The organism is Aquabacterium sp., from assembly GCF_036279675.1.
GTDB lineage: Bacteria > Pseudomonadota > Gammaproteobacteria > Burkholderiales > Burkholderiaceae_C > Aquabacterium.
This window is the reverse complement of sequence record NZ_DASUIS010000110.1, coordinates 1-47,948: the sequence shown is the minus strand read 5'-3', so window position 1 is coordinate 47,948 and position 47,948 is coordinate 1. Positions and strand designations below refer to the sequence as shown.

Sequence of the window (47,948 nt, the reverse complement as noted above, 5' to 3'; positions counted from 1 at the left end):
CGGTGGCCTGGCGGCCTTCTCGCAGCTGGACGTACACCACGGGCACCTCGCCCGCATGGGCATCCGGCCGGCCCACGGCGGCGGCCAGTGCCACGGCGGGGTGTGTGTGCATCGCCTCTTCAATCAACTTGGGGTCGATGTTGTGGCCGCCGCGGATGATGAGCTCCTTCTTGCGGCCGGTCAGCCAGAAGTAGCCATCGGCATCTTGCCGGCCCAGGTCGCCGGTGTTGAGCCAGCGCTCGATCACGCCGCGCTGGTTGGGCCGGTCGATCCACAGGCCCTTGTTGTGATCGGCATGCAGATAGCCTTGGAAGAGGTTGGGCCCCCGTATGACCAGCACCCCCACTTCGTTGCAATCGGCATCGCGCAGCCATCGCCCCTCGTCGTCCAGCACAAAGGCCGCCATGTCCTGCCATGGCAGGCGCAAGCCAATCGAGCCCAGTCTTGCCTCACCGTGAGGTGGGTTGAGGCTGGACACGCAACCGCCTTCGGTCAGGCCGTAGCCCTCCAGAATCTTGACGCCGGTTTCCTTCTGGAAGCGGTGAAACAGTTCCACTGGCATCGGTGCCGCGCCGCACACGCCGTACTTCAGCTCGCTCAGATCCTGCCCTTTGGGCGGATGCTGCAGCAAGGCCGAGTACACCGTGGGCACGCCCGAGAAGAACAGGAAGCGGTGGTGGGCGGCGATCTCCCAGAAGCGAGGGATGAGCCCTGGCGCCCGGTAGCCTTGCGGTGTACCCAGCACCACATGCGCACCCACTGACCAGGGTGTCAGGCCGGTGCCGATCTGCGCATTGACGTGGAACAGGGGCAAGCCACAGAACACGGCGCGGCCTGCACCTTGAATCTCCGAACCGAAGGTGGCGGCCAGTTCAAGCGCGTTGGCCACCTCGGTTCGGTGCGTGCGCACGGCGATCTTGGGCAGACCGGTGGTGCCACCCGTGCAGAAGTACGAAGCCCTGTCGTCCAGCGATGGGGGGGCAAAGCTGAGGGCCTGTGATGAGGCTGCATCAACCAGCGGCAGCAGCGCTTGCACCTTGGCCTGAGCCACCTTGCCCGGCGTCTTCAGGCGCGCCACCCAACGCAGCAGCGGCGCCAGGGGGTGGCGCAGGTAGGTCAGGGGGCTGACGGTGAGCACGTGCCGCAAGCTCGGCACCTTGGCGGCGGCCTGCGAAGCCTTCTCCCAGATGTCGGCGCCTGGCGTGGGGGCCAGGGTGACCAGCACCGTGGGACGCGCGGCGTTCATGAGCTCCGTCATCAAGGCCGGCTCCAGCAGCGGGTTGATGGCAAAGACGATGCCCGCCGCCTCGCCGCCCCAGATCGTCCAGTGTGTTTCCGGCAGATTGGGCAGGATGAAGGCGACCACGTCGTGGCGGTTCACGCCAAGCTGGCGCAAGGCGTTGGCCGTCTGGGTGATGCGCGCCATCCACTCGCGGTGTGTCCAGACCACCGGGGTGGTGTGATCTTCCGTGCGCAGAAAGAAACTCAGTGCCGGCGCATCCGCTTGCAACTGTGCACCGCGTTGCAGCAGCTCATAGGTGTTGCGCACCTGCCCGATGGGGTCGGGCTCGCAGGCCTCGATGGCGTGAACATCGTCCAGTTGGCGAACGCCCGCAGGCGCGCCGGGCTGAACAGGTCGCAGTGAGGCGACTGAAGGCATGGGTGTCTCCGATACAGGTGTGTGACAGGAATGCACGCACGCGCCGGGGCCCACCCAGGCGTGCGATCAGGCGAGCGTGGCGTTCGGCCGTGTCCGGGCCAGAAGTGCCTGCTCAGGGAACTCGACGTGGGTGATGGGGCTGCTCACGAGCTTGCGGGCTTGCGCCTTGGTCATGCCCAGGCCGAGCAGCAGGTGGTAGGTGACTTCTTCAGGGTAGTTGGCAGGCAGGGATGTGGACACGGGGGCAGGCAGGGTCATGGCCGCGATGGCTGCATGCGCGGTGCCCAGTACGAGCACCAGGCCGACCTGGATCGATGCGAGGTTGAAGCGGCCACTGTCCATGGCGGCCTGGATGTCTCGCGGCAGATAGGCCATGGCCAGGCTGTTCTGGGCAGCCATGGCCAGGCCGGAACGCGCCACGAACTGCGCCAGCAGGGGGTGGGCGCGCATGGTGTGCAGCGCCATCCGCACACCCGTGGCCAGCCGTTCGGCCGGGTCCTTGCACTGGATCACCACGACCTCGACCAGGGCCAGCAACTCGTTGCCCAACTCCTTGACGACCGCGGCCAGCAACTCTTCGTTGGTGCGGAAGTAGTTGTAGAAGGTGCCGCGCGACACCTCCGCCATGGCGATCACGTCTTCGATCACGGCCGCGTCCGCGCCCTTGTGCGCGAACACATGCAGCGCGCTTTCGATCAGACGCATGCGCATGCGCTCACGCTTTTCTGCGGCAACTCGGGTGCGGTGATCCAGGGTATTCATGGGGGTCAAGGCATGTGGAAATGGCAGAAATGTCTCACGAGCTTGTGGTTCAGTTCACGCCATCCCGCAAATTGACGTTGATGTCATAATGACAATTGTGTCATTATTGCTGAACAGCGCAGGGTGCGCAAGCCCTGATGTGTGTTCAACCTGTGGATGCCATGACCTCACCAACCGTTCTACGCACGGCACCGGAGTATCCGGAGAACCAGCGGCCCGACTTCGTGCAGCGGCTCAATCGACCGACGCCTTTGATGAAGGCGCGCGAGCTCGCCTTCCTGATGTTCGAGAAGCGCGATCTCGCCCGCGCCGAGCGCTTCTGGGTGGACTTCGGCCTGATCACCGTGTCGCGCACGGCAGACAGGCTGGTCATGCGCGCAGCAGGTTCGTCGCCCGCCGTGCTGGTGGCCACCCGTGCTGCGCGCTCGCGTTATGTGGGCGCTGCTTTCGTGGCACCCGAGGGCTTTGACATGGCGAGCCTGGCCAGGCAGATGGGCGGCCAGGCCGTGCCGCCTGAGGCGATACCTGGGGGCGGGCGCGCCATCAGCCTGCGCGATCCGGATGGCCACCTGGTGTGGCTCATCCAGGGCTGGTCACGGGTGGACCCTTTGCCCGTGCGCGAGCCGCTCACCACCCAGATCAACACCTTGACGCAGACCCCGCGCGTCAACGCCACGATTCGCCCCCCCATCGAACCAGCGCGCATCGGGCGCCTGGGCCATGTGGTGATGCAGACCACCGACTTCCACCTCATGGTCGACTGGTACATGCGCGTGCTGGGCATCATCCCCACGGATGTGCAGTATCTGCCTGATGGCGCGCCCCTGCTGACCTTCTTCCGTCTGGACCTGGGGGCGACCCCGGCCGATCACCATACCGTGGTCATTGCGGGTGGGCTGGAGCCCAAGTACGAACACAGTGCCTGGGAGGTTGAAGACCTCGACGCACTGGGCCAGGGACAGCAGGTGCTCAAGGCCAATGGCCATCGGCACATGTGGGGCATTGGCCGCCACGTGCTGGGCAGCCAACTGTTCGACTATTGGTACGACCCGGATGGCTTCGAGTTCGAGCACTACACCGATGGCGACGTCTTCACCGCTGATCACGAGACGCGCTACGTGCCTTTTGCCCCCGGCAGCATCTGGGCCTGGGGCGAGGACGTGCCCGCCACCATGCTCCCCAGGAAGGGGCCGGGCATCGTCTGGAAGCTGTTCAAGCTCTGGCGATCAGGTCGGCTCGATCTGGGGCGCCTGCTTCAGGCCGGCAAGGCGCTGGACATCCCGGCGCGGCCCTGGCTCTGAGCGCCATCGTCTCTCTCTCTCCATCCCCACCTTTCTCAACCTCGGAGCAGCATCCCCATGGCCACTTCCGTCATCCGTTTCCAGCTCAAGGCTGGCGCCACCTCCATCCCCACCGGCGCCTCGCCACAGTGGGGTGTTCTGTTTGACCGCCGCATTGCCGTGTTGCCCGTGCAGGCCACCACCACCGGTGAGTTCGTCCGTCAGGGACTGGCTCAGGCGCGTGCCGCCACACGTGCGCAAGCCACCTTGAGCCTGGACGACGTGAAGTTGCTGTCACCAGTGACCACAAACCAGCAGTTTGTCTGCCAGGGTGTGAACTACGAAAGCCATGTGCGCGAATCCGGCCTGGATCCGAAGAACTTCCCCTTCAACACCATTTTCACCAAGGCCTCGTCGTGCATCACGGGCCCGACGGACGACGTGATCCGGCCGCGCCACGTGCACCTGCTGGATTACGAAGTCGAGCTGGGCCTGGTGCTGTCGGAGGACCTCACTCAGGCGCGCGAGGTGCGTGCCGATCGCCTGCACGAAGTGATCGCCGGCCTGACCATCGTCAACGATGTATCGGCGCGCGACGTGCAGTTGCCCCAAGGCCAGTTCTACAAAGGCAAGAGCTACCGCACGTTCGGGCCGGTGGGCCCCACCTTGTTGCTGCTGGAGCCTCACGAGTGGGCGCTGTGGCCCAGCCTGCGCATGAAGCTCACTGTCAACGGCGGTGAACGCCAGAACGATCTGTGCGGTTCGATGCTGTTCAAGCCGCACCAGACCTTGACCGAGCTGTCGGCCATGCAAGACCTGCACGCCGGTGACCTGATTGCCACGGGCACACCAGCGGGGTGTGCCGCACGCTCGCCAGGCAAGCTGCCCATGTTCATGGCGCGGCACTTCATCTCGGACGCCACGAAGTGGAAGTTCTTCGTGCGCAAGGGCATGAAGGACCCGCTGTTCCTGCAACCCAATGACGTGATGGAGCTCAGCATCCGCACGGACGATGGCCGTCTGGATCTGGGCGTGCAGCGCAACAAGGTGGTGTCGGCATGAGTGCCACGATGGCCTTGATGTGTCGGGTGGCCGACGCATCCGCTTCACGTGTCCTGCGTTGGTTGCCGGTCGACCCGCTTGCCTTGAAGCCCGACGAGGTCCGGGTGCAGGTGCAGGTGGCTTCGGTCAACCCGATCGATGTCAAACGCGCCAGTGGGTATGGCCAACGGGTGCTGTCGCTCATGGGCGCGGGTGGGCGTGATCTGATCCTGGGCAATGACTTTGCGGGCGTGGTCACGGAAGTGGGGAGCGATGTGTTGCACGTGTCGCCGGGCGAGCGCGTCTGGGGGCTCGTGCCCACGGGGCCGCAAGGTGCGCACCGCAGCGAGGTGTGCGTGTCGTCGCGATGGGTGCGGCCTCTGCCTGCCAGCACGCTCATGGTGTCAGCTGCGGTGGTGCCTTACACCTTCACGACGCTCTGGCGTGCGCTGAGGGCGGTGGGCTTGAACGAGCAGAACGCCGCCGGGCGCCATGTGCTGATCAATGGTGGCGGTGGCGCCTTGGGGCAACTGGCGATTCAGTTGCTGTCTCGATGGGGCGCATCCGTGACGGCCGTCTGCGGTGGCGCCTCAGCGGCGCGTTGCCTGGCGCTTGGTGCAACACGCGTGGTCAATCGACACGCCACGCCGCTGGCCGATCTGCCTTCGAACTGTGACGTCACCCTGAACTTCGGCGCCTGGACCGATGAGGCCGACGTGATCGGCCGGCTTCATCGCACGGCCTTGGGTCACGCCACCACGGTGCACCCCTTGCTCGGCGAGATCGATACGCGTGGATGGGTGTCCGGCGGGTTGGCCTGCTGGCGTGCCTGGCGCGCCATGCGTGCTCGCCTGCGTGCGGTCGCACCAAAGGCGCGTTATGCCTGGACGGTCTTCAAGCCGGATGAAGACGCCATGAAGGCGATTCAGGCCAGTTTGCTCTTTCGGCCTTTGCTGCTGGAGGTCGCGCACCGCGCCTCGTTCGAGCAGGCCGAGAGCGCTTTTGCACACGTGGGTCAAGGCCTGCCCACACGGGCGGTGCTGATGGCCCAGCTTTGAACTTCGCACAAGGACACGACATGAACTTGCCAGATCAGACCGATGTATTGCTGGTGGGCCTGGGCCCGGTAGGCGCAGCCCTGGCCAACCTGCTGGGCCAGTATGGCGTGAGCGTGCTGGCCATCGACAAGGCCACCGAGATCTTCAGGGCCCCTCGGGCCATTGCGCTCGACAACGAAGCGCTGCGTGTGCTGCAGATGTGCGGCCTGCACGATGGGGACATCGACACCATTGCGATCCCGGAGGTACGCATGCATTCTCCGCACTTCGGTTTCTACAGCCGGGCCAATACAGCCGGTGCCGTCGATGGCCACCCCAAGCTGGTGACCTTCTATCAGCCTCAGCTCGAAGAGGTCTTGAGAACACGCCTGAAGGCATACGAGCACGTGCAGGTGGCGCTGGGTGCGAGCCTGTCGGGCTTCGAGCAGGATGCATCGGGCGTGCGCGCCCAAATCAAGGATGCTGGCGGCGTGCAGCATGAGGTGCGCGCCAGCTACATCGTCGGCGCCGACGGGGCCAACTCCCTGGTGCGAAGCCTGCTGGGCCTGGATTTCAAGGGCAAGACCTATGCAGAAGACTGGCTGGTGGTGGACGCCAGGCGACTGCCTCAAGCCATTGACCACGTCGAGTTCATCTGCGATCCGCGGCGACCCACACCCCACATGGTGGCGCCTGGCGATCGACAGCGCTGGGAGTTCAAGCTGCAGCCTGGTGAGACCCGGGAAGAGATGGAGCGGCCTGAAACCGTCCGGCGCTTGCTGGCGCCATGGGCGCAAGGTCAGGAGATCGACATCGAACGTGTTGCGGTCTACCGCTTCCATGCGCGCGTGGCCGACACCTTCCAGGTCGAGCGCGCCTTCCTGGTGGGCGATGCAGCGCACATCACGCCGCCTTTCGTGGGCCAGGGCCTGGTGGCGGGGCTGCGGGACGTGGCCAATCTGGGCTGGAAGCTCGCCTGGGTGATTCAAGGCCGCGCGCAGCCGGCCTTGCTGCAAACCTACAGCCGTGAGCGGCAACCACATGCCCGAGAGATGATCCAGCTGGCGCAGTGGATGGGGCGCCTGGTCATGCCGGGCAATGCCGTGCAGGCCTGGCTGACGCACGGCCTGATGAAGACCATGTCTGCCATCCCTCGGCTGCGGAACCTGTTTGAAAACCTGGAGATCAAGCCCGCGAACCGCTTCAAGACGGGCTGCTTCACGCCGGGCAAGACCTGTGCGGGTTTGATTCGTGGCGGTCAACTGCCACAGGGCTGGGTGCGCTCACTCACAGACCGCGAGCACATCCTCAGCGACGATGCGCTTGGCCAAGGGCTGATGCTGGTGGGCTTTGGCGTGGACCCCGCCGCCAGCCTGCCCCAGGCCGTGCGCCAGAAGTGGCGTCAGGCTGGTGGGCAATTCATGCGGATCGCGCCGCGAGGGCAACCAGCCCATCAGGCGAGCGTACCGACCTGGGAAGACCTCGACAACTCGTTTGGCTCACACAAGGTGCCAAGTGGCTGGGTGGCGGTCGTGCGGCCTGATCGGGTGATCATGGCCGATGGCCCCTTGGCAAGTGCCATGCAGCTTGCACAGCAGAGCCTGGCCATGTTGCATACGGCATGAAGGGCAGAGGCGTGACCGACACGTCCGATGGGCTGCCCGAACGGCGCGGTTACGTTCCCTAACGAACAGACGTCAGCATGGGGATGCGGGAGCATGGTGCTCGTCGTCGGCATTTATCGCAATGTCATTGCAGATGCCACGCGATCAACCGAAAGCACCCCATGACATTTGAACGTCAACTCAGTACCCTTGCGATCATCCTGGCCGGCGCCACGGGGCTGGCCCATGCGACGCCGCTCCCCACGGAGATCCCTACGGCCAATGTCGATATCGTGCCAGGCTTCTTTGGTGGAACCTTGCTTGATACGGCCATCACCAACATCAGCAATGCCAGCTACAACGGCATTGCGCGCGCCGCGGTCTATGACACAGGCACCGGCCTTGACTTCTACTATCAGTTCAGCAATGACGCCAGCTCTGTCAATGGCCTTGAGCGCTTTAGCGCCTACAACTTCAGCAGCGTGGGCAGTACCACCGTATTGGATGTCTACCAGACGGCGGCGCCATTTGGTGTCTTCGTCACGGGTACCGAGCCTTCGGATTATGCGGACCGCACGGCATTCGGTGTGGTGGGGCTCAGCTTTGTGCCCAATGGCGCCTCGAAGATCAACCCTGGCACGACGAGCTATACCCAGATCATCCGCACCAATGCGCGGGCCTACACCGGCGGCAACTTTGGTCTGCTCGATGGCATTGGTGACAACGCGCGCGGGTTCTCTACCACCGCTGTGCCTGAGCCCTCGACCAGTGCGCTGATGTTGACGGGGCTGGCGGCTTGCGTGTTCTTCATCCGTCGCGGGCGCAAGACCGGTCACTGATCTGATCCCTTCGTGCCGCCGGAGGACCTGGTTTCTCGGGCGGCGCCGCGATGGTCGCTCGCCATCGCATCAACAGACGGCCGTGGCGGTGGTGCTCGCGGTCAGATCCATCAGGATGTCGGCATACCACGCCACATTGAGCCCCAGAGACTCGTCGATCTGCCGGTTGCGCGTGCCGACATCGACCCGAGATGAATGCACGCCCAGCAGCTTCCATGGCAAGTAAGCGCAGGCCTTGTCATCGGCGCTCGCGCGGATCACGACGGGTGAGCCGCTGGTGCCACTGTGCATCCTGGCATCGGTCAGGAACATGCCCTGACCCTGAAAGCGCAAGCCAAATGAAGAGGCGATCACCGCCTGTCTGACTACCGGCAGGTGATGAAGCGCGTCATGAAAGCCAAGCGGGAACCCGACGATCAGCAGCGCTTGTCCCACTTCGATGTCGCTCAGCGACTGTTGCAGGTGCGCTGGTGTGAAGGCGCAAAAATGGGCTGCAGGCATGTGCCCCTGGTCCACTTCTATCACGGCCACATCGACATCGTCGTTCGGGTGGAGGCCCTGCCTCCAGACGCGTTCACCCTGGCTATACAGCAGGATGGACAGCCCGGTGGTCTGCGTGGCGTTGTTCTGGTTGGTGTGCAGGGTGATCTCAATCCGATCGGGGAAGTGCCCGGCGGCGGCATCGAACAACACATGGCGGCTGGTCACCAGATACAGGCGTCCGGCTCTCGAGAAGAAGAAAGCGCTGGCCTGAGTCATCGGCCTGTGGCCCTTGAACGTCAGGATTCGGGTGGTCGTGAGGAGCAGGGGTTCGATCATGGCCGTGCAGTGGATCGGTTGAGGTCAGATCTCGCCACGGCTATTGGCCTTGATGTTCACGTTGATGCAAGGGTTGGCTGCGCCCTTTGGCCTTGACGACATGGTCTCTGACGCGCCGTCGATCCAATGGCAAAGGTGCTGCACTGCCCTGGGTCGTCGTGCTGGATTCGTCTGCGTTCGACTGGGCCCAGTTTTCCGTCGTTTTGTCCACAACCCGCTTCAGGTTGTCTCTGATTCGATCGGCAGCCATGTGAGTCTCCACAATCTGATGATGTCCTGGTCTGGCAGAGCGCAAGGCGTTGCGCCCATGTCAGGTCACGATCAAATATAGAAAATCCCGGCGCAAAGATCGGTGCGGTAGCGCACGGCCATCTACCGTTGGCACCTTCGTGTCAATTGTCGGGATTGTCGATGCCTGAGGGGCGGCAACCCGACAACTTCACGAACGGTCAGAGCCGCTTGAGACCCTCTTCGTAGCTGATGACTTCGTAGGTCTGCTCATACTTGAGCGCGCCGTCGGTCAAGGCGTCCAGCTTTTCTGCCGTACTCATCTTCTTCATTCTGGTCTTGTCGAGATACAGGCAGTCGATCAGTTCGTTGTAAACCGAGGTGTCGTCAATCGGCAGGATATAGAACGATGCACCATGGAACTCGATCTGATAGCGCGATGCGCGTTCGAGATCGGATACGTAGATGAAGTATTTGCCGCCCACCTTGATGGTGCCACCAAGGGCCTCGATCAGCGCAGGCAGGTGCTTGTAGGTCGTGAGTGCGCCAGCGATAAAGCACAAGGCGGCCTCTCCGTTGTCTGATGCGGCAAAGGCCTGTTCCAGCATGACGGGTGGTTCTGTGGTCAGCGCCAGTTCGCCGCGAAAGCCGAAGCGGCCCGGCACGGAGGTCGGCCCTGTGTGGGCGGGCTTCAGCAGGCGCCCTTCAGTCTCAAGGCGTTGAAAGGCCGGCGATTCGATGAGTGTGGTCATGGCGTGTCCATGCCATCCGTCGTCACGCTTGCACGCGTGAACGGATGACGCTTTCGTGGAGGGGGAGTGGGGGAAGGCGAGCAGAAAGTGGTCGCCAGGCACAGTGGGTTGACGCGTCAATCGACGCGCACTTCGCTGTGCTCATGCATATATCAGGCCCGCAGTGCGGCCGACAGGTCGGCAACCAGCGCCCGCAGCTCTTCGTGCAGCCGCAAGGCGGTGGCTTGGTGCGTCGTAGACGGTGGCATGGCTTCGCTCAGTTCCAGCTCGAAGCTGTGCAGGCGATCGGCCAAAGCCAGTGCGCCAACCGTCGAAGCCGCGCCACGCAGCGAGTGGCACGCCTGGCGCCAGGACGCCGTCGAGCCATCTCCTGGTACATGCAGGAAGGTCGGCTCCCCTTGTGCATAGACCTGTACGAAGTTGTGCATCACGCGCGCGAGCAAGGGCCAGCTGCCACCCACGTTGAGCAGCGCTGCGTCAAGGTCCAACCCCTTGATGCGCCCCAGGCTTTCGGCCAGGCGCTGGTCGTCGCTCAGGCCTGGTTGAGTGGTATGGTCGGCTGGATCCGTGGGCTCCGATTCCCGCTGACGCAAGGGCAGCCAGCGCAACAAGGTTGCGTAGAGTGCGCGCGGGTCCACTGGCTTGCTCACGTGGTCATTCATGCCGGCATCCAGGCAACTGCGGCGATCTTCCACAAACGCATTGGCGGTCATGGCCACGATGGGCAGCTGCTCGCCCAGGCGCGCGCGTATCTCGCGTGTGGCGCTCAGGCCGTCCATCACCGGCATCTGTACATCCATCAATACCAGATCGTAGGTGCGCGACAGCACCAGCTCGATGGCCGTGGCGCCATCTGATGCTGTTTCGACCACCAGGCCCGCCTTGGTGAGCAACTCGCAGGCCACTTCCTGGTTGATGGGGTTGTCTTCGGCCAGCAGGATGCGCTGGCCTGCATAGCGGTTCTGGAGCCTGGCCTGCGCGTCGCCGGGATCAGGCAACGAGGTGTGCTGTCTGGTGGCTTGTTGCCGCAACACACGTGCGAGCGCATCCTGTAACGCCGATGCCGTGATGGGCTTGACCAGTACCGTGTCGCAACGGATCATGCGCGCCTGCTGCCGCATCTCCGGCTCGTCAAACGCGGTCACCAGGATGCTGGGTGGCATGCCGGCACCCAGTTGTGCCGACAGCCGACGCAGTGTGTCGATGCCATCCATGGGCTCCATGCGCCAGTCGATGAGCATGACGTCATAGGGACGGCCTGCGGCCATCTCGGCGTCCACCTTGTTCAGCGCCGCCTGGCCACTTTCCAGTGTGTCAACCTTCATGCCCAGCATCTGCAGCCGGTCATCCAGTGCCTTGCGCGCTTCGGCGAGGTCGTCCACCAGCAAGGCCCGAAGCCCATCCAGTGCAATGGGCGCCGCCATTTCGCTGGCACTCTGAACCCGCCCCAGTCTTGCCGTGAACCAGAAGGTGCTACCTGCGCCGGGCGTGCTGTGCAGGCCGATCTCCCCACCCATCATCTCCGCCAGACGTTTGGTCAGCGCCAGGCCCAGTCCGGTGCCACCGTGTCGTCGGGTCAGGGAGGCGTCAGCCTGTTCGAAGGCCTGGAACAGGCTGGCCTGCCGATCAAGGGCGATGCCTTCGCCAGTGTCCTGCACCTCGAAGCGCACATGCAGTTGCTTGCCTTCACGCGCCAGCAACTCGCCACGCAAGCGAACCCAGCCCTTGGTGGTGAATTTCACGGCATTGCCCAGCAGGTTGATCAGGGACTGCGCCAGGCGTGTCGGGTCACCGCGCATTCGTCCGGGCAAGTGATCGGTGTCCACGATCAACTCCAGGCCTTTGTCATGGGCTGGCACGCGCACGAGTTCGAACACCCGGGTGAGCAGATCGTCCAGCGAGAACTCGATGTCCTCCAGCTCCATCTTGCCCGCCTCGATCTTGGACAGATCCAGAATGTCGTTGATCACGTGCAACAGGTGTTTCGCGGCCTGATCGATCTTGTCGAGGCGTTCGCGAAGCAAGGCATCGCGGGTGTCGCGTGCCATCAGGTAGGTCAGCCCGATGATGGCGTTCATGGGCGTGCGGATCTCGTGGCTCATGTTGGCCAGGAAGGAACTCTTGGCCAGGTTGGCTGCTTCGGCTTGCTCTGCGCGTGTGGCCAGTTCCTCGTTCAGTGCCGACAGGCGCAGCTCGGCCTGTCGGAGCGCGGTGACATCGGAGACCACAACGTTGAAGCCGCGCACCTCGCCGTTGACCACATCGGGGATGAAGCTGGCCAGCACGTGGCCCTGGCCGCCATCCGCCTTGGTCAGTGTCTGCACCGCGTCCTGACGTTGCCCCATCAGTACTTTCCGGATGCGGGCCTCTTCCATTGCCCACAGGTCCGGCCCCAGTACGTCACGCAGGTGCTTGCCCAGCATGTCTTGGGGCTGCTGCCCGAACCAGGTCAGGTGGGCGGCATTGGCAAAGCGGCAGCTCAGGTTCGCATCCCAATAGGCAATCATGCCGGGCATGCTGTCGGTCACCGTGCGAATGAAGCGCTCTTGTTCGGCCAGGCTGGCGTTGGCGCTTTCCAGCTGCCGGGTGCGCGTGGCCACGTGCGATTCCAGATCCACGTTGAGTTCGGCCAGATGGGCCTGTGCACGTGCCTGATCCTGTCTGGCCTGCTCGATGCGCTGCATCATGTCAGCGAGGCTGTTGGCCAGCATGCCGATGTCGTCATGCGAGCTCGATGCCAGTGCCAGCCAGTCGGCCTGTTCCCTGGATCCTTCGGCTTGCCCTGGGGCGTCGGCGAAAGCTGTTGCGGCCTTGCGGAGTGCTTGCAGGCGTTGCGCCTGCTGGCGGATCCAGCGACCCAGCACGAACCAGCCCAGCAGGATGTAGCTGGTGCCGCACACGGCCAAGGCCAGCAGCCAGTGGCCGGGCGACAACGGCGCTTCGAATTGCCGGTTGATCTGCAATTGAGGCGCGTTGGGCAGGGAGTCCCATGGCAAGAGTTGCTGCGCTTGCAGGATCTCGCTGGACGTTCGGGCCTGCGAAGCCACGGGGGACGAGTTGGCCGTCACCGCATTCTGGTGGCGAAGGAGCAGCGATGTGCTGGGATAGGTCAGGCGTCCCAGCAGGGCATTGTCGAGTGGCACGTAAACCAGCATGCGTGCGGGCTCGTTCCGGTAACGAACAGGTCCTTCGATGACCCGATAGATCGTGCGGTCGAGTTCGCTGTAGGCCCATCCCAGTGCACCGATCGCCTGTGTGCCATCGGCTGACATGGGCCTGGCGTCGGGCATGTCTTGTGACCGGGAGCCAAAACGGAAGAGGGTGTGGCCTCGCAGATCCTGTATGGCGAGATGCGTGAAGTCGCTTTGATCCAGCAGGGTGATGAGCAGGGTTCGCATGCGTGCGTCATGCACATCACGAGAGGCCGGTTGCGCGCCCGATTGCCACAAATCCAGCTGCTGGGCCAAGGCATAGGCATTGTTGCGCCAGCCTTGATCCAGTTCAGCCAACCTGGCGGAAAAGTGCGCTCTGGAATCGCTCAGCTGCTGCGTGCGCTCTCGTTCAATGCCTGCCCGAGCCACGAAGGCAAAGCCTGCGGCCACCACCACGAAGATCAGCAGCAGGATGGCCAGTAGCCTGAAGGTCAGCGCTGCGCCCGATCGATACGATGTCGCGTCTGCCTGGCTCCGCTCCATCACGGCTTGCGTCCAGCCCAGCGGGCATCGATCATGTTGTTGAAACGATAGCCTGTGGCCTGTGGCGACGCACCAGCGCTTTCACGGAAGAACGCATCGGTCTGTTGAATCTGAGCGTCAGAGAACTTGCCATCCTCACTGAACTGGTTCGGGTATTGTTTGAGCATGGCCAGAAAGGCAGATGCCTCGGCACCACTCAGCCCCAGTACGCTCACGATCTCCTGGGCCGTGTGCGTCTTGCGCCAGGCCAGTGTGCGTTGGATCACCTTGACCATGCGTTGCACTGCTTGAGCTTGTGCGTCCACCAGGCTGCGTTGCGTGATGAGCGTGCCGCGCAGGAAGCCTTCGCCTGGCAAAGGCTCGCGGCTGTCAGACGTGCCCAGGCGAACCAGGGGATAGGCCAGGCCTTCCTGCTCCATGCGCAAGCCGAAGGGCTCTTCGGACACGACGGCGTCCACCACCTGGCTACGCAGCGCGCTGGACTGGGTGTCCCATGACTGGCCGGCCGCCACCTGCTTCACGCTGTCTGCTGCGACACCATGTTGGCGTAGCAGCAGGTTCAGGAATTGCTGACCATTGGTGGTGGTGCTCAGGGAGTTGCTGTGGATGCCTACCACGCGGCCCCGCAGATCTGCCACGCGCTTGACCTGTCCCGCCAGCCCGTTTCGCACCATGAGGGACAAGGGCGCGCGGTTCTCGACCGCCGACAAGGCCACCAGACGCGGTTCACGCAGGTTTTCGTTCATGGCGGCCGTGGCGCCGAACACGCCAAAATGGGCGTTGCCACTCAGCACCTCGCGGATGGCGATGCCGCCTCCACCGACGAACTTCAGGCGCAGTGACACGCCTTCGGCCCGGTCTGCGCCAATCTTGACGGCCAGCTCCGGGATGGTGGACACGGAACTGCCAGGGCCAGGGGTGGCGAGCACGAGGTCCATGAGCTCTTGGACCTGGGCATTTGCGGCGCGCGGGAAAGCGGACAGGGAGGCCAGTCCGGCACCGGCCAGCAAGACAGTGCGACGGCGTAGCCAGAGCATGTGTGGGGTATCCCTGTGATGGCTTTGTGGGTTTGCGGGGCAGTTTGCCATGAAGCCAGAATCAGCGTCAACCGAGCCTGCCCAGGCAAGGCTTTTGGCCGGCAGGTAGACTGTTTCGCAGCTTTTGGTGCCTGGAGACCCATGCATGACAGACCCCTCCGCTTACACGCCGCCCGCCATCTGGACCTGGCAGAAGGAAAACGGCGGCCAGTTCGCCAACATCAACCGGCCCGTTGCCGGCCCCACGCATGACAAGACCTTGCCGGTTGGCAAGCACCCCTTGCAGTTGTATTCATTGGCCACGCCCAATGGTGTCAAGGTCACGGTGATGCTGGAAGAGTTGCTGGCGCTGGGGCATGCCGGTGCCGAGTACGACGCCTGGCTGATTCCGATCAAGGAGGGCGCCCAATTCGGCAGCGGCTTCGTTGACGTGAATCCGAACTCCAAGATCCCGGCCTTGATGGACCGCAGCGGCCCGGAGCCCATTCGTGTTTTCGAATCCGGCGCGATCTTGCTGTACCTGGCCGAGAAGTTCGGTGCCTTGTTGCCGACCACCATGCCCCAGCGTGCCGAGTGCCTGTCGTGGTTGTTCTGGCAGATGGGCAGTGCGCCCTTCCTGGGAGGCGGCTTCGGCCACTTTTACGCGTATGCGCCCATCAAGATCGAATACGCGATTGACCGCTACGCGATGGAAGTCAAGCGTCAGCTGGACGTGCTCAATCGCCGCCTGGCCGAGAGTCCCTACCTCGCGGGCGAGGACTACACCATCGCCGACATCGCCGTGTGGCCCTGGTATGGCGCCCTGGTCAAAGGTCAGATCTATGGCGCGGGCGAGTTCCTGCAGGTGCAGGACTACACCCACGTGGTGGCCTGGGCAGACAAGATTGCGCAACGCCCGGCCGCCAGACGTGGGCGCATGGTCAACCGCAACTGGGGTGACCCTTCCAGCCAGCTGCCTGAGCGCCATGACGCCGGCGATTTCGACAAGGTGCCAGCCCGATGATCACCCTCTACGATTGTGCGACCGCGCCAAGCCCTCGCCGAGCCCGCATCCTGCTGGCCGAGAAGGGTATCACCCATGACACCGTGCAGGTGGACTTGCGCACCGGCGAGCAGCTCAGTGAGGCTTTCCGTCAGGTGAACCCGCAGTGCACCGTGCCGGCCTTGCGTACCGAAGAGGGCCTCGTGTTGACGGACAACGCCGCCATCACCGCCTATGTGGAAGCCCGCTACCCTCAGCCTGCCTTGCTGGGTGACACACCCGAAGAGAAGGCCGAGATCGCCAGCTGGAACTGGCGCATGGAGTTCGAAGGCCTGCTGGCCATTGCAGAGGCCTTGCGCAACAGCACGCCCGCCATGGCCAACCGGGCCTTGCCCGGGCCCGTGAACTACCCGCAGATCCCGGAACTGGCGCAACGTGGGCAGGCCCGTGTGCAGCAGTTCTTCATTGACCTCAACGAGCGGCTGGCGGGGCGCGAGTTCATCGCCGCCGGGCGCTTCAGCGTGGCTGACATCACGGCCGTGGTGGCCGTTGACTTTGCACGCGTGGTGAAGGTCAAGCCCGGCGAGCAACACCCCCACCTGCAGCGGTGGCGGGCGGCCATGGCCTTGCGGCCATCCATGTCGCTGTAGGACTCAACGCTTGATGCGCGAGATCTTGGTGCCTTCGATGCTCACGCTCACCATCAGGCCTTGCTGGTCGAAGATGAAGGCATAGGCATCGTCCTTCAGGGTCGACGAGGACAAGTTCTTGGCGATGCCTTCGTTGACCACGACCACGGTCGGGCCCACACCGATCTCCCAGCCCTTGGATTCCTCCAGGTAGCGTACGGCCTTGTCACTGACGAGGAAGACCACGTACCCGTAGGATTCGGCGCCCAATTGCCAACCCCAGGAAGCCGACACCGAGTTGTAGTACTCCGTGACGCCGTTGTTCTTGTTCAGGGTGCCTTCACCATAGCTGCCACCAAATACCAGGCCTGCCTTGATGATCTTGGGGAACACCAGCACGGCCTTGGCTTTCTTGGACAGCTCCGCGGCCAAAGGGCTGGTCTTGTAGAGCGATTGCAGGGCCTGGGCTGCATCCTTGTTGAGGTCTTCTGCCGAAGCCGCCACGGCCGCGCCGTTGAATGCCGTCAGCGCGAAGGCCGCAGCGGTGATGCCGATCATCTGGACCATGGATCGGCGATGAATCGCCTTGTCGTTGCATGAAGTTGAGGTGGGCTGATGCAGCATCGTTGTTCTCCAGAAAAGAGTTGAGTCATTGACGGCCCCTGTCATCGACGCCGCCTTGCCGGATGGCAAGTGCGCGGTGTCGATCGGGCACCTGTATGCAGACTAGGCATATCGCCCCTTGATCACAGTTCGTTAGCGCACAGACATGGGCGTAGCGCGAGCCCAACCTGAACCACTTTGCATATAAGGAGTGGTTCATGGAAACCCAAGACAACCCCCGCGTCCAGGCGCTGGTCGGCAAGTTTGGCCTGTTGGCGGCCGTCATGGTCACCGGGGTATGGGTGGCCGCCTGCGCCACCACGCCACCACCCACCGAGCAGTTGGCCGTTTCCACGGCGGCCCTTGCTCGCGCGGTCACGGCGGGAGCGGGCGAGGCAGCACCGATGGAGATGCGACTGGCGCGCGACAAGCTGGAAGGTGCGCGTATCGCGATGCAGGGCAAGGACTATGAGGTCGCCCGCAAGCTGGCACTGGAGGCCCAGGTGGACGCCCAACTGGCTGAAGCGAAGGCGCAATCCAGCCGAGCAGGCAAGGCCGCCGGCGTGGTTCAGGAGGACAGCCGCGTACTGCGCGAAGAGCTCGAACGCAAGAGCAAGTGAACCCGCATCAACAGGAGTAGACATGATCAACTTTCGAACACTCACGCTCACGGCCCTGACCTTGGCTGTGCTGGCCGGATGCAATACCCCGGCAGGGACCAATGTGGCCCTGGATCAGGCGCGCAGCGATTACAGCGTGGCAGAAGGCAGCCCCGCTGTGGCACAACTGGCTGCGGTAGAGCTCAAGCAGGCCAGCGACGCGCTGGAGCGCGCCAATGAGGCCGCGCGCAAGTCCGCTGACCCCAGCGAGATCAACCATCTGGCCTACATTGCCCGCCAAAGGGTGGCCATCGCAAGGGAGTTGGCCAATCAGCGAGGCTCGGATGCCGAACTGTCTCAGGCCCGCTCCAGGCGGGATCAGATCCGCTTGCGCGCCCGCACGGACGAAGCCGACATGGCACAGAAGCAGGCCGAGGCTGCTCAGCAGCAGGCCAGCGCCGCCACATTGCAGGCAGCCACATCGCTTCAGCTCAGCCAGGATGCGCAGGCACGCAACCGCGAACTGGAGGCACAGCTGAAGGACCTGAACGCGAGGCAGACAGCGCGTGGCCTGGTGATCACCATCGGCGATGTGCTGTTTGATACGGATGCCGCCAGCCTCAAGGCCCGCGGTGTGCGGGACCTCGAGAAGTTGTCCAACTTTCTGGCGCAGCATCCGGACCGCAGGCTGTTGATAGAGGGCTTCACCGACAGCACCGGCACCACCGAACACAACCAGCTTTTGTCCCGCAGGCGCGCTGATGCGGTGATGGCCGTGCTGGTGCAGTCGGGTGTGGCGCGTACGCGTATCGATACGCATGCCTACGGGGAAGCCTATCCCGTATCGGGCAATGGTGACGCGCAAGGCCGCAGTCTGAATCGCCGCGTCGAGATCGTCCTGTCGGGTGAAGATGGGCGCATTGCCCCTCGTTGAGTTGCGAGATGTCCACCGTGCCGATCAGTGCGGGGACATCGGCAAGGGCACCACGTAAACGGCGTGTGCGGGTGCTGCCCGCCAATCCAGCGCTTCACCGGCTTGCAACTGCAGGTGTTCGCCGTGAACGGATGCCGGCGCGCGGCTCAGGATGAAGTGCAGGGCGCGCCCCTCTCGTTGCAGGGTCAGCTCGGCTGTTTGCCAATGCGGTGGGAGGCAGGGCATGAAGCTGAGGGTGTTGGCTTTGATCTGCAGGCCGAAGATGGCCTCGATGGCCGCTCTGTGCAGCCAGGAAGCCGAGCCGGTGTACCAGCTCCATCCACCTCTGCCCGTATACGGAGGCTGGCTGTATACATCGCCGGCCATGACATAGGGTTCGATCCCGTAAGCCGGGCCATGAGTTGGATGAGCGGCTCTGTGCGCGGGGCTCAGATAGGTGAAATAGCGGTACACCTTGTCCGCCAACTCGCCTGTGGTATCGAGCTGGGGATGCTGCCTGATCAGTTCCGCCAATGCCATCAGCGCCCACACGCCCGCATGAGAATACTGGCCGCCGTTTTCTCGCACACCTGGCGGATAGGCCTGGATATACCCTGCACTGGGCCTGGCATGTACCAGCGGCGGTGCCAGCAGCTTGATGAGGCCGGCTTCGTGGTCGACCAGATGCGTGTCCACCGATGCCATGGCCACGTATTGCAGCTCTGGCAGTGCCGCACCTGACAGGACAGCCCAGGCCTGTGCGATCAGGTCAATGCGGGCTTCTTCGTTCAAGTGTGAACCCAGCGCCTGCCCATCGTCGAAGTAGGCCCGCTTGAACCACCGGCCATCCCAGGCCGTGTCGTTGAGCGCGCCCTTCCAGCCCTGCGCACTGCTGGCCCAGCGCCGCGCACGTTCGGTGTCACCGCGTGCTTGTGCCAGTGGGATGAAGTCTGAGACCACGCTGCACAGCAGCCATCCCAGCCATACGGATTCACCTTTGCCCTCGTGCCCGACGCGGTTCATGCCGTCGTTCCAGTCGCCGGTGCCCATCAGGGGCAAACCATGTTGCCCCAGTGCCAGGCTGTGATCGATGGCCCGCGCAGCGTGTTCGTAAACCGAGGCGCGCTGGGTGCTGATGCCAGGTGTGTAGTAGGCGTCTTCGGCACCTTCCGGTATGGCCGCGCCGTTCAGGAAGGGGACGTCCTCAGACAGCAGGCTGGCGTCGCCCGTGGTGCGCAGGTAATGCGCACAGGCATAGGGGAGCCAGAGCAGGTCATCGGAAAAGTGGGTCCGCACGCCGGCGCCACCTGGCGCATGCCACCAGTGCTGCACGTCACCCTCCACGAACTGGCGTGAGGCGCACAGCGTGATCTGGTTGCGCAAGCGATCCGGTGCAGCCCACGACAGCGCCATGGCGTCTTGCAACTGATCGCGAAAGCCCGTGGCACCGCCGGCCTGATACAAGCCCGACTTGGCCCACAGCCTGCACGAAACGGTCTGATACAGCAGCCAGCGATTGACCATCACGTCGAACAAGGGGTCCGGCGTCTTCACGGTGGTGGCGTTCAGCAGCGTGTTCCAGCGCGCCTGCGATTGCAGCAGACGGCTGCGGGCCGACGAGGCTGTGGCGGTGTTGGCGAGCTGTACGGCTTCATGCAGTGACGACGCGTAGCCGATCAGGAAGGTACGCGAGACGGTTGCGCCTGGTGCCAGCGTGAAATGGCTGGACAGTGCAGCGCAGGGATCCAGCCCCTTGCCGCTGCGTCGGCCGAAGTAGGCCGGCAACACAAGGCGCCCGGAGGTGTCAAAGCATTCACGTCGGTCGCAGGTCCAATCGTCGGCTTCGCCTTCGGGTGTGAGCAGGGCCAGGAAGGCCGTGCCTTGGCCAAAGCCAGTCTGGCGTTCCTGTTGTGTCGCCATCAGGGCGGTGAGTTTCTCGCCAGCATTCATCTGGCGATGTGGCGAGGTGTGAACCGAACTCCGGTCCGCGCGGCCGGCACCCATCTGCCATTCGACCAGGCCGATCAGCCTCAAGGCGCGTGCCTCCCGTCCTTGGTTGACGAGCGTGATGTGAACTTGTTTGACCGATGCGGTCTCGTCCACACACCAGACAACATCAATGGCCAACCCGTCGTGTTCGTGCTGGATGCGGCTGTAGCCTTGTCCGTGGGTAACCCGGTATGCGGCGGGGGCTCCCCAGGCAGAAGGCGAGAGGCTCCTTGCCTCCATCGTTGCGCAGTCCTGCAGCAGCCACGACTCCGAGGGTGGATCGCCAACGGGGTCGTTCGCCCACGGTGTGATCTGCATGGAGCGGCTGTTGCGCGCCCAGGTATAGCCGCCGCCTGCTTCCGAGACGTGCGTGCCGAAGTCCGGATTGGCGATGACATTGATCCAGGGGCGTGTTGGTCGCAGGCGCATGCTGACGTCGAACTCGAATTCACCGCTGCTGCCTGCGAAGTGCCCTGTGGATGGCGTGACGCGAAGGGGCGTGCCTGTCGTGACCGGGATCGTGGTGATGGCCACGTCGGTGCGGTCGGCCTGAGCTTGTTCGTGTTCAGTGGTCCATTCCAGCACATGGTGCTGAAGCGGTCTGCCATCGGCTTGCAGACGCAGGCGAGCCAGGCTTTCCAGGGTCTGCCGCTCGTCGGCGGAGAGTTCATCGGCGTGCAGCACGTGGTAGCCGTTGCGGGGCTGGCTCGAGGTGGCGGGCGCCGTGCCCATCTCATTGAGATAACGATCCCGTTGTGCCGTGAGTTCATGGTGCAACGGCATGAAGTAGGAGTTGGCCTCGCCGTTGACAATGACCAGATCGCAGGCCACACCTGCCCAGGACCATATGCGCAGGCCTTGTGCCAGGGCACGTAACAGGCTCTGGCCCTGCATCACGCCGGCAGAAACCAGAATGATGGGGCGATCGCCCGCAATGCCCAGACGCCACAGGAGACTGCGGTCCTGCGCACCAGGTGCCTGTGCTCCAGCCTGAGGCGTTCGCAAGTGTGGTCTGGTGAGGTTCAGCAGCAAGGCGGTGCTCAGGCTTTGAATGGCCGCGAAGTTCTCCGGGGTGACCCGCAAGGCGCGCAAACGGATGCTGGTCAAGGTGGCAGACATCATGGAGGCCCGCTTGACGTGGCTGTGCTGGCGGTACTTGTCGATCACCGCATGCAGCGTGGCGTTGCTCTCCGAAGCGGCCGTCGCAAAGGTCAGCACGGCCTTGCCATGGGGGGGCAGGCGCAGCCTCACGCTCAAGGCGCAGATGGGATCAAGCCCGGTGTCGCACGTCCTGGTGTTCTCACCTTGCTGGTGCGGCTGCAAGGGCTCAAATGCGGCTGCAGCCTGGCTCACGTGGCGGTTTCTCCCTGACCAGGCCTGGCGGTCTGTCAGCGTGTTCACGCTCAGTACTTGCGGGTCGGATTCGGCCAGAAAATGGGCGGCCACCAGGGTCTGCTCGGTGGGCAGGCGAGGGCGCCGCTTGAAAAACAAAGCCTGTTGATCGACATGCCATCTCGCCTGCACAAAGAGATTGGCGAAAGCCGGGTGCGCTTCGTCTGCACGAGCCGCACTCAGGGCCACTTCGAACATGGACATCAATTCGATGTCGAGCACACCGTCACTGTGGCTGCGCAACTCGACCTGCCGAAACTCGATGTTGTCCTCCGGGCTCACCCATACCGTGGTGTGGACCTGCCATTGCGACCAACTGGCCTCGAAGCACACCCGGTCAGCGTGAAAGGTGCAGTGGTATTGGGCTTGTGGATCGGGGGCGGGGTGCTGCGTGAGTGACACGGGTGCCGAATCCGAAGCGCGTCGCAGGAACAGGAAGTTGCCATAGGCGTCGCGCAGGGCGTCGTCTCGTGATCTGGTGATGTCGACGACGCCCAGTCGGCTTGTTCCAGCCCCGTTGGCGCGCAGGCTCACATGGTAGTCACCGTTGGACAGCAACTGGGTGGGCTCGATCGCCCTCTCTCCGGGTGTGATGCTTCTGAGCATGCCGGGCTGCCGCTCCTGGAGCACTTGAGTGGCGGGGCCGTTGCGCGGCGCGTAGAGGTTGGAGATCTCGCGGGGCATGCGTTCGTGCAAAAGCGATGACACCGCTTCCATCTGCACATGGGCCATGCCCCAGCGTTGGGCCACGCCATCCAGCAAGACATTGGCCAAGGACACAATGGTCATGCCTTGATGGTGGGCCATGAAGGTATGGACCAAGGTACAGGTGCCGCCATCGGCTTGCTGGCCCGGGGAGTAGTCCAGCGCCTCGATGAAGCCGTATCTGGCTCTGGCCCCCAGTTCTTGCAGGGCCTTGAAATTCATCGTTGCACAACGTGGCATCAGCTGTGCGGCCAGCGCCGTGGCGTAGGGTGCGATCACCAGTTCATCGGGGGGCGTGCGCCTCAAGGCCAGTCGGGGTACGCCGTGTGGCGCGTACTGATACGCCAATGTGTGGTCTCGGCCCGCGTGAGCAGACTCGGAGATCCCCCAGGGGATGCCTTGCCTGCTGGTGAAGGCCATCTGCTCCTGAAGGGCCGTGTGGCAGGCACTGCGCAGCACGCTGCCGTAAGGCTGGTCCATCACCAGGCCGGGCATCAGGTACTCGAACATCGAGCCAGACCAGGAGCGCAGGCCGATGTCCGTGCCCAGCGCGTAATACGGTCGGCCCAGTGCAGACCAATGGCTCACGGGCGCATCGCCCTTGGCGATGGCGAGCAGGCCTGTCAGGCTGGCCTCCGACGCCAGCAGGTCATAAAAGCCAGCATCGAGCTGCTGCTCGGCGACGCGCAAGCCAAGGTGAAAGAGGTGCCTTCTGGGGTGGTAGAGCAGTTTGAAGTCCGCCTCCAGGGCCAGTTGCTCGAAGGCATCGGCCAGTGCCAGCAGGCGCGTGCGGCTCGGCGGGCGCTCCGAAGTCTTTGCATTTTCAGTCAGCCGGGCTTGCGTGTCCTTGCCAGCGCTGCGGGTGGTGTTGCGGTGATCGGCCAGGAGCCAGGTGAGCTCGTCGCGCATGCGTTGTGAGAGTTGGGCTCTGGCAGCCAGAAACGGTGCCAGCCTGGCGGTCGATGCCTTGACCGCCTGTTGTGACGCCGCCTTGTCATAGGGCGCGTCGGCGAGCTCCCTGCAGGACTGAGCCACAGCAAGCAGATGCCCGCACAGGTTGCCGCTGTCCACGGTGGACAGATACATCGGCAGCAAGGGGGCCAGCGTCTGAGTGTCGTACCAGTTCAGGAAGTGGCCATGGTGGCGAGCCAGCGCGTGCATGGTGCGCAGCGTGGACTCCAACCTGGCAATCAAGTCTTCCGTGCCGATCCAGCCAAATCGGCGTGCGCAAGCCACACTCAGGAGATACAGACCGATATTGGTGGGCGAGGTGCGGTGTGCGATTTCATCGTGTGGCGCGGTCTGCAGGTTGTCGGGTGGGAGGTGGTTGTCTGCGTGGCCGACGCACCGCTCGAAGTAGCGCCAGGTATCGCGCGCAATCCCCTCCAGGTAGGCTGCCTCTTCGCCCGACAGGGCTGCTTCGCTGCGTTGAGGCCGGGGCCGGCTGACCCACCAGGTCGTCAAGGGTGCGCAGGCCCACATCAGGCACAGCGCGCCCGCCAGCGGCAAATGAGCGGGAAAGAACAGCGCCAGGCCTGTGAAGAGCAGCAGGGCAACGACGGGTTCTCGCCGGTGCTGTGCCAGCACATCGCGGCAACGGATGCGCGCACCGCTGGCCGCTGCGGCGGAGGTGGTCCACTGCAGCAGGTGCCGGTGGCTGATGGTCATGCGAAACAAGGCGCGCGCGATGGCATCCGCTGCCATCAAGGCATGCTGAGGCAGTTGCACCAGATGCCATGCGCCGCCGAGCAGCACGCGCAAGACGTCGATCCAGGCACGGTGGAGAAAATGCGGGACGGCCAGGTCATACCGGCTGGGCGACAGCCCTGCCAATGCGCCCATCATGGGCCCCGCCGATACCGCGAGGGTGATCAGGAGCAGCGCGGCCCATGGCGACACGATGAACCCGCACAGCGAAAGCACCAGCAGGCCCAGGCTGGCAGGTGCCAGCATCGAGCGCCGCAGGTTGTCGCACATCTTCCAGATGTTGATGGGGCGCAGGTGATAGCGCCAGGGCTGCAGCAGAAAGGGCAGCAACTGCCAGTCTCCGCGTGTCCAGCGGTGCAAGCGAGAGGCCGCCACATCGGCGTGAAAAGGCGACTCCTCGATCAGCGTGATGTCCGTGACCGAGGCGCAGCGGGCCATGGCGCCTTCGAGCAGATCGTGGCTCAGAACCTGCCCTTCAGGCAGGCGATCAGACAGCACGGCATGCATGGCCTGCACGTTCAGCAGTCCCTTGCCATTGAAGGAGCCTTCACCGAAGAGATCCTGGTAGACCTCGGAACTGGTCGTGCTGTACGTGTCGATGCCGCACTGGCCCGCGAACAGCCAGTGGTAGAGCGTGATGTTCCACTGCGAAGGCAGGGGCGGCACGGTGCGTGGTTGCAGGATGGCGTAGCCCTTCACCACCTGTTGCCCCGTGCTGTCCAGCACGGGCTGGTTGTGGGGGTGGGCGGCAATGCCGACCAGCTCGCGCAGCTTGCCGGGTGGCAGTTGCGTGTCGCTGTCCAGCGTGACGATGTAGCGCACGTCGCTGGCCATGCGGGAGCTCTCGCCCAGGTTCAGGAAGGCGGCGTTCGTTCCTTCCGCCAGCGCCGAGATCAACAGCGCGAGCTTGCCTCGCTTGCGCTCCCAACCGATCCAGCGCTGTTCGGATGGGCTGAACAGACGCTCGCGGTGCAGCACGATGAATCGGGCTGCATCGCCCGTCTCCGGCTGTTCCGAAAGGGGCCGAGGATGGCGCGCATTGAGTGCTGCCACGCCTTGGACCGCCAGATCGAGCAGGGCCTGGTCCGTCGCGCAGTGCACGGTGTCTGCGTCACCCCAGTCGGTGAGCAGGGCGAACTGGGCCTGACTTTCCGCGTTGGCGAGAAAATGCAGATGCAGCCGATGCACCAACGCCTTCACGGAAGCCTCGTCTGTCAGCAGGGCAGGTATGACGACCATCACCCGGTGAGCTGCAGGGATGCCAGCCGGCATCGCCAGTCTGGGTAGGTGCCGGGGGCGTGCCGATTCGCTGATGAGCCGGTTGAGGATGGCCACCACGGTTTCGGAAGATGGTACGGCCATCAAGGCGATGCCAAGCCAGGTGAGCCACTCAGGCGGCGGTGCGCCGGTGTGGGCAGCAGGCATCCGAACCCACAGATACAGGGCGAGTCCGATCGTGCCTGTCACCATCGCCCCCAGATAGGCCGGCAACGCCAGCCGACTTCGCGCCGCGTACCACCAGACCGCCATGCGCTCGTGCATGCCCAGCGCCTGAACCAGGGTTCGTCGCCCTTCACCCATCAACCAGTGGCTGGCTACCGAGGTAGAGGCCGCGCCCGGTATGTCCGGATGCATCAAGCCCAGGAGTGTGTGGGCAACGGCTACTTCGCTGCGCCCACTGCGCCGTGCCAGCTGCTCGATGGCGTGCAGGGTCTGGTCTCTTGTTTGCGCATGCTCAGCCTTGAAGACTGGCGAGCTCAACATCAGTTGCATCATGGCGCTGGTCTGGCTCACGATGTCGGTCCACTCCGCATCGGTGATGCTTCGCAGGGAAGTCACGGCGTTGCTGACGCTGAGGTTGTCGGCTGCCTGATCGGCGTTTTGCTGGGCTTGCGCGGCAGCGAGATCCGGCAAGGCGTTGCGCAGCCAGGCGTGATAGCGCGCGTGGTGTGCGCCGTCAGCCGGGGATCGACGATCCTGCAGGCGCTGTGCCATCTGCACCAGAAAGACCTGCCCCGCACCTCGCATCCGGATCAAGGTCAACAGCTCGTCGAGCGCATGCAGGGTGTAGGTCTCGATGCGATCGCAACAGAGGTTGGCGGCCTCTCGGGCTGCCTTGCTGGTGGCCACGCGTTCCGCGAGCCGCCGCAAGTTCTCGATCAGCACCACGCGCAGCGTGGTGGGCAGGGCCCACATTTCGCTGAGGTTGAGCTCCCGGGTTTCCTGGTAGGCAAGCAGAAACTGCGTCAGCAGATCTTCATCAAATGCACCATCGGTGTGGGCCACGAAAGCCCAGGCCACACCATAGACGCGCGGCAAGCCGGCCAGTGGCGCGTCCACCAACATGGGCAGTGACCTGAAGTAGCTGCGTGGCAAGCCCTCGTGTACTTCCTTGAGTTGGGCCTCGATCAGATGGAAGTTGTCGAGCAGCCACTCTGCAGCCGGGCTGATGTCATAGCCTGTGGCTGCTTGCTCGCCGATGTAGCGCTGCGCTTCTCTCAAGGTCTGTATGTTGTCATGCAGACGGGGAAAGAAGTTGGCAGCGCGAGAGCTGGCCAGTGCCGCTCGGTGTGTCTGCCCCAGGCTGCGTCCGTGTTGGGCAAAGCGCACAGGGCCGAATATCTCGGATCTGATGGGAGGCTCGACCGGCCCTCGCTTGCCGTCCAGCACGTGGCACAAGACTTCGGGTGCCTGGGGTATCAGTTGTCGAAGGGCAGATGGCGTCATGTTCTACAAAATGACCGATGCAAGTCCGATCACCAGCACGAACAGGACCAGTGTGGTCACGATCCGTGATGACATGAAGCCCTTCATGGACTCCGCATGACATTGCAGCAAAAACAACTTGCCACTGGCTCGCCTGCACAGATCGAGATGGGCGCCCAGTGTGGCCAGCTCGCCTGCCGAGGTATCGGAGCCGTGGCCAAAGGAAGATGTGCTCCAGCTGGGCGATGACAGATTGCCTGTGTTCATGATCATGCCTCCTTCATCGTGTACCGACCACTTCGATCTCGACTCGGCGATCTGGTTGCAGGCACTCGATCAACCGGGCTGTGGGCTTGCTGCCCTTGCAATCCTCGGGCTTGGTGATGGGCATCGATTCGCTCTTGCCCGTGGCGGATATCTTGCCGGCATCGACCTTGCCGGTTTCCACGAGATAGTTCTTGACGGCCTCCGCGCGTTGCTCCGACAGGTGTTGGTTGTAGGTCTGCGAGCCCAGTCGATCGGTGTGCCCTTCCACGTTGATCACGCTGAACAAGGTGCCCTCCAGTTCCTTGGCGAAGCCATCCAGTGCACGTTTGCCATCAGCTTGAACCTGCGAGGCGTCGAAACCGAAAAGTGACTCGGCAGAGAAGGTCACCCGCTTGCGCTCTGGCGTTGCCACGGCCATCACCATGGGTGGGGGCGTGCCGGCAGCAGGCGCCTCGGCGGGCATCGGGATGGGTGCGACATAGGCTGGTTCGGCCAAGGCATGCCTGACCGGCGGTGATGAGCGGCCAAACGGGAACACCAGGCTCAGCGAAGCCACGTTGACGCCATTGCGGTTGCCCATGCCATCGGCCACGCGATAGCGTTCCAGCTCGCCTCTGATCAGCATGGATGGCGTGATCGCGTACTGCAACCCCGCGCCAAACTTGTAGCTGGTGTGGCGCTCGCTGGGGCTGGGGTCTGCCGGCACCACGGCGCCAGTGCCGCGGAATTGATCGCTGGCCTTGGTGGAATGCACGCCCACACGGGCCAAGCCGGAGAGCGAGGGGGTGAAGGGCATCATGCCGATCAGATCGAGGTTCCAGCCTTGCAGCTTGACTTCTCCGTGGAGGGTGCCAGCGGGTGAGGTGCTGGCCGTGAAGTGGGGCTTGCCAAGCGTGAAGTAACCACCCTCCATGGCGTAGAACTCGTTGAACTGGTAGCCCGCGAACAGCTTGTAGGCGGTGTCACGCTCATTGCGGCTGATGTCCGTCACCGTCAGGCTGTTGCCGGTCTGACTCTGGGTGATGTGGTCTTCTTCAAGGTTGGTTTGTGACTGGCCGACAGACAGGCCGCCATAGTAGAAGGATTGCTCTTGTGACTGCGCTTGAAACGCCAGCAGTCCCAGCCCTGATAAACCCAGGGCGCGCCACGTTGGGATGGATGTCATGGTGTGCTTTCGTGATGAGGGTTCGGTTGTAGGCGAGACCTCCACTTGTGTCTGTTCGTTGCCGTACCTAGTCCGTGTGGAACACCCGGTCCCAGAAGCTGTTCGTCACGCCATAGCACGCGTGAGGAGAGTTGGGCCGATGGTGCAGCGCGTGCCGGTACTTGCGATGCTTGAGCCAGCGGTTGTCGGTCCGCCAGTGGTGTATGCCGTGGTGCGTGATGGCGTAAGCCAGATAGCCTGCCAGGACGCCGAATGTCAGTGCGATGGCGTGCCACAGGTTCAGCGTCAACAACGAGGGGACAAAGATCAGTCCGCCTATGAGGGTGGCGCTGATGATGGTGGGCGTGCAGATCAACGCCGTGGGCCGCTCGTGGTGCGCAGCATGCATGGCCTTGAATAATGGCCATGCGTGCAAAACAACGCGATGCAGCGCATACTCAAGCAAGGACCAGCTCATGAGCCCCACGAACGCGAACAGCGATGCGCTGCGCCTTTGTGGAACGGGCGTGTAGAAAACCAGAAGCAAGGCCATCCCCAGCACGACGAGGCCATAAAGACAGAAGTCGGCGATATAGGCCGTTCGGCTGTGTTCAATGTGGAAGAAGCGCATGGCTTGTCGATCCCTTTCATGGGCACAAGCTAGGTTCATCACATGCCGGGGTCTGTGCGTTGGCGAACATACCGATTCATCGCCGCTGCCTATAGTGACATGGGTGACATGGGTGACATGGGTGACATGGGTGACACGGTGAGTGCAGAGTCAAATTAGAAAGTTATGGATGGCGATGAATCCTGATCCGCGCAAGAATCACTTGTTGGCGGTGTTGCCCGAGCCTGAGTGGCAGCGTCTGCGGCCTCATCTCGATTTTGTCGAGATGCCACTTGGGCAGGTGATTTATGAGTCAGGGGGCACGCTGCGACATGTGTATTTCCCTGTGACGGCGATCGTGTCCTTGCTCTATGTCATGGAGAACGGTGCCTCGGCGGAAATCGCTGTGGTGGGCAACGAAGGTGTTGTCGGCATCTCGCTGTTCATGGGAGGGGACTCCACGCCCAGTCGAGGTGTGGTGCAAAGCGCTGGCTACGGCTACAGGCTGGGAGCCCATGCATTGAAGGCCGAGTTCAATCTGGGCGGCCCCGTGATGCATGTGTTTCTTCGCTACACGCAGGCCTTGATCACCCAGATGGCCCAGACCGCGGTCTGCAACCGGCACCACTCGCTGGAACGTCAACTCTGCCGGTGGCTTCTGCTCAGCCTGGATCGCTTGAACAGCAATGAATTGGTGATGACGCAGGAGCTCATTGCCAACATGCTGGGTGTGCGGCGAGAAGGTGTGACGGAGGCCGCACTCAAACTGCAGAAAATGGGTTTGATCAGCTATGCGCGCGGTCGTATCCAGGTGCTGGACCGAGCCGGCCTGGAAGAGCGGACGTGCGAGTGCTACGCCGTTGTCAAGAAGGAATACGACCGCCTGTTGCCCAATCGCATGGCGGTGTAGGCACGCCGTCTATTTCTTGTTGGGATCGACCTGATTGCCGATCACGCCGCCCACAGCGGCGCCCCCGATGGTGCCCGCCGCGCTGCCGCCGGTCAGGATGGCACCTGCGGCCCCACCAACAGCTGCGCCGCCTGCCGTGTTGCGGTCTCGCGCGGACATGCCACTGCAACCGCCCAGGTAAACCAGCGTCGTGGCCATCAACAGCCATGCGGGCATTTGTTTGTTCATCTCGTGCTCCTGTAGTGCTGTGCCGGTTGTAGAGGCAGGCATCGAGCATGTCTGTGCGCCAGCAAACACATGCATGCGGCAAATCAGGCAAGCATGGCCTTTGTGCGCTATCAGACAGTCAGAGGGGGCGGTGCTGATCAGACTGGCATGAACGTCGTTGTCGACATACCCAGGAGAAGGCCATGAGCCTCGCCACTGTTTTGCTGATTGTCTTGATTCTGATGTTGATTGGCGCGATGCCGACCTGGCCTCACAGCCGAGGGTGGGGCTACTTCCCCAGTGGGGGGCTGGGCCTGTTGGTGCTCATTGTCATCATCCTGTTGGTGACAGGGCGTTTGTAGCCCGTCGCGGTTCGCTTTGAATCGCGCTGAAAAGGAAGGGCCATCATGCTCAATCATTCTGAAGATGCCTTGCCACAGGGCAGGCTTACAGCGACCGGCGCACCACCGTCGTGGGGCCCTGAGACCAAGCCCGCACCCAGACCACTCGCAGTGCTGTCCCCGGTGCTGACATGTGCTCCCATGGCGGCTTCTCCTGCCACGTGGTTTGATGCGCTCAAGCACAGGCTGAAGGATCTGGAAGAGGGCGTGAGGCACCCGGCGTGTGATGACGCGATGCAAGCGTGGATGCGCAGCCTGGCCCACGATTGCGTGGTCTCGCTGGACCGCCTGCAGGAGCTGGTGATGCATGAACACGCCAGGAGGTGGCAGCTGGAGATGCACGCGTTCGACGCCCGGGCCGATCTGGCCAAACTCAGGGCAGAGCTGGCAGGCAGCCAGGCGGGCATGATGGTGGCGCATCAACAGGCCATGCATGACAGCCTGACGTCGCTGCCCAATCGCCATCATTTTCACCAGCGCTTGAGTCTGGCCTTGGAAGTGGCGGCCGAACGACACAAGAGCCTGGCTGTGTTCTTTGTGGACCTGGACGGTTTCAAGGGCGTGAACGACAGCTATGGACACGCCGCGGGTGACGAGTTGCTGGGCATCATCGCGGCGAGGTTGTCCCGTGCCGTTCGTGCGGACGACGTGGTCGGACGGGTCGGCGGCGATGAGTTCGCATGCCTGTTGCTGGACGTGAAGGACAGACGGCATCTCAGTCGGCTGGCCTGCAAGGTGTATGACACGGTGTCCGCTCCTATCCGGATCGGCGATCTGCTCGTCACCATTCACCCGAGCATCGGCATCGCCATATTGCCTGGCGCTGGCAGCACGACCGAGGCCATGCTGCATGGTGCCGACATGGCGATGTACCAGGCCAAGAGAGAGCTGACCGGCTATGCCTTTTTCGAGTCCGAGGATCAGCACGGACCAGAGGGGCGCCATCCGTGATTCGCATTGCCATCGTGGATGACCACGCGGTGGTCCGAGCTGGCCTGCGCCACATTCTGGGCTCGCAGCCTGACTTTCAGGTGGTGAGCGAGGGCAGCAGCGGGCAGGAAGCACTGGACATCGCACGCGCGGCGCCACTGGATGTCATGGTACTGGACATCGCCATGGCGGGATGTGGCGGGGTGGATGTGCTTCTGGCGATCAAGGCGCGCATGCCAGACCTGCCGGTGTTGATCCTCAGCGGCTTGCCCGAGGAGCCTTACGCGATGGCGCTACTGAGACATGGGGCCAGTGGTTACCTGAGCAAGCGCTGCGAACCGGCAGAGTTGATAGGGGCCATTCGAACCGTTGGCCGAGGCCGCAGGTACATCTCGGCATCCGTTGCAGAGCAACTGGCCGAAGGGTGGGCCTGTGAGAGCCGAGCCTCTTTGCATGAGCGCTTGTCTGACAGGGAGTTCCAGGTGTTCCTGCACCTGGCGGGTGGCGCCACGGTGGGCCGCACGGCAGATGGCATGTCCCTCAGCGTCAAGACGGTCAGCACCTATCGCACACGTGTGATGGAGAAGTTGAAGCTTGCATCCAACAGCGAGCTGACCTACTACGCCATGAAGAACGGCTTGATGCAGTAGGCCGCAGTGTGCGTGAACAGCACGCCACGCGCCATCAGCGACTTGCGCGACAGCGTGCAGGACTGATCCGGCGGCAGGTAGGCGCAGTCCTACATCAGGTCGCGGCCATGTCTGCTGGTCATGGGGGGTGGAAACAAGGAGCATGACTTTGTTTCATCACCAAGGACCATCATGAAAAACATCATCAACGCGAATCTGTCTGTGGCCGTCGTGGCATTGCTTCTCTGCCCATTGGTGCAGGCAGCCACCATCAGCAAGGCTGACTTCCAGGCGGGCAAGGCGCGTATCGGTGCGGACTACAAGAATGAAAAGGCCGCATGTGGCGCCAAGGCTGGCAATGCCAAGGACGTCTGCATCGAAGAAGCCAAGGGCAAGGAGAAGGTTGCTCTGGCCGAGCTGGAATATGCGCGTACGGGCAAGGTGTCAGACGCTACCAAGATCAAGGTGGCCAAGGCCGAAGCAGCTTATGAGATCGCCAAGGAAATGTGCGATGACAAGGCTGGCAATGCCAAGGACGTGTGCGTGGAAGAGGCCAAGGCCATCGAAACCAAGGCGCTGGCTGATGCCAAGCTGGGCAAGGAGATCGGCGAGTCAAGGCACGATGCCGCATCAGACAAGCGCGATGCCGACTACAAGGTGGCCACTGAAAAGTGCAATGCCCTCTCGGGTGATGCCAAGTCCAACTGCGTGGCTCAAGCCAAGGCGCAGTACGGCGTCAACTGAGTTGAGCGTGCCGCGAGACCTCAGAACTTGAACAAGGTCAGGCCGAAGCCCAGGCTGGTTTGCTTGAAGTTGTAGTCGATCAAGGTCTCGCCAAAGCCCTCGAAGGCCTGGATGTACCAACGCAGGCCATCCGGGCGGTCGTTATAGACGGGGTAGGTCCAGTCCAACTGAATCAGGCCTCGCCCCCTCAGCGAGGGGCGCCACAACAAGGCGGCAGTGGAGCGGCCTGGCGACCATGTCAGCTGCGTTTCCACACGGCCCATGAAATCGACGATGTCGGGGTTGTCGTCACTCTGGCGGCTGCTCTTTTCAAGACGTTGTTCCAGCCTCACCTGTGCCGTGACATCGGCTCGCTCCAGCCCGATGGCCGCGTAGATGCGGTTCCAGCTGCGAGACAAGGCGCCCGTCTGGCCGTTGGACTGATGTACCAGGCCAAACTGGGCCATCTGCCACTTCCATCCCATCGGCCAGGTGCGAAGCGCGCCAGGCGTGGGTAACACGTAGATCAACTCGGGCTGGAAGTCGCTGTTGCGAAACGGTGCGGAGGCTTGTTGGTTCCACAGTTGCCACATGGACTGCTGCGTATAGGCTACCCACAGGTCGGCATCCGGCAGGAAGGCTTGTTCCATCACCTTGGTGCGCATGGACAGTTGAAACTTGGTCTCGCTATGCTGGTAGTGCGGCAGGTCAACCGTCGTGCCACGCGTGGGGCTTTCCGGATGCTGGTTGACCGATCGCATGGCCCGCAGGGGCAGGTAGTAGTTGGGGCGGTAGGCGGTGTAGTTGAAGGTGCCGCGCTTGTCCTGGCTACCCAGTTCCCAGTACCGTGACAGGAAGCTGTCCGATGTGGCGGTGGCCGTGATCGGGGTGTCTTGCTTGACTGCGGCTGATGTGGGCAGTGTCACCATGGCCTGTTGCCCGGCTTGCTGGTCGTAGCAAGCCAGGCGGGCTGTTGCATCGGGTATGCCCAGGCAAGCGCGCATGTCGACTTGCGTCTGCGCCATGCTGGCCTGGTGGCCGGCGATGCAGGCCACCAGGGCCATGCATGTGATGCGGTACGGTTGGTGTGTTCGGGTAAGGCGCGGCACCTGGTCAGTGCTCCGCACCGGCGGGCATTGGCATCAGGGCCACGATGTAGTGGCCCGGGTTTGCCGGGTCTGCACTGACGGCTGCCAGCAGTGGCCTGGCTTCGTGGTTGTCGGTCAACAAGGCGGTGTGCCAGGACCTGGGTGTCAGGCCGTGATCAATGGCCTGGATCTGTTGGTGCAGGTCGGCAGAGCCCAATGGCGGTGTGTAAGCCCCCAGCGTCTGGCCTTGCAGATACGCCTGATCAAGGCCCAGCCAATGCGCTGCGATCTGGTTGATCGCCAGCAGCCTTCCGGATGCATCGATGTTGACGCAGGCGACGGGCATGGCGTTGAGGTATTGCACTTGTCGCTGCAGCGCGGCGTCAGCCTCCGCCAGCGCGGCGCGCAGATCCTCCGATTGCATCTCGATCTCGACCTGATGGACCTGCAACTCGTGCAACAGTGCCAGTGCGTCGGCGGCTGTTTCCGGTGAAGACGCCAGCTCGTGCAAGACGCCCAGTGCCGCGGTGGCGCTGGCAGCGAGGTTGGCCGAGGGCGTGAGCCCGCTCAGACGGGCATGAGCCCGTTGTCGCAAGTCGCCCAGGCGTATGAGTTGATTGGTGGGTGTGGTCATGTTGATCTCGGCGGGGGCGTGCGTCATGCGTGTGATGCCTTGTTTCCGGAAAGCCTAGTCCATCAGGCGGCCAGGGTCGGTGCGGTAGCGCACATACCGGGCCAGCGTGGGACAACTCAACACACGGCGGTGGCCAAGTCAATCCCCCACCCCATTTCCTTGGCTGTGCGTTTGCGTACATAGGCATCCCGCAGAGCTCACTACACTGCGCTGGCCCGTCGACGCAATGGGCCTGAAGATGGTGTAACTCTCACGGGGCAAGCAGATGGCCATTTCGTCCGATACCCGCAGAAACCTGCTCCTGGCAGCCTTGCCGGATGAGGACTGGTCACGCTGGTTGCCACACCTCGAACCGGTAGATCTGCCGCAAGGGCAGGTGTTGTATGAGTCAGGTAGCCACGTGAAGCATGTTTACTTCCCGGTCAGCGGCATCGTGTCCAAGATGTATGTGACCTTGAACGGGGCTACCTCCGAGCTGGCGGTGGTGGGCAAGGAAGGTGTGATCGGCACCACCTTGTTCCTCGGCGGCGACACCACGCTCAACCAGGCTGTGGTGCTGAGTTCAGGCAAGGCCTTTCGCATGAGTGCGAAGGTGCTGTTGGCGGAGTTCAAATCGTCGACCCTTGTACCTCATCTGTTGTTGCGTTACACGCAGGCCTTGATGACGCAGATGGCCCAGACGGCCGCATGTAATCGCTTGCACACGCTGGACAGGCAGTTGTGCCGCTGGTTGTTGATGATCACCGATCGAACGGGCAGCGATGAGATCCTGATGACGCACGAGACCATCGCGAACATGTTGGGCGTGCGGCGCGAGGGGGTGACCGAGGCGGCCATCAAACTCCAGCGTGACGGTGTCATCCGGTATGCACGGGGGCGCATCCTGGTGCTGGACAGGACAGGCCTGGCCACACGCAGTTGCGAGTGTTATGGCGTGGTCAAGCGTGAGTACGACAGGCTGCTGATGATTCGGTATGAGCTGCCTGCCACTTCTTGATTGATCACCGTCCTGTGCGATAGCGAACCGACGGCTGTGTGGCGCGTGCCTATAAAGGTTGGGCGTCCTGCTCCATTCCGAGCAGAGGCACATGGCTTAACCAACTCGTGAGGTTCGATATGAACAAGACACCAACCAAAAGCAACAGCGCCCCTGAAACCGGTCAGCATCAAGCGAAGCCTGGCCAGCGTGCGGACATCAATGCGCCAGGCGCCAGCGTGCCGCCCAAGCAGGGGCAGAGTCAGAAGGGCAAGGGCGGTGTGAGTACGCCTGCGCCGCACAAGAACGCCGGCACGACCCCTTGATGGCGTGAGGGTGGTGGGGTGATGGCAGCGCTGTCGCCTCTTCCTCGGTGAACGTCCAGCAAGGCGTTCGGATTGACTGGAGATGACGATGAACTACTTTGAGCGCGACAAGTTCGGCATTTACAAAAACAAAGGTGCCAATCAGGCAGGTGGTGTCGAGCACGATGGCGCATGCCCTGATCTGATGGGCGCCGAGACCTTGATCGGCACGGACGTTTACAACCAGAGCAAAGAGGACTTGGGTGAGATCAAGGAGATCATGCTGGACATGCGAACCGGCGCGGTGAGTTACGCCGTGCTGTCTTTCGGTGGCTTCATGGGTATGGGCGGCAAGCTGTTTGCGGTGCCTTGGTCCGCCTTGACGCTGGACGTGGATGACAAGCGCTTTGTCCTGAACGTCGAGAAGGATCGTCTTGAGGACGCCCCGGGGTTTGACAAGAACAATTGGCCGGATATGGCCAATCCGGTGTGGGCCAGCAGCATTCACGCTTTCTATGGTGTGAGCAAGCCGGTGTCTGATCAGTTGCACAGCTAGTCACGTAGATGAGGCCATGTCTCGCAAGGCATGGCGCGGGGAGGACAGGCCTTGGCTTCAGCCAGGGCCTTTGTCATGGTGCGCATAGGGCAGCAAGGCCTTTGCAGCCTCAATGCGCAGGGCCAGTGCCACGGTGGTGTCGTTCATCACGTTCAGCAGAAAGCGTCTCGGGTCGTCATGGTTGTCTGCTCGAGCGGCGTTCGTGCCTGCTGATGCCTGCGATCGCGGGATGTCATGTGGTGCGGATGCGCCTTGGGCAGGTTGCCGACAGGTATCCAGGGCCGCCTGAAAAGCCTCGGCAGGGATGCTGTGCAGCCGAGACAGCAACTCGGCTTGCCCCTCCATGCTGGGTTGTACGTCCAGCCAAGGGGTCTCGGCAAACACCGGGGCAAGATCCTGCGCGACAAAAGCGGACCACTGATCGGCCTGTACGGGCACGCCCGGCATCCAAACAGCATGCTGGCTTGCCTCGGTTGATGCAGTGTGTGTGTTGGGCATCAGGCGGAGCCGATGCGGCGCCACATCCGGCAGATAGCGCCCGCACAGGGCGTGGAGCACCGCCGAGGCCTGGGCAAGCTCGACAGGCGTTTGCAACGAGAACCACAACTGATAGCCATCAATCCCATTGATCGCGATGGCCGGAGCAGGCCAGCCCAGATCGGCCTGTACGCCGTGCCACAGGGTAGCCAGTGGGGCCCATTCGGCCGGGCGAGACAGCTCCAGCACCATCGCACGGGCCTGGCCCTGGGCATCGGTCAGCTCGATGGAGGCCTCGGGGCTGGTGTCGATCTGGTCAGCGTTGGCCTGTGAGGCATACAGGCGGTGCCATTGAGTTTGCAGTCTGGTCATGGCCTGGCGTGTCGGGGTGTGAAACGAATCTGCGCGAACTCTACCTGAGTGCATCAAGACAGAGGTGCTTGACACGGTTCAATAATTCAATCATTATTGAACAATGGAAGAAAGCGCCGTCATCAAGTCCCTCGCCGCATTGGCTCAGCCACTGCGTTTGCGGATTTTCCGCGCCCTGGTTGTAGCGGGGCCGCAAGGCATGACGCCGGGCGATCTGGCGGTTGCCCTGGATGCGGCCGCCACCACCTTGTCTTTCCATCTCAAGGAGCTGACCCATGCTGACCTGGTGACCCAGGAGCGGGATGGTCGCCATCTGATCTACCGCGCTGCGTTCGACCACATGGATGGCCTCCTGGGTTACCTCACCGAGCATTGCTGCCAGGGCCAGCCCTGTGCACCAACCGTCGATTCATCGACTGGCAAGCCTGCGCGCAAGCGGGCTTGCGTCACCTGCTGAAGGAGCAAATCATGAAGCGTTTTCACGTCCATGTGCATGTCACCGATCTGGCCCGCAACGTCGACTTCTATTCGAAGATGTTTGGCGCCCAGCCCAGCCGCCTTGAAGCGGACTACGCCAAGTGGATGCTTGACGAGCCGGCAGTGAACTTCGCCATCTCCACGCGTGGCCATGGCCATACCGGTGTGGATCACCTGGGCATCCAGGTCGACAACGCGGCGGATCTCCAGGCCATGAAGGCGCAAGCTCAAGCCGCCGACCTGTCCTTGATCGACGAAGGGGCCACCACCTGCTGCTATGCGCGCAGCGACAAGCATTGGGTGGTCGATCCACAAGGCTTGCCCTGGGAGCACTTCCAGACGCTGGGCAACATTCCTGTCTTCCGTGAAGGCGAGCCTGCACAAGCCGATGAGGCGGGTGCCTGCTGCACCCCCACGGCCACGCCCAAGGTTACGGGCAAGCCCATCGGCATTCCTGTCAAATCTTCCTGCTGCTGAGGTGGGTCATGAGCGAGCAGTTGATGAACGTGCTGTTTGTTTGTACGGGCAACTCGGCACGGTCGATTCTGGCTGAGGGTATCCTCAACGCATTGGGGGCTAACCGCTTCACGGCGTATTCGGCGGGCAGCCATCCCAAAGGCGAGGTTCACCCTATGGCTCTGGATGTGCTGCAGCATCTGGGTATGGCCCAAGAAGGCTATCGCAGCAAAAGCTGGGACGAGTTTGCGAAGCCTACCTCACCAGCCCTGAGCTTCGTCTTCACTGTCTGCGACAACGCCGCTGGCGAGGTCTGCCCCATATGGCCCGGCCAGCCTCTGACCGCTCACTGGGGGGTGTACGACCCAGCAGGGGTCGATGGCGATGAAGCCAAGCAGCGCCGGGCCTTCCATGAGGTTGCGCATATTCTCAAGCGTCGCATTGAACTGATGCTGGCCTTGCCGCCCGAGAGCCTCCATTCCTTGGCCATTCAGTCCCAACTCAACGCCATCGGCAAAATTTGAAGTCCGTCATGACCACTCACGTTCTGATTCTGTGCACACACAACTCGGCCCGCAGCGTGCTCTCTGAAGGCATGCTCAACCACCTGGCGGCCAAACTGGGCAAGGATGTCAAGGCGCACAGTGCGGGCAGCGCCCCCAGCGGGCGTCTGAACCCCTTTGCCATCGAAGCGCTCAACAACGCAGGCATCGACACGTCCGCTTATCGCAGCAAGAGCTGGGACGAGTTCAGTGCCGATGGCGCGCCGCCTTTGTCCATCGTCATCACCGTGTGTGACAGCGCCGCCGCCGAAGCCTGCCCCGTGTTCTTCGGTGGCAAGGGGCAGCCCGTCAAAGTGCATTGGGGCTATCCGGATCCCTCCAACGCCGAGGGCGGCGATGAAGGCAAGCGCCGCGCGTTCGAGCTGACGCGTCAAGCCATTGGCTACAAGATGCTGCAGCTTCTGGCGCTGCCACTGGAGACCATGAGCCAGGAGGCCTTGCTGCAGGCCTTGAATGACATTGCCCGTAGCTGACAAGAGCACAACATGACCAAGTCCACTGCCGCCCCCATGAGCGTGTTCGAGCGCTATCTGACTGTCTGGGTCTTTCTGTGCATCGTGATCGGCATTGCACTGGGCCAGATATGGCCTGGTGTCTTTCATGTCATCGGTCAGATGGAGGTCGCCAAGGTCAACCTGCCCGTGGGCGTGCTGATCTGGGTGATGATCATCCCCATGTTGGTCAAGGTGGACTTCGCCAGTCTGTCGCAGGTCAAACAGCACTGGCGGGGCATCGGCGTCACGCTGTTTGTCAACTGGGCCGTCAAGCCGTTTTCGATGGCTTTGCTGGGATGGCTCTTTGTGCGGCATCTGTTTGCGCCGTATCTGCCTGCGGAGCAGCTTGACAGCTACATCGCAGGTTTGATTTTGTTGGCCGCTGCGCCCTGCACGGCCATGGTGTTTGTGTGGAGCCGTCTCACCGGTGGCAACCCGCTTTTCACCTTGTCACAGGTGGCGCTGAACGACACCATCATGGTGTTTGCCTTTGCGCCCATCGTGGCCCTGCTGCTGGGATTGTCCTCTATCGTGGTGCCCTGGGACACCCTGGTGACTTCCGTGGTGCTCTACATCGTGATCCCCGTTGCCCTGGCGCAGATGCTGAGGAAGTTCTTGCTGGCTCGGGGGCCGGCGGCACTGGATGCCGCCTTGGCCAGGATCGGTCCGTGGTCCATCACGGCCTTGCTGGCCACCCTGGTGCTGTTGTTCGCCTTCCAGGGTGAGGCCATCATCAAGCAGCCGCTGGTCATCGGCATGCTGGCCGTGCCCATCCTGATTCAGGTGTTCTTCAACTCTGCGCTGGCTTACTGGCTCAACCGACGACTTGGCGAGACCCACGATGTGGCCTGTCCTTCAGCGTTGATTGGCGCCAGCAACTTCTTTGAGTTGGCTGTCGCCGCGGCGATCAGTCTGTTTGGCTTCGAGTCCGGGGCCGCCCTGGCCACCGTGGTGGGGGTGTTGATCGAGGTGCCCGTCATGTTGCTGGTGGTTCGCGTGGTGAACCAGAGCAAGGGATGGTACGAGCATCAATAGGCTTGCCGCCATGAACACCTTGCCTCAGACGACGGCCGAAGCACTCAACAAGCATTGTTACTGCCGAACGCTGGACGCTGGCAAGTTGCAGCAACAGTTGGCACAGGATCCCGGTCTGGCCAGCATGGCGGGCGACTGGGCGTTGACCCGACCGCACTTGTTTTCGTCAACGGTGGTCTTTCTTGCCCAATCTGTCGTGGCGCAGATTGACGCTGCGGTGCAGGCGCTGGAGCGCGTCATGGCCCTACCCGCCTACCAGGCTCAGGCATTGGCCCGTGCGCCGGCACTGGCTGCACACGCCTTCGGCCCGGTGGGCATGTTCATGGGGTATGACTTCCACCTTGACGCGCGAGGGCCCAGGCTCATCGAGGTCAATACCAATGCGGGCGGTGCGATGCTCAATGCGGTGCTCGCACGCGCGCAGCAGTCCTGCTGCGAAGGCATGGATTGGGCGTTCATGCCTGATCCGGCTCGCTTGCGCCTGGACGACACATTCATGGACATGTTCGCCAGCGAATGGCAGCTGCAGAGGGGGCAGATGCCTTTGCAAAGGGTGGTCATCGTGGACGATGAGCCCGCCGCGCAGTACCTGTACCCCGAATTCGAGCTGTGTCGTCACCTGTTGATGCAGCGTGGCGTGCAAGCCCATGTGGTGTCGCCGCAAGCGTTGCAGTGGCACGATGGGCGCTTGATGCTGGGTGGTCAGGTGATCGACATGGTCTACAACCGCCTCACAGATTTTTACTTGACCGAGCCAGGTCATGCAGCCTTGCGTCAAGCGTATGAGGCGGGTGCGGTGGTGATGTCTCCCCACCCGCGTGCACATGCCTTGTATGCGGAAAAGCGCAACCTGGTGACGCTCAGTGACGCGGCCTTGTTGCAGGCGTGGGGTGTGTGCGAAGCAGATCGACGGGTGCTGGCTGCGGTGGTGCCACTCGCGCTGCAAGTCAACGCAGACAATGCGGCAACACTATGGGCGCAACGCCGTCAGTGGTTTTTCAAACCCGATTCAGGTTATGGTGGCAAGGCCGTCTACCGTGGCGACAAACTGACGCGGCGTGTATGGGCCGAGATCACCGCCGGCGGATACGTCGCTCAGGAGATCGTGCTGCCGGGGGAGCGTCTGGTCGATGTCGATGGCGTCTTGAGCGACCTCAAGTTTGATGTTCGTGCCTACGCCTATGCTGGGCAGGTCCAGTTACTGGCAGCTCGCATGTACGCAGGCCAGACAACCAACTTCCGCACGCAGGGTGGTGGCTTTGCGCCCGTGGTGGTGGTGCCCTGAGCCTGAGCTCAAGTTGGGCCTGTTTCCGTTTCAACGTAAGGATCATCGACATGGAAGTCACCGTTCTGGGCCTGGGCTGCAGCAAGTGCCGCGCCACCATCGAGATGATCGAGCGCGTAGCCAGCGCCGCTGGTGTTCCTGTATCGATCAAGAAAATTGACCAGCCCCAAGACATCCAGCGCCTTGGGGTAAAGGCGACGCCAGCCGTGATGATCGGGGGCCAGGTCGTGCACAGCGGTGGCCTGCCTTCGCATGAGAAGGTTGAAGCGTGGTTGCGGCCAGACCTGCCGGGTTTCTTGAATCGACCAACCAGGCACCTGTTCTTCACGGGCAAGGGCGGTGTGGGCAAGACGTCCCTGTCAACGGCCACAGCCTTGACGCTGGCCGATGCGGGCAAGAAGGTGTTGCTGGTCAGCACCGATGCCGCATCCAACCTGGACGAGATGCTGGGCATCGAATTGCGCAACGTGCCGGTAGCGGTGCCTGGTGCCCCGGGGCTGTCGGTGCTCAACATTGACCCCGACGTGGCGGCCGAGACCTACCGCCAGCGCGTGCTGGCGCAGATGAGCGAGCAAACTACCGAGGCTGAACGCGCCACGGTGCGAGAGCAGCTGTCTGGTTCCTGCACCACCGAGATCGCATCGTTTGACGAGTTCGCCAACCTGCTGGCGGGTGACGCGGCCGATTACGACCACATCGTGTTTGATACGGCGCCCACCGGGCATACCTTGCGGCTGCTGAGCTTGCCCAAGGCCTGGAGCGGCTTCCTCAAGGACAACGATCGTGGCGCGTCATGCCTGGGCCCCCACTCGGGCTTGAAGATGCAGGAGACCCGCTTCAATGCCGCCTTGAAGGCCTTGTGCGACGAGACCCTCACGACGATCGTGCTGGTGGCGCGTGCCGACCGCAGCGCGCTGGCCGAGGCGGCGCGCACCTCCGACGAGTTGCGCGTGCTGGGTTTGAACCAGCAGCGCCTGGTGATCAATGGCGTGTTCAAAGCCAGTGATCCACACGATGAGGTAGCCCAAGCCATCGAGGACCTGGGGCAACAAGCCCTGGAGGCCATGCCTGATGCCTTGCGGGCCTTGCCCCAGTCCGTCGTGCCCCTTCGTGCCTTTGATACCGTGGGCCTGCCCGCCTTGCGTGCCCTGTTGAATCCGGCCGCGGCGCAGCCCGACAAGCGCACGACCGCAGGTGAAGATGCACAGCTGCCAGCCGATCACATCGACAAGCTCGTGGACGAACTGGCCGCAGCAGGTCGCGGCCTGATCATGGTGATGGGCAAGGGCGGTGTCGGCAAGACCACCATCGCCGCGGCACTGGCGATCGGTCTGGTAAAGAAGGGCCATGCGGTGCACCTGAGCACCACCGACCCCGCCGCGCACCTGGCCATGACGCTGGAAGGCGAGTTGCCCGGTCTGCAGGTGGGGCGCATTGACCCCAAGGTGGAAACGCAACGCTATATCGACAAGATCATGGCCGCGCGCGGGTCTCGCCTGGACGCCCAGGAGCGGGCCTTGCTGCTGGAGGATCTGCAGTCGCCTTGCACGGAAGAGGTCGCGGTGTTTCATGCGTTCTCGCGCACGGTCAGCGAAGCGCGCAGTGCCTTTGTGGTGCTGGACACGGCGCCCACCGGACATTCGCTGTTGTTGATGGATGCCACGGGTGCCTATCACCGGCAGATGACGCGCGAGTTTGAAGGCAAGGCCGCCGTGCACATGGTCACACCCCTGATGCGCCTGCAGGATGCGAGCTACACCCGCATCATTCTGGTCACGCTGCCGGAGGTGACCCCGGTATCGCAAGCCGCGGCCTTGCAGGATGACCTGAGGCGCGCGCACATAGAGCCCTATGCCTGGGTGGTCAACAAATCCATCCTGGCCGCCGGCACGCATGATCCCTTGCTGCAGGCTCGGCTGGCAGGCGAGCAAAGGCAGATGGCCAGACTGAACGGCGGATTGGCAAAGAAGACCTTTGCGGTGCCGTGGCTGCCTCAGGCGCCAGTAGGTCTGGCGGCCTTGTCGGCATTGCTGTCGTCCTGATCAACGCCCGGGCGCTGCCTTGGCACCGAAGGGGCAATAGTTGGGCCTGGGCCCGACCTGCGGGTGTTTGCGGCAGGTGTTGGGCCGCTTCTCATAGACCTTGCAGTGGCGCGTGGTCGCGTCCAGAAAGTGGCAGTCGCCATTGGCGCGACGAGCCAGGGTGAAGATCTCGTACTTGAAGTTGAAGTGCTGAATCAGGCCGGCCTTCATCAGGCGCTTGGCGATCTGCTTGGGCGCTTCATGTTCTGCCTCGAACGGGTCCACCAGCTCCAGCCTGACGAGATCGGGCAGCTTCACCTCCACCGGCATGGTGCAGCAATTGGCCACGCAGTTGTCGCACAGACCGTTGCGGTAGCGGGTCCAGGTGTCAGTGCGGTCAACGTCGACGAGGTAGATGGAGGACTTCATGGCAAGGGGCGAAACGCGGCAGGCTGTATTGTGCCCAAGTGAAGGCCTTGCAATGCCTGCATACTGTCTTCACCTGTTTGTCCTTTGCATTTGTACCCATGACCGATTCCACCTACGCCCGTCAGCAGCTTGACCAATTGCGGCAGTTGATGGAGCTGCGTGCCGCAGGCCACGATCACTTCCTCGCCCAGAGCGACAACATTGGCACGCCGGCCGTGTTCGGCGGGCAGGTGCTCGGGCAGTCCTTGCAGGCTGCTCAGCTGACGGTTGATGCGGACAGGCCCGTTCACTCCCTGCATGCCTACTTCCTGCTGCCAGGCGAGCATGCCCCGATCGACTACGAAGTCACGCGTGTGCGTGATGGCCGCAGCTTCAGCATGCGGCGCGTGGTGGCCCGCCAGGGTGACAACATCATCTTCGAGATGAACGCGTCTTTTCAGACATCGTCTGATGGTGTCGAGCATCAGGCGGCCATGCCACAGGTGGCGGGCCCGGAGGGGCTGCAAAGCGAGCATGCCTTGCGCCAGGCCATCATCCCGCATCTGCCGCCGTACTTTCATGACAAGACCCTGGCGCCACGGGGCCTGGAGTACCGCCCGGTTGATCCTGTGGATCTCATGAATCCACCCAAGCGCGAAGGGCAGATTGCCCTGTGGGTGCGCGCCATGGACACCTTGCCCGATGACGCGGCCTTGCACCGCGCCTTGCTCGCCTACGCATCCGATCACGGCTTGTTGCTGGCGGCCATTGCGCCGCATGGGCTGAGTCTGTTCCGCGGTGAGGTGCGCATGGCCAGCCTGGATCACGCCATGTGGTTCCACCGTGATTTCCGTCTCGATGACTGGCTGCTCTATGTGTTTGATTCACCCAGCGCGAGTGGCGCGCGAGGCCTGTGCCAGGGGCGCTTCTTCACCCGTGATGGCAAGCTGGTGGCGTCGGTGATGCAGGAGGGCATGGTGAGGCCCTGGATCCGAAAGGCCTGAGCCAGCTCGCTCATCATGGGCGCATGGGTGTGAAGCGCGCCTGTTGCGCTGGCTGCCCCGCCATTGTCACGCTCACGATGGCTTTGATATCGGGCGTGGAGGCATAGCTTGCCTGAGCGATCAGCTTGTTGTCGCCATCAGGCTTGAGTGTGGCGGTGACCTTGGTCTTGCCATACAGGATGGTGATGGTGCCGCTGGCGCCTGCTGTTGCTTGGGTCTTGCCGGCATGGTCCGTCACGTATACCTCGATGGGCTTGTCCTTGGCTTCCACAGGTGTCTTGCTGAGGACCAGCTCCAGGTGCACAGGGCCGGCCATGCGCAGTTGGCCACCATGCGGTGCTTTCACGGTATCGAGGTAGGCGTCGTCGTGAGCCCATGTGGGCGCGCAGGCCATGGCACCGATCAATGAAGAAGCGGCGATGGCTTGCAGGATGTGGCGGCGATGCATGAAAGTGCGGGTCATGTGGTTCTCCTTGGATAGGGCGAGGCTCAGAAACTCGTGGTGGATGACGTTGTGGATGTCGTTGATGTGGCCTGAGTGGCTTCGGCCTGCAGTCGCGCCAGTGGTGCCTGGCCCCACAGCCAGAACATCACCGGGGTCAACAGGGTGTCGAGCAGGGTGGCGCTGATCAGCCCGCCGAAGATGACGACGGCCACGGGATGCAGGATTTCCTTGCCCGGCGCCGATGCCGACAGCAGCAAGGGCAGCAGCGCGAAGGCGGCCACGAGCGCGGTCATCAACACGGGTGTGAGGCGCTCCAGCGAGCCCCGCACGATCATGCGCTGGCTGAAGGTCTCGCCCTCATGCAGGCACAGGTTGATGTAGTGGCTGATCTTGAGGATGCCGTTGCGCGTGGCGATGCCCGTGAGCGTGATGAAGCCCACCAGTGCGGCAATCGACAAGGGCTGCCCCGACCACCACAAGGCCACCACGCTACCTACCAGTGCCAGCGGGATGTTGCACATGATGATGGCGCTCAGCACGGCCGAGCGGTAGCGGCTGTACAGCACCATGAAGATCAGCAGCATCGAGATGGCGCTCAACCAGGCCATGCGTTGCGCGGCTTGTTCCTGCGCCTGAAACTGGCCTTCCAGCGCGGTGAAGTAGCCTGGCGGCAAAGGCTGAGCAGCCAGCGCGGCGCGGATGTCCTTGATCACGGCGGCCTGGTCGCGGCCTGCGGTGTTGGCCGATATCACAATGCGTCGGCGGGCGTTCTCGCGGCTGATCTGATTGGGGCCGTCGCCATCTTCGATGCGCGCGAGTTGCGACAGCGGCACGCGGCCGTTGGGTGTTTCAATCAGCACGGATGCCAGCTGGGTGGCCTGGCGCTGCGCTTCAGGCAGGCGCATGACCATGTCGAAGCGTCGGTTGCCTTCCAGCACCTGGCCCAGCTTTTCGCCTTCGATCAGCTCCTGCAGGGCGCGCAGGACCTGGCCAGGTGGCACACCCAGGCGCGAAGCGGCTTCGTAATCCAGGTGGATCTTGAGTTGCGGGATGAGCACCTGCTTTTCGATCTGCAGATCGGTGAGGCCCGGGATGGCCCTCAAGCGACCTTGCAGATCGGTGGCCAGGCCACGCAGCGTGTCCAGGTCATCGCCATAAACCTTCAGGGCGATCTGGGCACGCACACCAGACAGCAGGTGATCCAGCCGGTGCGAGATGGGTTGCCCGATGCTGATCACCGCGGGCAGGACGGCCAGGCGTTCGCGCATGTCACCCAGGATCTGGTCGCGGGTACGGGCCGAGTCGCGCAGGTCTACATCGATCTCGGACGCATGTACGCCTTCGGCATGTTCGTCCAGTTCGGCGCGCCCTGTGCGTCGCCCGACCTGGGTCACCTCAGGCACGCTGGCGATGAGTTGCTCGGCCAGGCGCCCGATGCGATCGGACTCGGCCAGCGAGGTGCCGGGGTTGAGTTGCAGGCTCAGCGTCAAGGTGCCTTCGTTGAAGGGCGGCAGAAAGGCGCGGGGCATCCAGGCCAGTGACACGGCGGCCACCACGGTGGCCAGGGCCGCGAGGGCCAGCAGGGCGCGGCCGTGCTGGAAGGACCAGTGCAGCAAGCGGGTGTCAGCTTGTTTGAGATGGCGCACCAGGGGCGTGTCCTGGTGCTGGTCGGGCATGCGCCTGATCAAGCCGGGCAGCAGGTAGTGCGCCAGGACGGGCGTCACCGTGATCGACACGATCATGCTGGCCAGGATGGATACGATGTAGGCCAGGCCCAATGGCGTGAACAGGCGCCCCTCGATGCCGGGCAGCGCGAACAGCGGCACGAACACCAGCACGATGATGAAGGTGGCGTACACGATGGCCGAGCGCACCTCCAGCGTGGCTGCTGCAATCACCTCGATGGCAGGCCTGGGCACCGCCAGCAGGCGGTTGAGCTGCAGGCGCCGCAGCACGTTCTCCACGCCCACCACGGCATCGTCCACCAGTTCGCCAATGGCAATCGCCAGGCCGCCCAGTGTCATGGTGTTGATGGACAGGCCCATGTAGTGAAACACCAGTGCGGTCACCAGCAAGGACAAGGGAATGGCCGTCAGCGAGATGAGCGTCGTGCGCACATTGAGCAGGAAAAGGAACAGCACCACGGCCACCAGTACCGCGCCATCGCGCAAGGCCTCTTCCACATTGCGCACCGAGTGTTCGATGAAGTCAGCCTGCCTGAACAGGAACTGGGGCGATGCCATACCACCGGGGCGCGAGCGGGCGAGTTCGGCCACGGCTTGCTCGACCCCTCGCGTGACCTTGACGCTGTCCGTACCCGGTTGCTTTTGCACGGACAGGATCACGGCTGGTTTCGTCTGGTAGCTGGCATCACCCCGTTTGTTGGCGGGCGCCAGGCTGACCTGCGCCACCTGCATGAGCGGTATGGGCTGGCCGCGCACGGTGCCCACCACGACCTGCTTGAGGTCATCAAGGCGGTTGGTGCGGCCGATCTGGCGCACCAGGTATTCGCGGCCATTGGCCTGCAGGAAGCCACCGCTGGTGTTGCTGCC

The 47,948-nt window shown here is 63.0% G+C and carries 43 protein-coding genes; 25 read left to right on the top strand and 18 right to left on the bottom strand.

Annotation, left to right across the window (positions count from 1 at the left end):
• Together VFW93_RS13200 and VFW93_RS13195 are read right to left on the bottom strand one after the other, a co-directional pair.
• A partial coding sequence (locus VFW93_RS13200) for an acyl-CoA synthetase (RefSeq protein ID WP_329694452.1) occupies positions 1-1,660 on the bottom strand: 1,660 nt, incomplete at its 3' end.
• Positions 1,661-1,726: 66 nt separating this feature from the next.
• A complete protein-coding gene (locus VFW93_RS13195) occupies positions 1,727-2,422 on the bottom strand; it encodes a helix-turn-helix domain-containing protein (RefSeq protein WP_329694451.1) in 696 nt (231 codons plus the stop codon).
• Between the two features lie 161 nt (positions 2,423-2,583).
• On the opposite strand from VFW93_RS13195, the gene VFW93_RS13190 reads away from it, so the two are divergent.
• From VFW93_RS13190 to VFW93_RS13170, 5 genes are all read left to right on the top strand, one after another.
• A complete protein-coding gene (locus tag VFW93_RS13190; protein WP_329694450.1) occupies positions 2,584-3,723 on the top strand; it encodes a VOC family protein in 1,140 nt (379 codons plus the stop codon).
• 57 nt (positions 3,724-3,780) lie between these two features.
• Positions 3,781-4,764 carry a fumarylacetoacetate hydrolase family protein gene (locus tag VFW93_RS13185; protein WP_329694449.1) on the top strand — a complete coding sequence of 328 codons (984 nt, stop codon included), beginning with the start codon at positions 3,781-3,783 and terminating at the stop codon, positions 4,762-4,764.
• Positions 4,761-5,801, top strand: a complete 1,041-nt coding sequence (locus tag VFW93_RS13180; protein ID WP_329694448.1) for an alcohol dehydrogenase catalytic domain-containing protein — start codon at positions 4,761-4,763, stop codon at positions 5,799-5,801. The genes VFW93_RS13185 and VFW93_RS13180 overlap by 4 nt, the downstream gene beginning before the upstream one ends.
• A gap of 20 nt (positions 5,802-5,821) precedes the next feature.
• On the top strand, positions 5,822-7,405 hold the full coding sequence (locus VFW93_RS13175; protein ID WP_329694447.1) for a bifunctional 3-(3-hydroxy-phenyl)propionate/3-hydroxycinnamic acid hydroxylase: 1,584 nt from the start codon (positions 5,822-5,824) through the stop codon (positions 7,403-7,405).
• 161 nt (positions 7,406-7,566) lie between these two features.
• Positions 7,567-8,223 carry a PEP-CTERM sorting domain-containing protein gene (locus tag VFW93_RS13170; protein ID WP_329694446.1) on the top strand — a complete coding sequence of 219 codons (657 nt, stop codon included), beginning with the start codon at positions 7,567-7,569 and terminating at the stop codon, positions 8,221-8,223.
• 69 nt (positions 8,224-8,292) lie between these two features.
• On the opposite strand, the gene VFW93_RS13165 is transcribed toward VFW93_RS13170, so the two are convergent.
• The 4 genes from VFW93_RS13165 to VFW93_RS13150 all read right to left on the bottom strand — a co-directional run bounded on the left by VFW93_RS13165 (position 8,293) and on the right by VFW93_RS13150 (position 14,754).
• Complete coding sequence (locus VFW93_RS13165; protein WP_329694445.1) at positions 8,293-8,982, bottom strand: serine protease; 690 nt, start codon at positions 8,980-8,982, stop codon at positions 8,293-8,295.
• A gap of 509 nt (positions 8,983-9,491) precedes the next feature.
• On the bottom strand, positions 9,492-10,022 hold the full coding sequence (locus VFW93_RS13160; RefSeq protein ID WP_329694444.1) for a hypothetical protein: 531 nt from the start codon (positions 10,020-10,022) through the stop codon (positions 9,492-9,494).
• A 152-nt stretch (positions 10,023-10,174) separates the two neighbouring features.
• Positions 10,175-13,717: a response regulator gene (locus VFW93_RS13155; protein ID WP_329694453.1), complete on the bottom strand. Its 3,543-nt coding sequence runs from the start codon at positions 13,715-13,717 to the stop codon at positions 10,175-10,177.
• On the bottom strand, positions 13,717-14,754 hold the full coding sequence (locus tag VFW93_RS13150; RefSeq protein ID WP_329694443.1) for an ABC transporter substrate-binding protein: 1,038 nt from the start codon (positions 14,752-14,754) through the stop codon (positions 13,717-13,719). Before VFW93_RS13150 ends, VFW93_RS13155 begins: the two co-directional genes overlap by 1 nt.
• Before the next feature lie 145 nt (positions 14,755-14,899).
• Here VFW93_RS13150 and yghU point away from each other — a divergent pair, with 145 nt between their 5' ends.
• Positions 14,900-15,757 carry a glutathione-dependent disulfide-bond oxidoreductase gene (gene yghU / locus VFW93_RS13145; RefSeq protein WP_329694442.1) on the top strand — a complete coding sequence of 286 codons (858 nt, stop codon included), beginning with the start codon at positions 14,900-14,902 and terminating at the stop codon, positions 15,755-15,757.
• The gene (locus tag VFW93_RS13140) at positions 15,754-16,386 is read left to right on the top strand and encodes a glutathione S-transferase (protein ID WP_329694441.1); all 633 of its coding nucleotides are present in this window, start codon (positions 15,754-15,756) and stop codon (positions 16,384-16,386) included. Before yghU ends, VFW93_RS13140 begins: the two co-directional genes overlap by 4 nt.
• A 3-nt stretch (positions 16,387-16,389) precedes the next feature.
• Here the strand turns inward: VFW93_RS13140 and VFW93_RS13135 are convergent, their stop codons facing one another.
• Positions 16,390-16,932 carry a lipid-binding SYLF domain-containing protein gene (locus VFW93_RS13135; RefSeq protein ID WP_329694440.1) on the bottom strand — a complete coding sequence of 181 codons (543 nt, stop codon included), beginning with the start codon at positions 16,930-16,932 and terminating at the stop codon, positions 16,390-16,392.
• 254 nt (positions 16,933-17,186) lie between these two features.
• Between VFW93_RS13135 and VFW93_RS13130 the strand changes: the two genes are divergently transcribed.
• Together VFW93_RS13130 and VFW93_RS13125 are read left to right on the top strand one after the other, a co-directional pair.
• Positions 17,187-17,588 (top strand): DUF4398 domain-containing protein, encoded by a 402-nt coding sequence (locus tag VFW93_RS13130; protein WP_329694439.1) that lies wholly within the window; start codon positions 17,187-17,189, stop codon positions 17,586-17,588.
• A gap of 22 nt (positions 17,589-17,610) precedes the next feature.
• Entirely contained in the window at positions 17,611-18,501 is an 891-nt protein-coding gene (locus tag VFW93_RS13125) for an OmpA family protein (RefSeq protein ID WP_329694438.1), read from the top strand.
• Positions 18,502-18,525: 24 nt separating this feature from the next.
• Here VFW93_RS13125 and VFW93_RS13120 read toward each other — a convergent pair whose 3' ends face one another.
• The 4 genes from VFW93_RS13120 to VFW93_RS13105 all read right to left on the bottom strand — a co-directional run bounded on the left by VFW93_RS13120 (position 18,526) and on the right by VFW93_RS13105 (position 29,021).
• Entirely contained in the window at positions 18,526-27,000 is an 8,475-nt protein-coding gene (locus tag VFW93_RS13120) for a GH36-type glycosyl hydrolase domain-containing protein (protein ID WP_329694437.1), read from the bottom strand.
• A 3-nt stretch (positions 27,001-27,003) separates the two neighbouring features.
• On the bottom strand, positions 27,004-27,246 hold the full coding sequence (locus tag VFW93_RS13115; protein ID WP_329694436.1) for a hypothetical protein: 243 nt from the start codon (positions 27,244-27,246) through the stop codon (positions 27,004-27,006).
• A gap of 13 nt (positions 27,247-27,259) precedes the next feature.
• The gene (locus VFW93_RS13110; protein ID WP_329694435.1) at positions 27,260-28,411 is read right to left on the bottom strand and encodes an OmpA family protein; all 1,152 of its coding nucleotides are present in this window, start codon (positions 28,409-28,411) and stop codon (positions 27,260-27,262) included.
• Positions 28,412-28,478: 67 nt separating this feature from the next.
• Positions 28,479-29,021 (bottom strand): sterol desaturase family protein, encoded by a 543-nt coding sequence (locus VFW93_RS13105; protein ID WP_329694434.1) that lies wholly within the window; start codon positions 29,019-29,021, stop codon positions 28,479-28,481.
• 169 nt (positions 29,022-29,190) lie between these two features.
• Here VFW93_RS13105 and VFW93_RS13100 point away from each other — a divergent pair, with 169 nt between their 5' ends.
• A complete protein-coding gene (locus VFW93_RS13100) occupies positions 29,191-29,910 on the top strand; it encodes a Crp/Fnr family transcriptional regulator (RefSeq protein WP_329694433.1) in 720 nt (239 codons plus the stop codon).
• Between the two features lie 9 nt (positions 29,911-29,919).
• On the opposite strand, the gene VFW93_RS13095 is transcribed toward VFW93_RS13100, so the two are convergent.
• Positions 29,920-30,126, bottom strand: coding sequence for a glycine zipper 2TM domain-containing protein (locus VFW93_RS13095; RefSeq protein WP_414639673.1), 207 nt, complete (start codon positions 30,124-30,126; stop codon positions 29,920-29,922).
• A 194-nt stretch (positions 30,127-30,320) separates the two neighbouring features.
• On the opposite strand from VFW93_RS13095, the gene VFW93_RS13090 reads away from it, so the two are divergent.
• The 4 genes from VFW93_RS13090 to VFW93_RS13075 all read left to right on the top strand — a co-directional run bounded on the left by VFW93_RS13090 (position 30,321) and on the right by VFW93_RS13075 (position 32,821).
• A complete protein-coding gene (locus tag VFW93_RS13090) occupies positions 30,321-30,479 on the top strand; it encodes a DUF3309 family protein (protein ID WP_329694431.1) in 159 nt (52 codons plus the stop codon).
• A gap of 180 nt (positions 30,480-30,659) precedes the next feature.
• The gene (locus VFW93_RS13085) at positions 30,660-31,469 is read left to right on the top strand and encodes a GGDEF domain-containing protein (RefSeq protein ID WP_329694430.1); all 810 of its coding nucleotides are present in this window, start codon (positions 30,660-30,662) and stop codon (positions 31,467-31,469) included.
• Positions 31,466-32,098: a response regulator transcription factor gene (locus tag VFW93_RS13080; protein WP_329694429.1), complete on the top strand. Its 633-nt coding sequence runs from the start codon at positions 31,466-31,468 to the stop codon at positions 32,096-32,098. Before VFW93_RS13085 ends, VFW93_RS13080 begins: the two co-directional genes overlap by 4 nt.
• Before the next feature lie 171 nt (positions 32,099-32,269).
• Positions 32,270-32,821, top strand: coding sequence for a hypothetical protein (locus tag VFW93_RS13075; protein WP_329694428.1), 552 nt, complete (start codon positions 32,270-32,272; stop codon positions 32,819-32,821).
• A gap of 20 nt (positions 32,822-32,841) precedes the next feature.
• Here the strand turns inward: VFW93_RS13075 and VFW93_RS13070 are convergent, their stop codons facing one another.
• Complete coding sequence (locus VFW93_RS13070) at positions 32,842-33,864, bottom strand: phospholipase A (protein ID WP_329694427.1); 1,023 nt, start codon at positions 33,862-33,864, stop codon at positions 32,842-32,844.
• A gap of 49 nt (positions 33,865-33,913) precedes the next feature.
• Positions 33,914-34,549, bottom strand: a complete 636-nt coding sequence (locus VFW93_RS13065; RefSeq protein ID WP_329694426.1) for a PAS domain-containing protein — start codon at positions 34,547-34,549, stop codon at positions 33,914-33,916.
• Positions 34,550-34,787: 238 nt separating this feature from the next.
• On the opposite strand from VFW93_RS13065, the gene VFW93_RS13060 reads away from it, so the two are divergent.
• The 3 genes from VFW93_RS13060 to VFW93_RS13050 all read left to right on the top strand — a co-directional run bounded on the left by VFW93_RS13060 (position 34,788) and on the right by VFW93_RS13050 (position 36,359).
• Positions 34,788-35,519: a Crp/Fnr family transcriptional regulator gene (locus VFW93_RS13060; RefSeq protein ID WP_329694425.1), complete on the top strand. Its 732-nt coding sequence runs from the start codon at positions 34,788-34,790 to the stop codon at positions 35,517-35,519.
• Positions 35,520-35,638: 119 nt separating this feature from the next.
• Entirely contained in the window at positions 35,639-35,824 is a 186-nt protein-coding gene (locus VFW93_RS13055) for a hypothetical protein (protein ID WP_329694424.1), read from the top strand.
• Positions 35,825-35,912: 88 nt separating this feature from the next.
• A complete protein-coding gene (locus VFW93_RS13050; protein WP_329694423.1) occupies positions 35,913-36,359 on the top strand; it encodes a PRC-barrel domain-containing protein in 447 nt (148 codons plus the stop codon).
• Between the two features lie 57 nt (positions 36,360-36,416).
• On the opposite strand, the gene VFW93_RS13045 is transcribed toward VFW93_RS13050, so the two are convergent.
• Positions 36,417-37,208: a hypothetical protein gene (locus tag VFW93_RS13045; RefSeq protein WP_329694422.1), complete on the bottom strand. Its 792-nt coding sequence runs from the start codon at positions 37,206-37,208 to the stop codon at positions 36,417-36,419.
• 103 nt (positions 37,209-37,311) lie between these two features.
• Between VFW93_RS13045 and VFW93_RS13040 the strand changes: the two genes are divergently transcribed.
• From VFW93_RS13040 to arsA, 7 genes are read left to right on the top strand one after another with little or no spacing between them, the layout of a single operon-like run.
• Complete coding sequence (locus VFW93_RS13040) at positions 37,312-37,665, top strand: helix-turn-helix transcriptional regulator (protein WP_329694421.1); 354 nt, start codon at positions 37,312-37,314, stop codon at positions 37,663-37,665.
• Positions 37,666-37,676: 11 nt separating this feature from the next.
• Positions 37,677-38,162 carry an ArsI/CadI family heavy metal resistance metalloenzyme gene (locus VFW93_RS13035; protein WP_329694420.1) on the top strand — a complete coding sequence of 162 codons (486 nt, stop codon included), beginning with the start codon at positions 37,677-37,679 and terminating at the stop codon, positions 38,160-38,162.
• 8 nt (positions 38,163-38,170) lie between these two features.
• On the top strand, positions 38,171-38,665 hold the full coding sequence (locus VFW93_RS13030; RefSeq protein ID WP_329694419.1) for an arsenate reductase ArsC: 495 nt from the start codon (positions 38,171-38,173) through the stop codon (positions 38,663-38,665).
• An 8-nt stretch (positions 38,666-38,673) separates the two neighbouring features.
• Entirely contained in the window at positions 38,674-39,177 is a 504-nt protein-coding gene (locus VFW93_RS13025; protein ID WP_329694418.1) for an arsenate reductase ArsC, read from the top strand.
• A gap of 36 nt (positions 39,178-39,213) precedes the next feature.
• Positions 39,214-40,233, top strand: a complete 1,020-nt coding sequence (arsB, locus tag VFW93_RS13020; RefSeq protein ID WP_414639672.1) for an ACR3 family arsenite efflux transporter — start codon at positions 39,214-39,216, stop codon at positions 40,231-40,233.
• Between the two features lie 10 nt (positions 40,234-40,243).
• Positions 40,244-41,518: a hypothetical protein gene (locus tag VFW93_RS13015; protein ID WP_329694416.1), complete on the top strand. Its 1,275-nt coding sequence runs from the start codon at positions 40,244-40,246 to the stop codon at positions 41,516-41,518.
• A 50-nt stretch (positions 41,519-41,568) separates the two neighbouring features.
• Positions 41,569-43,560: an arsenical pump-driving ATPase gene (gene arsA / locus VFW93_RS13010; RefSeq protein ID WP_329694415.1), complete on the top strand. Its 1,992-nt coding sequence runs from the start codon at positions 41,569-41,571 to the stop codon at positions 43,558-43,560.
• Here arsA and VFW93_RS13005 read toward each other — a convergent pair whose 3' ends face one another.
• Positions 43,561-43,968 (bottom strand): YkgJ family cysteine cluster protein, encoded by a 408-nt coding sequence (locus VFW93_RS13005; protein ID WP_329694414.1) that lies wholly within the window; start codon positions 43,966-43,968, stop codon positions 43,561-43,563.
• 98 nt (positions 43,969-44,066) lie between these two features.
• Here VFW93_RS13005 and VFW93_RS13000 point away from each other — a divergent pair, with 98 nt between their 5' ends.
• Positions 44,067-44,951, top strand: coding sequence for an acyl-CoA thioesterase II (locus tag VFW93_RS13000; protein WP_329694413.1), 885 nt, complete (start codon positions 44,067-44,069; stop codon positions 44,949-44,951).
• A 13-nt stretch (positions 44,952-44,964) separates the two neighbouring features.
• Here the strand turns inward: VFW93_RS13000 and VFW93_RS12995 are convergent, their stop codons facing one another.
• Together VFW93_RS12995 and VFW93_RS12990 are read right to left on the bottom strand one after the other, a co-directional pair.
• Positions 44,965-45,414, bottom strand: a complete 450-nt coding sequence (locus tag VFW93_RS12995; protein WP_329694412.1) for a hypothetical protein — start codon at positions 45,412-45,414, stop codon at positions 44,965-44,967.
• A 26-nt stretch (positions 45,415-45,440) separates the two neighbouring features.
• Positions 45,441-47,948, bottom strand: a 2,508-nt coding sequence (locus VFW93_RS12990) for an efflux RND transporter permease subunit (RefSeq protein WP_329694411.1), incomplete at its 5' end; no start/stop codon positions are given.

What these genes read in the sequence shown, in the direction of transcription:
- VFW93_RS13195 (WP_329694451.1), bottom strand. Translation starts at nt 2,422, where the DNA reads ATGAATACCCTGGATCACCGCACCCGAGTTGCCGCAGAAAAGCGTGAG.
- VFW93_RS13190 (WP_329694450.1), top strand. Translation starts at nt 2,584, where the DNA reads ATGACCTCACCAACCGTTCTACGCACGGCACCGGAGTATCCGGAGAAC.
- VFW93_RS13185 (WP_329694449.1), top strand. Translation starts at nt 3,781, where the DNA reads ATGGCCACTTCCGTCATCCGTTTCCAGCTCAAGGCTGGCGCCACCTCC.
- VFW93_RS13180 (WP_329694448.1), top strand. Translation starts at nt 4,761, where the DNA reads ATGAGTGCCACGATGGCCTTGATGTGTCGGGTGGCCGACGCATCCGCT.
- VFW93_RS13175 (WP_329694447.1), top strand. Translation starts at nt 5,822, where the DNA reads ATGAACTTGCCAGATCAGACCGATGTATTGCTGGTGGGCCTGGGCCCG.
- VFW93_RS13170 (WP_329694446.1), top strand. Translation starts at nt 7,567, where the DNA reads ATGACATTTGAACGTCAACTCAGTACCCTTGCGATCATCCTGGCCGGC.
- VFW93_RS13165 (WP_329694445.1), bottom strand. Translation starts at nt 8,982, where the DNA reads ATGACTCAGGCCAGCGCTTTCTTCTTCTCGAGAGCCGGACGCCTGTAT.
- VFW93_RS13160 (WP_329694444.1), bottom strand. Translation starts at nt 10,022, where the DNA reads ATGACCACACTCATCGAATCGCCGGCCTTTCAACGCCTTGAGACTGAA.
- VFW93_RS13155 (WP_329694453.1), bottom strand. Translation starts at nt 13,717, where the DNA reads ATGGAGCGGAGCCAGGCAGACGCGACATCGTATCGATCGGGCGCAGCG.
- VFW93_RS13150 (WP_329694443.1), bottom strand. Translation starts at nt 14,754, where the DNA reads ATGCTCTGGCTACGCCGTCGCACTGTCTTGCTGGCCGGTGCCGGACTG.
- yghU (WP_329694442.1), top strand. Translation starts at nt 14,900, where the DNA reads ATGACAGACCCCTCCGCTTACACGCCGCCCGCCATCTGGACCTGGCAG.
- VFW93_RS13140 (WP_329694441.1), top strand. Translation starts at nt 15,754, where the DNA reads ATGATCACCCTCTACGATTGTGCGACCGCGCCAAGCCCTCGCCGAGCC.
- VFW93_RS13135 (WP_329694440.1), bottom strand. Translation starts at nt 16,932, where the DNA reads ATGGTCCAGATGATCGGCATCACCGCTGCGGCCTTCGCGCTGACGGCA.
- VFW93_RS13130 (WP_329694439.1), top strand. Translation starts at nt 17,187, where the DNA reads ATGGAAACCCAAGACAACCCCCGCGTCCAGGCGCTGGTCGGCAAGTTT.
- VFW93_RS13125 (WP_329694438.1), top strand. Translation starts at nt 17,611, where the DNA reads ATGATCAACTTTCGAACACTCACGCTCACGGCCCTGACCTTGGCTGTG.
- VFW93_RS13120 (WP_329694437.1), bottom strand. Translation starts at nt 27,000, where the DNA reads ATGACGCCATCTGCCCTTCGACAACTGATACCCCAGGCACCCGAAGTC.
- VFW93_RS13115 (WP_329694436.1), bottom strand. Translation starts at nt 27,246, where the DNA reads ATGAACACAGGCAATCTGTCATCGCCCAGCTGGAGCACATCTTCCTTT.
- VFW93_RS13110 (WP_329694435.1), bottom strand. Translation starts at nt 28,411, where the DNA reads ATGACATCCATCCCAACGTGGCGCGCCCTGGGTTTATCAGGGCTGGGA.
- VFW93_RS13105 (WP_329694434.1), bottom strand. Translation starts at nt 29,021, where the DNA reads ATGCGCTTCTTCCACATTGAACACAGCCGAACGGCCTATATCGCCGAC.
- VFW93_RS13100 (WP_329694433.1), top strand. Translation starts at nt 29,191, where the DNA reads ATGGCGATGAATCCTGATCCGCGCAAGAATCACTTGTTGGCGGTGTTG.
- VFW93_RS13095 (WP_414639673.1), bottom strand. Translation starts at nt 30,126, where the DNA reads ATGCCCGCATGGCTGTTGATGGCCACGACGCTGGTTTACCTGGGCGGT.
- VFW93_RS13090 (WP_329694431.1), top strand. Translation starts at nt 30,321, where the DNA reads ATGAGCCTCGCCACTGTTTTGCTGATTGTCTTGATTCTGATGTTGATT.
- VFW93_RS13085 (WP_329694430.1), top strand. Translation starts at nt 30,660, where the DNA reads ATGGCGGCTTCTCCTGCCACGTGGTTTGATGCGCTCAAGCACAGGCTG.
- VFW93_RS13075 (WP_329694428.1), top strand. Translation starts at nt 32,270, where the DNA reads ATGAAAAACATCATCAACGCGAATCTGTCTGTGGCCGTCGTGGCATTG.
- VFW93_RS13070 (WP_329694427.1), bottom strand. Translation starts at nt 33,864, where the DNA reads ATGGCCCTGGTGGCCTGCATCGCCGGCCACCAGGCCAGCATGGCGCAG.
- VFW93_RS13065 (WP_329694426.1), bottom strand. Translation starts at nt 34,549, where the DNA reads ATGACGCACGCCCCCGCCGAGATCAACATGACCACACCCACCAATCAA.
- VFW93_RS13060 (WP_329694425.1), top strand. Translation starts at nt 34,788, where the DNA reads ATGGCCATTTCGTCCGATACCCGCAGAAACCTGCTCCTGGCAGCCTTG.
- VFW93_RS13055 (WP_329694424.1), top strand. Translation starts at nt 35,639, where the DNA reads ATGAACAAGACACCAACCAAAAGCAACAGCGCCCCTGAAACCGGTCAG.
- VFW93_RS13050 (WP_329694423.1), top strand. Translation starts at nt 35,913, where the DNA reads ATGAACTACTTTGAGCGCGACAAGTTCGGCATTTACAAAAACAAAGGT.
- VFW93_RS13045 (WP_329694422.1), bottom strand. Translation starts at nt 37,208, where the DNA reads ATGACCAGACTGCAAACTCAATGGCACCGCCTGTATGCCTCACAGGCC.
- VFW93_RS13040 (WP_329694421.1), top strand. Translation starts at nt 37,312, where the DNA reads ATGGAAGAAAGCGCCGTCATCAAGTCCCTCGCCGCATTGGCTCAGCCA.
- VFW93_RS13035 (WP_329694420.1), top strand. Translation starts at nt 37,677, where the DNA reads ATGAAGCGTTTTCACGTCCATGTGCATGTCACCGATCTGGCCCGCAAC.
- VFW93_RS13030 (WP_329694419.1), top strand. Translation starts at nt 38,171, where the DNA reads ATGAGCGAGCAGTTGATGAACGTGCTGTTTGTTTGTACGGGCAACTCG.
- VFW93_RS13025 (WP_329694418.1), top strand. Translation starts at nt 38,674, where the DNA reads ATGACCACTCACGTTCTGATTCTGTGCACACACAACTCGGCCCGCAGC.
- arsB (WP_414639672.1), top strand. Translation starts at nt 39,214, where the DNA reads ATGAGCGTGTTCGAGCGCTATCTGACTGTCTGGGTCTTTCTGTGCATC.
- VFW93_RS13015 (WP_329694416.1), top strand. Translation starts at nt 40,244, where the DNA reads ATGAACACCTTGCCTCAGACGACGGCCGAAGCACTCAACAAGCATTGT.
- arsA (WP_329694415.1), top strand. Translation starts at nt 41,569, where the DNA reads ATGGAAGTCACCGTTCTGGGCCTGGGCTGCAGCAAGTGCCGCGCCACC.
- VFW93_RS13005 (WP_329694414.1), bottom strand. Translation starts at nt 43,968, where the DNA reads ATGAAGTCCTCCATCTACCTCGTCGACGTTGACCGCACTGACACCTGG.
- VFW93_RS13000 (WP_329694413.1), top strand. Translation starts at nt 44,067, where the DNA reads ATGACCGATTCCACCTACGCCCGTCAGCAGCTTGACCAATTGCGGCAG.
- VFW93_RS12995 (WP_329694412.1), bottom strand. Translation starts at nt 45,414, where the DNA reads ATGACCCGCACTTTCATGCATCGCCGCCACATCCTGCAAGCCATCGCC.